This window comes from Saliterribacillus persicus, from assembly GCF_003337485.1.
Classification (GTDB): Bacteria; Bacillota; Bacilli; order Bacillales; family Amphibacillaceae; genus Saliterribacillus; species Saliterribacillus persicus.
Genome location: NZ_QPJJ01000009.1, coordinates 1 through 57,671, shown reverse-complemented (window position 1 = coordinate 57,671; position 57,671 = coordinate 1). Strand labels below are relative to the sequence as shown.

57 protein-coding genes and 1 other annotated feature (1 of these 58 running past the window's edge) are annotated in these 57,671 nt (G+C 34.1%); of the genes, 8 read left to right on the top strand and 49 right to left on the bottom strand.

The features are described 5' to 3' along the window. Positions 1-771, bottom strand: partial view of a M42 family metallopeptidase gene (locus DFR57_RS11410; RefSeq protein WP_114353298.1) — the 5' portion only. Its footprint begins 315 nt before the window's first position; only the first 771 of its 1,086 coding nucleotides appear in the window; the start codon lies at positions 769-771; its stop codon lies beyond the left edge, outside the window. A gap of 76 nt (positions 772-847) precedes the next feature. Continuing rightward, a complete protein-coding gene (locus DFR57_RS11405) occupies positions 848-1,333 on the bottom strand; it encodes a dUTP diphosphatase (protein WP_114353297.1) in 486 nt (161 codons plus the stop codon). A 120-nt stretch (positions 1,334-1,453) separates the two neighbouring features. On the opposite strand from DFR57_RS11405, the gene DFR57_RS11400 reads away from it, so the two are divergent. Beyond that, positions 1,454-1,837: a sigma-w pathway protein ysdB gene (locus tag DFR57_RS11400; protein WP_114353295.1), complete on the top strand. Its 384-nt coding sequence runs from the start codon at positions 1,454-1,456 to the stop codon at positions 1,835-1,837. Between the two features lie 111 nt (positions 1,838-1,948). Here the strand turns inward: DFR57_RS11400 and DFR57_RS11395 are convergent, their stop codons facing one another. From DFR57_RS11395 to dnaE, 31 genes are all read right to left on the bottom strand, one after another. Continuing rightward, positions 1,949-2,536 (bottom strand): TVP38/TMEM64 family protein, encoded by a 588-nt coding sequence (locus DFR57_RS11395; protein WP_114353294.1) that lies wholly within the window; start codon positions 2,534-2,536, stop codon positions 1,949-1,951. A gap of 63 nt (positions 2,537-2,599) precedes the next feature. Continuing rightward, the gene (locus tag DFR57_RS11390) at positions 2,600-2,869 is read right to left on the bottom strand and encodes a DUF1294 domain-containing protein (RefSeq protein WP_114353292.1); all 270 of its coding nucleotides are present in this window, start codon (positions 2,867-2,869) and stop codon (positions 2,600-2,602) included. A gap of 197 nt (positions 2,870-3,066) precedes the next feature. Then, positions 3,067-3,423 (bottom strand): 50S ribosomal protein L20, encoded by a 357-nt coding sequence (gene rplT, locus DFR57_RS11385; protein WP_114353291.1) that lies wholly within the window; start codon positions 3,421-3,423, stop codon positions 3,067-3,069. A 47-nt stretch (positions 3,424-3,470) separates the two neighbouring features. Further along, on the bottom strand, positions 3,471-3,665 hold the full coding sequence (rpmI, locus tag DFR57_RS11380) for a 50S ribosomal protein L35 (protein WP_114353290.1): 195 nt from the start codon (positions 3,663-3,665) through the stop codon (positions 3,471-3,473). 46 nt (positions 3,666-3,711) lie between these two features. Next, entirely contained in the window at positions 3,712-4,215 is a 504-nt protein-coding gene (infC, locus tag DFR57_RS11375; protein WP_114353447.1) for a translation initiation factor IF-3, read from the bottom strand. A 115-nt stretch (positions 4,216-4,330) separates the two neighbouring features. Further along, positions 4,331-4,460: a sequence feature (ribosomal protein L20 leader region), on the bottom strand. A 106-nt stretch (positions 4,461-4,566) separates the two neighbouring features. Beyond that, positions 4,567-6,519, bottom strand: a complete 1,953-nt coding sequence (thrS, locus tag DFR57_RS11370) for a threonine--tRNA ligase (RefSeq protein ID WP_114353289.1) — start codon at positions 6,517-6,519, stop codon at positions 4,567-4,569. Positions 6,520-6,983: 464 nt separating this feature from the next. Next, positions 6,984-7,811 (bottom strand): sporulation protein YtxC, encoded by an 828-nt coding sequence (gene ytxC / locus DFR57_RS11365; protein WP_114353288.1) that lies wholly within the window; start codon positions 7,809-7,811, stop codon positions 6,984-6,986. Between the two features lie 248 nt (positions 7,812-8,059). Next, complete coding sequence (gene dnaI, locus DFR57_RS11360; RefSeq protein ID WP_114353287.1) at positions 8,060-8,995, bottom strand: primosomal protein DnaI; 936 nt, start codon at positions 8,993-8,995, stop codon at positions 8,060-8,062. Positions 8,996-9,009: 14 nt separating this feature from the next. Continuing rightward, positions 9,010-10,392, bottom strand: coding sequence for a replication initiation and membrane attachment family protein (locus DFR57_RS11355; RefSeq protein ID WP_114353286.1), 1,383 nt, complete (start codon positions 10,390-10,392; stop codon positions 9,010-9,012). 37 nt (positions 10,393-10,429) lie between these two features. Next, positions 10,430-10,903, bottom strand: a complete 474-nt coding sequence (gene nrdR, locus DFR57_RS11350) for a transcriptional regulator NrdR (RefSeq protein ID WP_114353285.1) — start codon at positions 10,901-10,903, stop codon at positions 10,430-10,432. 29 nt (positions 10,904-10,932) lie between these two features. Further along, positions 10,933-11,322, bottom strand: a complete 390-nt coding sequence (locus tag DFR57_RS11345) for a cytosolic protein (protein ID WP_114353284.1) — start codon at positions 11,320-11,322, stop codon at positions 10,933-10,935. A gap of 159 nt (positions 11,323-11,481) precedes the next feature. Next, a complete protein-coding gene (gene speD / locus DFR57_RS11340; protein WP_114353283.1) occupies positions 11,482-11,859 on the bottom strand; it encodes an adenosylmethionine decarboxylase in 378 nt (125 codons plus the stop codon). A gap of 306 nt (positions 11,860-12,165) precedes the next feature. Next, positions 12,166-12,768, bottom strand: coding sequence for a dephospho-CoA kinase (gene coaE / locus DFR57_RS11335; protein ID WP_114353282.1), 603 nt, complete (start codon positions 12,766-12,768; stop codon positions 12,166-12,168). 40 nt (positions 12,769-12,808) lie between these two features. Next, positions 12,809-13,429, bottom strand: a complete 621-nt coding sequence (locus DFR57_RS11330; RefSeq protein WP_114353281.1) for a manganese efflux pump — start codon at positions 13,427-13,429, stop codon at positions 12,809-12,811. Positions 13,430-13,494: 65 nt separating this feature from the next. Beyond that, entirely contained in the window at positions 13,495-14,319 is an 825-nt protein-coding gene (mutM, locus tag DFR57_RS11325) for a DNA-formamidopyrimidine glycosylase (protein WP_114353280.1), read from the bottom strand. 30 nt (positions 14,320-14,349) lie between these two features. Next, positions 14,350-16,986, bottom strand: coding sequence for a DNA polymerase I (gene polA, locus DFR57_RS11320; RefSeq protein WP_114353279.1), 2,637 nt, complete (start codon positions 16,984-16,986; stop codon positions 14,350-14,352). A gap of 145 nt (positions 16,987-17,131) precedes the next feature. Next, positions 17,132-18,061, bottom strand: a complete 930-nt coding sequence (gene hflC / locus DFR57_RS11315) for a protease modulator HflC (protein WP_114353278.1) — start codon at positions 18,059-18,061, stop codon at positions 17,132-17,134. Beyond that, positions 18,051-19,070 (bottom strand): FtsH protease activity modulator HflK, encoded by a 1,020-nt coding sequence (gene hflK, locus DFR57_RS11310; protein ID WP_114353277.1) that lies wholly within the window; start codon positions 19,068-19,070, stop codon positions 18,051-18,053. Before hflK ends, hflC begins: the two co-directional genes overlap by 11 nt. Positions 19,071-19,172: 102 nt before the next feature. Beyond that, positions 19,173-20,549, bottom strand: coding sequence for a two-component system histidine kinase PnpS (pnpS, locus tag DFR57_RS11305; protein ID WP_114353276.1), 1,377 nt, complete (start codon positions 20,547-20,549; stop codon positions 19,173-19,175). Beyond that, positions 20,549-21,244: a response regulator transcription factor gene (locus tag DFR57_RS11300; RefSeq protein WP_114353275.1), complete on the bottom strand. Its 696-nt coding sequence runs from the start codon at positions 21,242-21,244 to the stop codon at positions 20,549-20,551. The genes pnpS and DFR57_RS11300 overlap by 1 nt, the downstream gene beginning before the upstream one ends. Before the next feature lie 329 nt (positions 21,245-21,573). After that, positions 21,574-22,839 carry an NADP-dependent isocitrate dehydrogenase gene (gene icd / locus DFR57_RS11295; protein WP_114353274.1) on the bottom strand — a complete coding sequence of 422 codons (1,266 nt, stop codon included), beginning with the start codon at positions 22,837-22,839 and terminating at the stop codon, positions 21,574-21,576. Between the two features lie 70 nt (positions 22,840-22,909). Further along, positions 22,910-24,025: a citrate synthase gene (gene citZ / locus DFR57_RS11290; protein WP_114353273.1), complete on the bottom strand. Its 1,116-nt coding sequence runs from the start codon at positions 24,023-24,025 to the stop codon at positions 22,910-22,912. 230 nt (positions 24,026-24,255) lie between these two features. Then, the gene (locus DFR57_RS11285) at positions 24,256-24,726 is read right to left on the bottom strand and encodes a DUF441 domain-containing protein (RefSeq protein WP_114353272.1); all 471 of its coding nucleotides are present in this window, start codon (positions 24,724-24,726) and stop codon (positions 24,256-24,258) included. Between the two features lie 156 nt (positions 24,727-24,882). Next, complete coding sequence (locus tag DFR57_RS11280; RefSeq protein WP_114353271.1) at positions 24,883-25,275, bottom strand: FxsA family protein; 393 nt, start codon at positions 25,273-25,275, stop codon at positions 24,883-24,885. A 131-nt stretch (positions 25,276-25,406) separates the two neighbouring features. After that, complete coding sequence (pyk, locus tag DFR57_RS11275) at positions 25,407-27,170, bottom strand: pyruvate kinase (RefSeq protein ID WP_114353270.1); 1,764 nt, start codon at positions 27,168-27,170, stop codon at positions 25,407-25,409. A gap of 76 nt (positions 27,171-27,246) precedes the next feature. Beyond that, positions 27,247-28,206, bottom strand: coding sequence for a 6-phosphofructokinase (gene pfkA / locus DFR57_RS11270; protein ID WP_114353269.1), 960 nt, complete (start codon positions 28,204-28,206; stop codon positions 27,247-27,249). 294 nt (positions 28,207-28,500) lie between these two features. Beyond that, on the bottom strand, positions 28,501-29,466 hold the full coding sequence (accA, locus tag DFR57_RS11265) for an acetyl-CoA carboxylase carboxyl transferase subunit alpha (protein WP_114353268.1): 966 nt from the start codon (positions 29,464-29,466) through the stop codon (positions 28,501-28,503). Next, on the bottom strand, positions 29,444-30,322 hold the full coding sequence (gene accD, locus DFR57_RS11260) for an acetyl-CoA carboxylase, carboxyltransferase subunit beta (protein ID WP_114353267.1): 879 nt from the start codon (positions 30,320-30,322) through the stop codon (positions 29,444-29,446). The genes accA and accD overlap by 23 nt, the downstream gene beginning before the upstream one ends. Before the next feature lie 102 nt (positions 30,323-30,424). After that, positions 30,425-31,027 (bottom strand): FadR/GntR family transcriptional regulator, encoded by a 603-nt coding sequence (locus DFR57_RS11255; protein ID WP_114353266.1) that lies wholly within the window; start codon positions 31,025-31,027, stop codon positions 30,425-30,427. A gap of 38 nt (positions 31,028-31,065) precedes the next feature. Further along, positions 31,066-32,265 carry an NADP-dependent malic enzyme gene (ystJ, locus tag DFR57_RS11250; RefSeq protein ID WP_211315364.1) on the bottom strand — a complete coding sequence of 400 codons (1,200 nt, stop codon included), beginning with the start codon at positions 32,263-32,265 and terminating at the stop codon, positions 31,066-31,068. 207 nt (positions 32,266-32,472) lie between these two features. Then, the gene (gene dnaE / locus DFR57_RS11245) at positions 32,473-35,790 is read right to left on the bottom strand and encodes a DNA polymerase III subunit alpha (protein WP_114353264.1); all 3,318 of its coding nucleotides are present in this window, start codon (positions 35,788-35,790) and stop codon (positions 32,473-32,475) included. Between the two features lie 196 nt (positions 35,791-35,986). On the opposite strand from dnaE, the gene ytrH reads away from it, so the two are divergent. Next, complete coding sequence (ytrH, locus tag DFR57_RS11240; protein ID WP_114353263.1) at positions 35,987-36,319, top strand: sporulation membrane protein YtrH; 333 nt, start codon at positions 35,987-35,989, stop codon at positions 36,317-36,319. Further along, positions 36,319-36,831 carry a sporulation membrane protein YtrI gene (ytrI, locus tag DFR57_RS11235; protein ID WP_114353262.1) on the top strand — a complete coding sequence of 171 codons (513 nt, stop codon included), beginning with the start codon at positions 36,319-36,321 and terminating at the stop codon, positions 36,829-36,831. The genes ytrH and ytrI overlap by 1 nt, the downstream gene beginning before the upstream one ends. Positions 36,832-36,876: 45 nt before the next feature. Here the strand turns inward: ytrI and DFR57_RS11230 are convergent, their stop codons facing one another. Beyond that, the gene (locus DFR57_RS11230) at positions 36,877-37,809 is read right to left on the bottom strand and encodes a DHH family phosphoesterase (protein WP_114353261.1); all 933 of its coding nucleotides are present in this window, start codon (positions 37,807-37,809) and stop codon (positions 36,877-36,879) included. A 148-nt stretch (positions 37,810-37,957) separates the two neighbouring features. Here DFR57_RS11230 and DFR57_RS11225 point away from each other — a divergent pair, with 148 nt between their 5' ends. Further along, positions 37,958-38,242: a YtpI family protein gene (locus DFR57_RS11225; RefSeq protein WP_114353260.1), complete on the top strand. Its 285-nt coding sequence runs from the start codon at positions 37,958-37,960 to the stop codon at positions 38,240-38,242. Positions 38,243-38,365: 123 nt separating this feature from the next. Here DFR57_RS11225 and DFR57_RS11220 read toward each other — a convergent pair whose 3' ends face one another. From DFR57_RS11220 to DFR57_RS11205, 4 genes are all read right to left on the bottom strand, one after another. Then, on the bottom strand, positions 38,366-39,676 hold the full coding sequence (locus tag DFR57_RS11220) for a DRTGG domain-containing protein (protein ID WP_114353259.1): 1,311 nt from the start codon (positions 39,674-39,676) through the stop codon (positions 38,366-38,368). A 257-nt stretch (positions 39,677-39,933) separates the two neighbouring features. Then, entirely contained in the window at positions 39,934-40,614 is a 681-nt protein-coding gene (locus DFR57_RS11215) for a metal-dependent hydrolase (RefSeq protein WP_114353258.1), read from the bottom strand. A 193-nt stretch (positions 40,615-40,807) separates the two neighbouring features. Then, complete coding sequence (locus tag DFR57_RS11210) at positions 40,808-41,476, bottom strand: PspA/IM30 family protein (RefSeq protein WP_114353257.1); 669 nt, start codon at positions 41,474-41,476, stop codon at positions 40,808-40,810. Between the two features lie 153 nt (positions 41,477-41,629). Further along, positions 41,630-42,382, bottom strand: a complete 753-nt coding sequence (locus DFR57_RS11205; RefSeq protein ID WP_114353256.1) for an SDR family oxidoreductase — start codon at positions 42,380-42,382, stop codon at positions 41,630-41,632. Positions 42,383-42,552: 170 nt separating this feature from the next. Between DFR57_RS11205 and DFR57_RS11200 the strand changes: the two genes are divergently transcribed. Further along, positions 42,553-42,996 (top strand): universal stress protein, encoded by a 444-nt coding sequence (locus DFR57_RS11200; protein WP_114353255.1) that lies wholly within the window; start codon positions 42,553-42,555, stop codon positions 42,994-42,996. Positions 42,997-43,234: 238 nt separating this feature from the next. Here the strand turns inward: DFR57_RS11200 and DFR57_RS11195 are convergent, their stop codons facing one another. Together DFR57_RS11195 and DFR57_RS11190 are read right to left on the bottom strand one after the other, a co-directional pair. Next, positions 43,235-44,434: an acetate kinase gene (locus DFR57_RS11195; RefSeq protein ID WP_114353254.1), complete on the bottom strand. Its 1,200-nt coding sequence runs from the start codon at positions 44,432-44,434 to the stop codon at positions 43,235-43,237. A gap of 129 nt (positions 44,435-44,563) precedes the next feature. Next, positions 44,564-45,544, bottom strand: coding sequence for a class I SAM-dependent methyltransferase (locus tag DFR57_RS11190; protein ID WP_245937451.1), 981 nt, complete (start codon positions 45,542-45,544; stop codon positions 44,564-44,566). A 593-nt stretch (positions 45,545-46,137) separates the two neighbouring features. Between DFR57_RS11190 and DFR57_RS11185 the strand changes: the two genes are divergently transcribed. Next, positions 46,138-46,938, top strand: a complete 801-nt coding sequence (locus DFR57_RS11185; protein ID WP_114353253.1) for an NAD kinase — start codon at positions 46,138-46,140, stop codon at positions 46,936-46,938. Positions 46,939-46,981: 43 nt separating this feature from the next. Here DFR57_RS11185 and DFR57_RS11180 read toward each other — a convergent pair whose 3' ends face one another. The 6 genes from DFR57_RS11180 to DFR57_RS11155 form a co-directional block, all read right to left on the bottom strand. Continuing rightward, a complete protein-coding gene (locus tag DFR57_RS11180) occupies positions 46,982-48,568 on the bottom strand; it encodes an amidohydrolase (protein ID WP_114353252.1) in 1,587 nt (528 codons plus the stop codon). Between the two features lie 141 nt (positions 48,569-48,709). Continuing rightward, entirely contained in the window at positions 48,710-48,916 is a 207-nt protein-coding gene (locus DFR57_RS11175) for an alpha/beta-type small acid-soluble spore protein (RefSeq protein WP_114353251.1), read from the bottom strand. A gap of 111 nt (positions 48,917-49,027) precedes the next feature. Then, the gene (gene thiI, locus DFR57_RS11170; RefSeq protein WP_114353250.1) at positions 49,028-50,230 is read right to left on the bottom strand and encodes a tRNA uracil 4-sulfurtransferase ThiI; all 1,203 of its coding nucleotides are present in this window, start codon (positions 50,228-50,230) and stop codon (positions 49,028-49,030) included. 5 nt (positions 50,231-50,235) lie between these two features. Continuing rightward, a complete protein-coding gene (locus DFR57_RS11165) occupies positions 50,236-51,378 on the bottom strand; it encodes a cysteine desulfurase family protein (RefSeq protein ID WP_114353249.1) in 1,143 nt (380 codons plus the stop codon). 249 nt (positions 51,379-51,627) lie between these two features. After that, a complete protein-coding gene (locus DFR57_RS11160; RefSeq protein ID WP_114353248.1) occupies positions 51,628-51,960 on the bottom strand; it encodes a hypothetical protein in 333 nt (110 codons plus the stop codon). A gap of 15 nt (positions 51,961-51,975) precedes the next feature. Beyond that, a complete protein-coding gene (locus tag DFR57_RS11155; protein ID WP_114353247.1) occupies positions 51,976-53,679 on the bottom strand; it encodes a septation ring formation regulator EzrA in 1,704 nt (567 codons plus the stop codon). Between the two features lie 254 nt (positions 53,680-53,933). On the opposite strand from DFR57_RS11155, the gene DFR57_RS11150 reads away from it, so the two are divergent. Together DFR57_RS11150 and rpsD are read left to right on the top strand one after the other, a co-directional pair. Further along, positions 53,934-54,419 carry a GAF domain-containing protein gene (locus DFR57_RS11150; protein ID WP_114353246.1) on the top strand — a complete coding sequence of 162 codons (486 nt, stop codon included), beginning with the start codon at positions 53,934-53,936 and terminating at the stop codon, positions 54,417-54,419. 229 nt (positions 54,420-54,648) lie between these two features. Beyond that, positions 54,649-55,251: a 30S ribosomal protein S4 gene (gene rpsD / locus DFR57_RS11145; protein WP_114353245.1), complete on the top strand. Its 603-nt coding sequence runs from the start codon at positions 54,649-54,651 to the stop codon at positions 55,249-55,251. Between the two features lie 454 nt (positions 55,252-55,705). On the opposite strand, the gene DFR57_RS18275 is transcribed toward rpsD, so the two are convergent. The 3 genes from DFR57_RS18275 to DFR57_RS11135 all read right to left on the bottom strand — a co-directional run bounded on the left by DFR57_RS18275 (position 55,706) and on the right by DFR57_RS11135 (position 57,354). Beyond that, the gene (locus tag DFR57_RS18275) at positions 55,706-55,867 is read right to left on the bottom strand and encodes a hypothetical protein (RefSeq protein ID WP_170132970.1); all 162 of its coding nucleotides are present in this window, start codon (positions 55,865-55,867) and stop codon (positions 55,706-55,708) included. Positions 55,868-56,439: 572 nt separating this feature from the next. Next, positions 56,440-56,784: a hypothetical protein gene (locus DFR57_RS11140; RefSeq protein WP_114353244.1), complete on the bottom strand. Its 345-nt coding sequence runs from the start codon at positions 56,782-56,784 to the stop codon at positions 56,440-56,442. Between the two features lie 30 nt (positions 56,785-56,814). Beyond that, entirely contained in the window at positions 56,815-57,354 is a 540-nt protein-coding gene (locus DFR57_RS11135) for a GNAT family N-acetyltransferase (RefSeq protein WP_114353243.1), read from the bottom strand. Positions 57,355-57,671: the final 317 nt, after the last annotated feature.

The window sequence follows — 57,671 nt, the reverse complement described above, 5'->3', positions numbered from 1 at the left end:
ACCAATTTTGCTATCTGCATCTTTATTAGAAATCCCTGGTGTATCTCCAGCAATACCGACATCTACCGCAAAGCCTATATCTGGTTTAATCGCATGCGTGGCTGTCTTAGCTCCTCTAAGCCCTACTTCCTCTTGGGCTGTAGCTACTCCATACACCACATTAGGATGATCAACACCTTTTAATTGTTTTAAAGCTTCTATTGCTATTGCGCAACCAATTCGATTATCCCATGCTTTTGCAAGTAATAATTTTTCATTTTTCATTGGTGTAAATTCAAAATATGGAACTACGGAGTCACCAGGCTTTATACCGAATTCTAAAGCTTCCTCCTTACTAGAAGCACCGATATCAATAAACATATCTTTTATTTCTACCGGTTTTTTTCTCGCTTCAGCAGAAAGGATGTGTGGTGGCTTAGAACCAATAATACCAGTTATGTCCCCTTCTTTCGTCAAAATGGTTACACGCTGGGCAAGCATCACTTGCCCCCACCATCCGCCTACAGTTTGAAAGTATAGAAAACCCTTGTCATCAATTCTAGTTACCATAAAGCCAACTTCATCGAGGTGACCTGCAATCATCACCTTTGGTCCACTTTCATCTCCAACTTTCTTCGCTATTAAGCTTCCTAAGTGATCTGTAGAAACCTCATCTGCAAAGGGAGAGATATATTTTTTCATCACATCTCTAGCTTCTTTTTCATCTCCTGGAATAGCTCTTGCGTCAGTTAAATCTTTTAGCATTTGTAATGTTTCATCTTTATATGTCATATGTATTACCTCCCATTTACATGAGTATACGCGATTTAATACATTTTTAAAAATAATCTGTATCTCTAATCTATCTTTAATACCCTGAATTTTGTCTTTCGTAATTAATTTCATTTTTATTTATATATGCGTTTTGAATATCAAGCGAGCTAAGCCCAAGGGCAGCGCCTAATTGAAGATAAGTATGAAAAAGGTCCTTATATTTTACTTTCGATTTCTGATGTTTTAGTTCCAAAACTAAATCGAACACACTGTGAAATAAGCCTGTAAGATCCTTATCATGATTCTCTACCTCTATCTGCATTTCTTGAATTCCTAAATCTAATCCTAAGGATAAAATAAAATGTACTCCATCTACGTATTCTTCCGCTATGACTTCATCTTCACTCGCTGGTTTTAGACTCCAAAATTTAAAACATCTTGTCTCATTTGCCAGCTCACCTATTTCTACCAATAAAGCTAGTATCTTTTTGTCAAATACATCTTCATTCTCTAATTGATGCGTTTCTGCGATATACAGATCTAATTTTGCTTGCATTTTAAATAATTCATTCCAGTTCATATACTTCACCTTTTCTAAAGTTTCTTATATTATATCATTTATAAGAGAAAAATTTGAAACCTTTCGTTTTTTCAACCGTATATGTGGTAATAGACCTTTATCTAGGGAGTTGTATCAGCTATGATTGTAATCGTATTACGTTTATTAATATTTATCGCCATTATAATTCTTTTATATTCAGCTTATAAGTATTTAGTCAATCCAAAGAGGAAACTTGAAGTTGCACAAGAAAGAAAAGTTTTTTATTTTTTAGATGAACCGGATAATATAAAGAAAAATTTTTTCATCACATATAAAGGATTTTTATTTGAAGGAGAGAAATATTTGGGTACTACGGAGAATTCGTTTGAGGTTGTTAATATTTCTGTGCATGCCCATAAATCTGATCGCTTAAAGGGCCTTGAAAGACAGGATTTATATTTTTTAGAAGAAGAAATTCTAATTCGTTACCCTCACGCTGAAGTAGAATGGAAACACCCAATTAATCGATTAATATTAACCTGAAATTTTTAATACACTCTCATTAATTGGGTGTGTAGGTTTAATTCCATCTACTAATTCTGCTTTTATATAACAGCCTAATACTGAACTTCTTGATACCATATAAATAGGGATTTACGCATTTTTCTTATAATATGCTTGGGAAAAAAATGTCGTCCAATTTATAACGGTCTCTTTTCTTCTCAGCATAAAAAATAAGAGGAAAAAGAGACCAACTGCTATAAATATACGTGAGTTGTTTATATGAATAAGAGAAGTTCCGATACTTGTATATACGATGCTAAAAGGAAAAATTGATATAAAAGAAGCACGTAGATAAGTTTTGAAATCCGCATGAATTTCTAATAAGCATAAAGATAAAGCATAAAAATGGATAAAGGGTACTAGTCTTAAAATGGTAATCTGACTTGTAGATAATTTACGCTTTTCCCCTATTAATTTACCTTTAAGTGAGAAAACGTATTCTCTTCCCCTCGGATTATACTTCATTAAAATATAAAACACTATACTGGATAACATAATTCCAACCATAGAATAGATCGTTCCAGCTACAATACCGAACCAGATACCTCCAACCATGCATAGCATGATGATTGGTAAAAATAATAGTGGCCTAAATAGATGCAAAGCTATAAAAAGAAACGGAGCAAAAAAGCCACTTGCTTCTAAATACGCATAATAATCTATATTTAACCATGCCATTTTACAACACCTCTATCTAATACTATGACAAAGGACGAGCTGTTATGACAAATTAGTCCGTTACTATAAAAAGGGACGTATGTAATATAGTGCTATTAGTTCTAACAAGATTAAGATAGGGATGCCTATTTTAAATGATGTATGCTTTGTTTTATGATGGAAAATTTTCATACCTAACCACACACCTATTGCACCGAATAACAATGCACCGATCCACAATGTTTTCTCGGATATTCTCCATTGATTATTTCTTGCCTTTTTCTTATCCACACCCATTAACACAAAAGTGATCAAATTAATCAGAATTAAATAGATTAAAAATAAATTTTGCATTGTTAGCTCCTCATTATTTCATTTTGTTTTTGATAATTTCGTATGTTCTTTTACAAAGTATTGATCGAAAAGGATGATTTTCTTCGGAGGAGACTAGGAATACTTAAAATTTATTTCACTAGCATTTTTCGAAAAATCTCTTGTTCATCAAAAAATCAGACTACAAAGTTATCCTTCATAGTCTGATTGTCATTTACTTATTTTAAAGCGTCTTTTGCTTGATCAGCTAATGCAGCAAATGCTTTTTCATCATTTATTGCAATATCAGCTAGCATTTTACGGTTAATATCAATACCCGCTTGCTTTAAACCATGCATGAAACGGCTATATGAAAGGTCATTTAAACGAGCTGCAGCATTGATACGTGCGATCCATAATTTACGGAAGTCACGTTTCTTCTGTCTGCGGTCACGATATGCATACTGACCTGATTTCATTACTTGTTGTTTTGCTGTTTTAAACAGGGCATGTTTCGAACCATAATAACCCTTAGCTAACTTTAATATACGTTTACGACGCTTGCGTGTAACTGTTCCACCTTTAACACGTGCCATATTAATTCCCTCCTATATAAATCAACGAATTTCGATTAAAATCAAATTTATTTTGGTAACATTTGCTTGATACGCTTATAATCTCCAGAAGAAACAAGTGTACCTTTACGTAATTTACGCTTTTGTTTTTGAGATTTGTTTGCAAACATGTGGCTAGTAAAAGCGTGTGAACGTTTTACTTTACCAGTACCTGTTTTTTTAAATCTTTTTGCACTACCGCGATGAGTTTTCATTTTTGGCATGAGAAACTTCCTCCTTATAAACTATAAATGATTATACTTTTTTTGATTACTTCTCGTTTACTGGTGCTAGCATTAAGAACATGCTTCGACCTTCCATTTTTGGTCTTTGTTCTATCGTGGAAAGATCTTTACATTCTTCTGCCATGCGAACCAATACTTTTTGTCCTAATTCTTTATGCGTAATCGCTCTACCACGAAAACGAATAGAAACTTTAACTTTATCACCTTTTTCTAAAAATTTACGTGCATTACGCAATTTAGTGTTAAAGTCATGTTCTTCGATACCAGGACTAAGTCTTACTTCTTTCACATGGATAATTTTTTGTTTCTTTCTCGCTTCTTTTTCTTTCTTTTGTTGTTCAAAGCGGAATTTACCATAGTCCATGATTCGGCATACGGGTGGTTTTGCGTTAGGCGCAACCAAAACTAGATCTAAATTTCGATTTTGTGCAATTTCTAATGCGTCTTGACGAGATTTAACACCAAGTTGATCCCCGTTTGAATCAATAAGTCGTACTTCACGAGCACGAATATTCTCATTGACATTCATATCTTTGCTAATAATGAGCCACCTCCGAAATATTTTAACAATCAAATTATGACCTGCCTCATTTTTTAAGGCTACGACAAGGTTGCTGTTTAATTTCACTTGAAAAAATTCAAACAAAATAAAAAAAGTGCGGGTACATACGCTGCACCCACACATTTATCCGTTAATAAACATACATTCGGAACTACCTGTCAACTACAATACCGTGTCAATCAGGTGAGAAGCGGGTGCTTCTACTTGCCATTGATCATATTTAATTTCACTAGAACATCATAACACGTAGCCAAACCCTCGTCAAGAATTTGTTTTAAAACTGGTTAAATTGCTTAATAGTCTCGAACTAATGTAATTTTAGCTCTTTTTCTTTCGATTTGTTCTTTCTTTTATTTCTTTTTTAATGCTTGTTTTAAACTCTTCTAGTGTTACGGTTTCAGAGTTTTTCTCACCATATCTTCTCACATTAACTCCATTATCTTTAATTTCATTATCACCAACAACTAGTTGGAATGGTACTTTCTGCGTTTGAGCTTCGCGAATTTTATAGCCGATTTTTTCATCTCGCTCATCTATTTCTACTCGAACTCCACTTTCTCGAAGAAGATCTTCTACCTTTTTAGCATAATCCAAATGGGCATTCGCTGATACTGGAATTACTTTTACTTGCACTGGTGCTAACCAGGTTGGAAAAGCACCTTTATATTCTTCTATTAAAAAGGCCACAAACCTTTCCATGGTTGAAACAACACCACGATGAATAACTACAGGACGATGCTCTTTACCATCTTCACCAATATAAGTTAAGTCAAATCTTTCTGGTAGATGGAAGTCCAATTGCACTGTAGATAATGTTTCATCTTTTCCAAGTGCAGTTTTCACCTGTACATCAAGTTTTGGACCATAGAAAGCAGCTTCTCCGTCAGCTTCTACATAATCAAGTTCCATATCTTCCATTGTTTCTTTTAGCATTGCCTGTGCTTTTTCCCACATTTCATCGTTATCTACATATTTCTTTTTATCTTCAGGATCTCTGTAGGATAAGCGGAAATAATAATCATCGATTCCAAAATCTTTATACACATTTTGGACTAGCTTCACTACTCTTATAAACTCCTCTTTTAACTGATCTGGACGGGCAAATATGTGTGCATCATTCAGTGTCATAGCTCTCACTCGTTGTAACCCAGCCAAAGCACCCGACATTTCATGGCGATGCATTGTTCCAAGTTCAGCTATTCTTATAGGCAAGCTTCTATAACTATGAAGTTCATTTTTATACACCATCATGTGATGTGGACAATTCATAGGTCGTAGCACCAAGTCTTCATTATCCATTTCCATAGTTGGAAACATATCATCCTGATAGTGATCCCAATGTCCACTAGTCTTATACAACTCTACACTACCAAGGACTGGAGTATAAACGTGATCATAACCTAGCCTTTCTTCAAGGTCCACTATATATCGCTCGATTGTGCGGCGAATAGTAGCTCCTTTAGGTAACCATAAAGGTAACCCTTGCCCAACTTTTTGAGAGACAGTAAAGATACCTAATTCTTTACCTAGCTTACGGTGGTCTCTTTCTTTTGCTTCTTCACGCATTTTTAAGTACTCATCCAATTGTCCTTGTTTTTCAAAAGCAGTTCCATAAATGCGTTGAAGCATTTTATTGTCACTATCTCCGCGCCAATACGCTCCTGAAATGTTTAATAATTTAAACACCTTGATTTTACTTGTAGAAGGAACGTGTACTCCTCTACAAAGATCGAAAAATTCCCCTTGACGATATATTGTAACTTTTTCATCAGCAGGAATGGCTTCAAGCAATTCAAGCTTCAAGTCATCTCCTATTTCTTTAAACATCTCTTGTGCTTGTTCGCGACTTACTTCTTCTCGAATGACTTCAAGATTTTCATCTACAATTCTTTTCATTTCTTTTTCTATTCGTGGAAGATCTTCTGGTGTGATGCTTTCTTCCATATCAATATCATAGTAGAATCCATTTTCGATAGTAGGTCCAACACCTAGCTTCACGTTATCATACAAACGTTTAATCGCTTGAGCCATAAGGTGAGCAGTGGAATGTCGCAAAATTTCAATTCCTTCAAGATTTTTTACTGTAATAATCTCAATTGCACCATCTACTTCTATTGGTGTACGAAGATCGTAATATACCTGATCCAATTTTATTGCTAGTGCTTGTTTTTTTAATCCTGGAGAAATAGAAAAAGCTATTTCTTCACCAGTTATCCCTGAATCAAATTCTTTTATTGATCCATCAGGAAATGTAATGTTTAATTTGGCCATCTGTAACACTCCTTTTTATTGTAGTAATAAATTCCATCTAATTATGAAATCCGAGAAAAACTTGGCTTATCGACAAGTCTTTAGGGCGAAAGCTTTAGTTTTCCTTATACTTTAGTCCGATAAGCTTTCCTACAGTGAAATAAAAAACGCCCATCCCTCTGTCTAACGACAAAGGGACGAGCGTTATTACCCGTGGTTCCACCCAAATTCAGCATAGCTAAATGCAACTCTTAACATCCGGTAACGAGGACTAATCGCTATACACTACTTCATTCGCATATAGTGTTCAAAGGTGGTAATGGTTAAGGGCCATTCAGAAAGCTTTCAGCCTAGACTTTCCTCTCTTCTTAAAAATGCGTTCTCTACCATTTTGTCCTTATCTTCACAATTCATGTATTAACTATATGCGATTCATTATAATGATTAGCCTCTAAAAAATCAAGCTTTTTTCAAAATTAATACGCTTAGAAGGGAAATGCCTCAAGAGATGAGAACTTAGCATTTTCCTCAAAAATATTTAAGATGTTCTGAGTCTTCGCTTCTGTAGGGTCCTCTCCATATATGATTACTTTTTTTGGAGCTAATGCTAGAAAGGGGGAAAGATTTTTTTCATTTGATTCTAATCCAAATAAGTAGAGTGGTGTATGACAAAGTAGTTCGTTCATCTCTTTAACTGATATTCTTTTTCCATTTTCATAATAAAATATAAAAGGATTTCCTTGTAGAATATGCAAAGTTTCTATTTCTGGAGGTCTTCTTTGTAAAAATTCTCTAATACTCTGTAAAAATAATTGATAGTCTTCCTCTCGCTTAAATTCATCAATCGCCATTCCAATAATTTGAATTAAATGCTCCTGATAAAGATGCATTCTAAAACGAACAATAGAGTCAAAATCAATGGAAGTGGATTCAATATTATAATAAAAAATCATTTGTAAGGTGTCATGCAATTCATGCTTGTGGATGGAAGCTTCGTATATGTCTTCATCCTTATTTAATATAGCAAGACTAATAGCTGTAATACGATCCACTTCATGCTCTTCTGTAAAATAATAACTCTCTCCTAAAATGGTACGAATCATTTGATATTCTTTGTGTGTGACAAAAACTTTAGCTAATCCTAACGCAATCTCTTTTACCGCCTCAGACGTTAACGCGTCCCTTTTTTTGGATACTTCAATATGTAAGACATCAATAGGACTCCACTTTACGAATAGTAGTAATGATTTAGCCTGTACATAACGATAAAATGTTTTTGCTTCCTTGAGATTATGAAAATAAATGGTCCACATCCTTTATCACCCTCATCCACTAAAACTGTTATATTATATGGAAGTTGAGGGACAAACATGATTCATTCTTAAATATCATCGCATATTATTTTATATAACTTAACTAACATCCTTATTTGTTCGCACTTCTAGTGAAAAATCTATTTTTTATTATTTTATTCTTAGTTTTAATAAAGCCATCGTTTAATTTCTTAAAGGGAATCAGCTTGTTTCTGAGACAGAAAAACACATTCCCCAAAAGGAATGTGTTAATCATCGGTACGATAACGATCAAATAATGATACGGGTTTGCTTAACTGTTTTATTCTCTCGATAATCCTAGCAGCTTTTATTGCTTCTGTATCTCCACGATTTGTAGTAGCCAAATGCTTCTCTAATTGATCTAAGTTATAATTTGACGTGAAAAAGACAGGCTGCTCCTCCATCATACGATATTGTAAAATCGAACCTAAAATCTCATCTCTAAACCAGGAAGAAATTGATTCTGCACCGATATCATCAAACATAAGAACATCTGCTCTTTTAAAGTGCTCAATCTTATCATTTAGACTGTCATCTCTTATCGAGGCCTTCATTTCTCTTACAAATTCTGGCATATAGATAACTGTACATTGGATATTCCGATTTGCTAATTCATTAGCGATTACCCCGAGCATAAAAGTTTTACCAGTTCCAAATGGACCATGGAAATACAAACCTTTTTTGATCGGTGCCTTATCACTAGCATCTAACAATTCAATGATCGCCTGTACTGCTCCTTTTCGGTCATATTCTCCAGTTTCTAAGTCTTTAAGTCTGGCATTCGAAATTTGTTTAGGCATATATAAACTTTGGATTAAAGATTCTCTTTTTCTCATTTCTTCATACTGGATATGTTTATGGCACTTCTCATATCTTAACGTAACATCTTTTCCTTCTACGACAAGGTTTGGTGTATAGCCTTTTAAAATGTTTTTACAGCTCTCTAAATTAGCACAATCATTGCAATTTTTAGATGCTGATTGAAATTCATACAACTTCATTAAATTTCGGTTGATATCCGATTCATCAAGTTCAATATGCTTACTAAGCACGGATTGAATTTGGGGATCATTTATTATTTTTTTTCTAATCTCTTGATAATTGGACTGAAAACTTTCATTATTTCTCATCCAGTTTTTCATTGCTTTTTGGATTGGCTCCATTTTGATCACCCTTATTATTCATTGGAATGACGAGCTAAATAGTTAGCTAACATTTGGTCTGCTTCTTTAGCTTTTTGTTCTTTATCATTATCGGATTGCATTTCTTTTTTAGAGTCTTTTTTATTATCTTTATTCTTTTGCTCTTTAAACCAATCTGGCAGAATATCTGTTTTGGACGACTTATTCGAATAATAATTTTGATTCGGATATTTTCTCCACTGCTGGTATTTATTGTTTTCAGATTTTGCAAGCGTCATTGCTTGTCTTACAGTTGTTACATTCTTTCTAGCCCAGTGACTTGCTATTTTTTCTAAATAACTTTTTGATAATTTCATATCTGTTTTTAACATGACATAATGAATAAGCACATTCATTACACCAGCTTGCAAACCTTGTTCGGTCATTACTTCTCCAATCATTTTCAAATCTTGCTTAGAAGCTTTTTTTCCTACTGAAAGATCAGCTAACAATTGCCGTGGAGAAATTTGCTCTAATCTAGCTATTAACTGGTCCTCTTTTGAAGCGGATGGATTCTTTTTTTTGTCTTTTAACTTTTCACGTTCATCTAAAAGCTTCGTGCGTTTTTGTTTATTTGGTGTTTCCCGATTAAAATCCATACATGCTGCTTTAAATTCCTCGGCATTAAAAAAATTACGATCATCAATGGCCCACAGCATTGCTTTTTCAATTTCATGACTTGCTAAGTCATACAATGAACTCATCTGTGTAATGAGTTTTCGATTAGAAGCTGTTAAAATCTCTTTCACCGGCAGCATACGTTGCTCGAGCGTTTCACTCACCCATTGGAAATCAATTTGCGTTTCAATTGGAACACCAGTCTGACTTTGTGTTTTGGGTTGTTTTTCAGGAACTTCTTGTTGCTGTCCTGTATACGTAGAAAATACTTCTTCAAAATTAGCAGTTACTTCCGTTTTCTCATTTTGCTTTTGAGCGCTTATTATAAACATATGTTTAATATGCTCAAATTTATCTTTTCCCAACTGATGATACAGTAGCTGGCTTAACATATCATCAGCGAAAAACTCTTTCGGGGTAAACGGACAGTGCAAGGAATATGTGTACACATAAAAATCATTGGCCTTATGCTTGTATGTTTGCATAAGACCAATACCTTCTAATTTTTTTCTCGCTTTGTATATTTCATCTAAAGGCTGTCGCATATATTGCATTAAGACGTGATGGGTTTGTGCATAGGGCTTACCCATATAACATTCATTTTCCGTTAATAAGGTCTGATAAAGTGATATCGCTTCAAGGCCAATTAAAGGCTGATACAAGTGAGTCAAGCTTTTAGTATAAGCATTATGTAACTCCCTATTTAATTCAACAATATATCCATCGATAGGTAATATTTTCCCTACATCTCCTAAACTCATTGTACAGCCTCCTTCTTCAGCCGACAGAAAGAAAAATCTACTTTTTATCCTGTCCCTTATCTTGTTGTATCAAATCTTTTAATTCATCTAAAAACACACTGATATCCTTGAACTGACGATAAACAGATGCAAAGCGAACATAAGCGACTTCATCAATTTTAGCTAAACGATCCATAACCATTTCACCAATCTCTTTACTAAGAACCTCTGAAGTACCTCTATTACGTAATTCTCGTTCAATTTCAAGTGCCACATTTTCAATTTCTTCTAATGCAACCGGTCGTTTTTCGCAAGCTTTAATCAAGCCACGCATTAATTTCTCTCTGCTGTACTCTTCACGTGTCGCTTCTTTTTTAACTACTATAATTGGTACTTCTTCTATTCTTTCAAAAGTAGTGAAACGAAAATTACAATCTTCACACTCTCTTCTTCTACGAATAGAACGACCATCTTCAATCGGCCTTGAATCTAACACCTTTGTATTTTTATATTGACAGTGGGGACAACGCAATGTTCATCAACCCTTCATGTAACATGTAATTATTCCTTTGTTCCAACAAAGTCTAGTTCTTTTTTAATATGATTATAAAGCTTTGGTATAAGTTTGTGACTATAACCAAAGTCAAACGGGATAGCAGATTCAGTAGTTGCTGAAATATCAATGGCTGTTCGATAAGGCTTCACCATAATGATAGTCATAATAATAAATGCTTTTCTGCCTGCTTTATAATTGAAGCTAATTTCCCCATGATCTTTCGATACCGCTACAATTTTACATTCTGGCATATTTCTAAATAATGGTTCTAGTTTATCAAATGCCTTATCTTTTGTAGTCTTAAAATAGTGTGTTTGTAATGCTGGATCCCAGTGTTTGTCTCTTGTTTCAGAATGGTTATTAAAATTTTTATTTAACGAATCACGGATTGCCATTTCTACACCTCATTATGTATTTAGTCTTACTCTACATTTTAACATGTTTTAACGAAGAAAACGATCACAGACTCTTATTATAGAACGAAAATCCTTTTTTATAATTATTCATATTTAAAAACCCTTACGAATAAATTCGTAAGGGATGATTGAGCATTTTTATAAAGCTTTAATATTCTTTACATCAACTGGTCCCATTCCACGAGGAACTTCAACCTTCTCACATTTTTTCGATTCTAGTTCTTCTGCAATATATTGTGCTGCTACGTTAGGATCAATAATATCACCACATGTGTAAACATCGATACTAGCATAACCATGTTCAGGAAAACTGTGGATAGTTAAATGTGATTCAGAGATAATAACCACACCACTAACTCCATATGGTGCAAATTTATGAAAGGCAACTTCTCTAATTTCCGCTCCTGCTTTTAACGCCGCATTAACAAATATTTTTTCGATTAGATTCATATCATTTAACTTGTCTATATTACAATCCCACATTTCTGCGATTACGTGTCTTCCCATTGTATCCATTGTGTAACTCCCCCATATTTTAATATTTCTTTTGAATATAGTGCATGGAACGCCACGGGGGAAAGTTAGTCCAATGAGGTCCTAACCCTTTAAGAATCCACTTTTACGCACCTATTCAAAAAGATTTTTAATTTATAACATAACTTATATTATATAAATAACCAACTACTTCTACAAGCATCTTTTACTTTTTTTCAAAAAGTTATGCAAAAAAAGTATATCTGCTTTCGACATATTTGGCAAGTTATTCTTTTTTAGAGTAAAGCTAAAGATTTCTTCAAACAGTTTTAAAATTTGCGAAGATAATTATAAAACCTTCCAATCTTCTAAAATCTCACTAAGCTGTTCTAGTGAGTTTTCTACAGTTCCATTATTGTCAATTACCGCATCAGCCTTGGTTTCTTTTACATGGAGGGGCATTTGTGCTTCCATTCTTTTCCTTGCATCCTCTTCTGTTAGCTTATTTCTTTTTACTAACCTAGCTAGCTGTGTGCTTGTATCTGCAGATACAACGATTGTTTTATCCACTAATATATCTAAATTATTTTCAAACAGTAATGGAATATCAAGAACGACAGCTCTTTTATTTTGTGATTTCCAGTAGTTCAATTTATCCAACATTTCTTTTCTAACCTCTGGATGGACAATTTTATTTAGTGCCTCTCTTTTAAACTCATCAGAAAAAACAATCTTACCTAAAAACGGTCGATTAATCTTTCTTTCATTATCCAATATTTCCTCGCCAAACGTCTCCACTATTTTATTATAGGCTTGTTCACCTGGTTCAACCACTTCCCTAGCAATAATGTCAGCATCAATAATAGGAATGTGGAAGTTGTCGTTGAACATTTTTGAAATAGTTGATTTACCTGTAGCTATGTTTCCTGTTAATCCAATTACAAGTGTCATGATTAGCTCCTTAAATAATACAAAATAACTTCCGAAGTAGCTAGTGGACAAAAATCTTAAACAAACCCATCCCAATAAAAAATAACCCAGGAAATATATTAAGATGCTTCCATTTCCGTTCTACAATATATCTTTCCCCAATTTTCATCCCGGAAAACAAGCAAATAAATGTAATAGTTCCCATTAATAAAATGATACCTACTGACATTTCCCATAGTAATGAAATCGATAATCCTGCCGTTGCAGAATCTAATGAAAGTGCAAATGAAATTAAAAATATCTCCATACCATTAATATTTCCTGATTTATCTAAATCAGCTAGTAATGGTTTTTTTAGAACTTTTAAAAGGTTTGGTGGCCATAAGCTTTTATTTACTTTACCTTTCATTCGTTGCTTTTTTTTAGTAACTGAATAAATCATGATCATGCCAAGTAATAGAAATATGCCTGCACCTATGAATTGATAAAACTCTGGTGCAATGATGTCAGCTAAAACTTGACCTAAATATCCTGCTACAGCAAAAAAACTGCATACAATACTAGTCATAAGAACCATTACATAAACAGATAATTTTATTCCTTTTATCCCATACGTTAAAGCAACAAAAAAACTATCTAAACTTACTGCAAACAATATGAAAATCAGTGCGCTTATTAGCATGAAGAACCCAATCCTCTCTAACCAATTTTATAAATAATATATGGTTAAAGAAAGATTGTGTGCGATTATGACTGGCAAGTAGGACAATAATGCGTTCCACGGCCATTAACTTTTATTTTTTCTATTATATTTGAGCACTTTTTGCATGGTTTACCTTCTTGCTTATAAACATTTAACTGCTGTTGAAACATGCCTATTTCACCCTCTGTATTAACATAAGACCTAATAGTTGTTCCACCTTCAGCAATAGCTTTTTCTAAGGTAATTACTGCAGCATCAAAAATAGCTCTTATTTGTTTCTTCTTAAGTTTATTACCGAGAGTTAAAGGATGGACACCAGCAAGAAATAATGTCTCATCTACATATATATTTCCTATTCCAGCAATAACAGCTTGATCTAATAAGATATTTTTTATTACTCTAGAACTACTCTGAATCTTTTTTTCAAAGAGATTGTAGGAAAAATTCGGTTCAAATGGATCAGGTGCTAATAATGATAATGGCTTTTGAGTTGTTTCTTGACCTTTTTTGAAAAGATGCATCGTACCAAACTTTCGAACATCGTTATATCTAAGTTCTGTATGATCCCTAAAATGAAAAATCACGTGCGTATGTTTTTTAATAGGTTCATTTTCATCAAAAATACCGTATTTACCTTCCATTCTTAAATGCGAAACCATTACTATATCTGTCCATTCAAATATTAAAAATTTCCCTTTTCTTTTTATATCTTCTAAAATTTGGCCCTGTAGTGTTTCTTTAAAAAGATTGGTATCATCAGGCTTTTGAATTATTTTTGGCCAATAAACTGTTATATCCTTTACTTCCTTACCAATTAGTACGGTTTTAAGTGTTTTTCGAATTGTTTCTACTTCTGGTAATTCTGGCATAAAATTTCTCCTAATTATAATATCCTTCTATTATTTAGCATCGTACCATGTGGCGCCGTATGCTACATCTACATAAAGTGGTACACTTAGTTCAATAGCATTTTCCATAACTTCAGGTACAATTTCTTTTAACTTATCAATTTCATTTTCCGGTGCTTCTAAAATTAATTCATCATGTACTTGTAATAACATTCTAGCTTCTAATTTTTCCGCTTTTAACCGTCTATTTAATTCGATCATAGCTACCTTTATAATATCAGCAGCAGTTCCTTGAATAGGTGTATTCATCGCTGTTCTTTCAGCAAAGCTCCTTACATTAAAATTTCTACTCGTAATATCTGGTAAATACCTTCTTCGTTTCATTAGGGTGGTAACATAACCTTTTTGCTTCGCTTCTTGAATAATCTCTTTCATATAATCTTGTACGCCAGGATAACTTTCTAAATATCGATCGATAAATCGTTTGGCTTCCTTACGGGTAATTCCCAAGTTTTGAGACAAACCATAGTCACTAATCCCATAAACAATACCAAAATTCACAGCTTTAGCTTGTCTTCGCATATTATCAGTGACCTCTTTAGCTTCCACTCCAAATACATCCATCGCTGTTTTGGTATGGATATCCATTCCCTGTTTAAATGCTTCTTTTAACCCATCATCATCAGCGATATGTGCTAATACACGCAATTCAATTTGAGAATAGTCAGCTGCGAATATTTTCCATTCTTCATGCGTCGGAATGAATGCTTGTCTAATTTTCTTTCCCTCTTCTAGTCGAATAGGGATGTTTTGTAGATTAGGATCAATAGAACTTAATCTACCTGTTTGTGTTAGGGCTTGGTTAAAACGGGTATGAATTCTGTTATTTTCTTCATGCACCACTCTTAGCAAACCGGTAATATAAGTGGAATCTAATTTTTTTAACTGTCGATACAATAAAATTTTAGCAATGATTTCATGCTGACTCTCTAATTGCTCGAGAACGTCTGCAGACGTGGAATAACCTGTTTTCGTTTTTTTGACAACGGGAAGTCCCAATTTTTCAAAAAGGATTGGTCCCAATTGCTTCGGCGAATTTAAGTTGAATTTCTCTCCTGCAAGGTCATAAATTTCTGTTTCAATGGTTTCTAACCTGCTTTTTAGCGATTTGCCCATATCTTCTAAACGTCCTACATCAACTTTTACACCGTAGGCTTCCATTTCTCCTAATACAACAGCTAGCGGTAGCTCTAACTCTGTTAAAAGGGTCGCTTGATTGTTTTCTTCCAGGGATACTAACACGTCATTCTTTAAATCAAAAATCATTTTAGCTTTGCGAGCTATATGTTCTTGATAAATGCTTTCTTCAGGAACTTTCAGTTTGGCGCCTTTACCGTATATCTCCTCATCAAACTGTATATCAGAATTACCTAAGCGATGACTGATCGCTGGTATATCATGATTGTTCTCAGAAGGATTAATTAAATAGGATGCTAATAATAAGTCAAAAATGATACCTTCTACTCGAATGTCATATCGCAAAAGAGCAACCGTTACCTTTTTTGCATCAAATACGATTTTTTTCATAGATGCATCCTCTGCCCAATTACGAAAGGCTTTGGACTTTACAGCTTCTTCTAATGGTAAAAAATAATTCTTCGTTGATGTAGCAAGAGATAAGCCTATTATATCTGCTGTATGATAATTTTCTTCTAGCATTTCGACTTCTAGAGCTGTAACAGTTTCTAATTCAGCATCTTCAAAAGAATCAAGCACTTCAAAATTAAGCTCTGATAATTCCACTATTGCAGAGCCTTCTTCCGTTTCTCCTTTGATACGGGATAATAATGATTGAAAGCTTAACTCAGTGAAAATCTTCCTTACCTTATCATAATCATAATCTTTATAATTCGTATCTTTAAGTGATATTTCTATTGGAGCTTCTTTATTAATGGTAACTAGCTCTTTACTCATAAATGCATCATCTTTATAAGTGACTAATTTCTCTTTCAGTTTTTTTGCGTTTATATCTTCAACATGGTCATATAGATTTTCGAGCGTTTGATATTCCTTAAGTAATTTAACAGCTGTCTTTTGACCTATGCCCGGAACACCTGGAATATTATCTGATTTATCACCCATTAATGCTTTCATATCGATAACTTGCTCAGGAGTAATTTCCAATTCTTCCTCTAACGTATCAGGTGTATATTTCATTACATCTGAAATGCCTTTTTTGGTCAGATGAACAGATGTTTTGGCAGATACTAATTGCAGTAAATCCTTATCCCCAGTAATGACCGTAACTTCTTCCTTTTGTTTTAAACCCTCTTCAGCCAAAACACCAATTATGTCATCAGCTTCATAGTTTTCTAATTGATAATGCTTAATACCAAAAGCATCTAGTAATTCTTTGAGCACAGGAAACTGTTCTCTTAGCTCTGAAGGTGTCTTTTCTCTTCCACCTTTATAATCCTTGTAAGTCTTGTGTCTAAAAGTAGTTTTACCTGCATCAAATGCTACTAGTAGGTGCGTTGGTTTCTGTTCTTCTAGGATCTTAAGCAATATGGTAGTAAAACCATATACTGCATTTGTATATACACCTTTATCATTATTCAATAATGGTAAAGCAAAAAAAGCTCGATAAGCTAAACTATTACCGTCTATTAAAACAATTTTATCTGCCATTTAAAATTTCCTCCTTTAAAACTCCGTTCCTATTAGCTACCTTGTTATTTTACCACGTTATCATAAAATAGAAAAAAGAAGCACTACTAGGTAGAGTGCTTCCGTTCCAAAATTTTAAAACAATCATAATATAGTTAATCGTTCTTTAGTCTAAATATCCCATTAAAAGATTTGCATACGGTGAATCTTGCGGAATAATAATTGTTGTTTCTTCATCAATTGTTTTCTTATAAGATTCTAGTGTTCGATATAACTGGTAAAACTCTTCATCTTTAGAAAATGCATTGTTATATAGATTGGCAGCTTCTGCTTCACCATCCGCTCGGATCGTTTCAGCATCTGCATTGGCTTTTGATAGCATTTCTTTTACTTCACGATCAGCAGTCGCTATAATTCGTTTTTTTGCTGCTTCCCCTTGAGATAGGTATTCTTGCGCCTTTGACTCACGCTCAGAAATCATTCGATTAAACACAGATTGTTCATTCTCATCAGGAAGATCTGTTCGTTTTATTCTTACGTCCTGGACCTGTATGCCATACTCATCTCGATCTAGTAATTCATTCACACGACTTGTTACTCGTGCATTTAAATCTCCACGTGTACTTCCTTCTTCATTAATAATCTCATCGTAATTCATACTCCCAAGCTCAGAGCGAATGACGGAGAATATAAACTCACCCATTCGTGACTCTGCGTTAATTTCTGTTCGCGCATTTGAAATCATTTGCCCAGGGTTCTTAATTTCCCATACTGCATAATTATCAATGATCATCCTCTTTTTATCGAGGGTATTTATTTCTCTTTCCATTACATCATAAACCATCTTTTTATTCGGTAAGGTCGTTATAGAATGTAAAAGCGGCACACGCACCTTTATCCCTGGCTCACTTTCTACACGAATAACTTCACCAAATTGACGCACTACTTTATACTCGCCTTCTTTTACCACAAATAAACTACTCAAAGCGATAATAATCAAAATGATCGTTACCAAAATAATCAGACCAATTTTAACATAACGCTTCACCTGTTTTGGTGTTAATTTATTCATTTCATAAACATTACTATCTGCCATTTGTATCACCCGCTTCACTATTGTCCTCTACTGATGCTTCTGGCTTGTCTTCTTCAGTATTCTCCGTTTCAGCCGGAGGAGTGATCGTTTGTTGATTGTTTGAACCCTGTGGAGTAAGAGGCAAATACTTTATCGTATTTCCATCATCATTCATCATAAAGATATTTGCATTCGGTAGAACTTGATCCAAGGTTTCTAAGACTAGACGTTGACGTGTTATATTTTCATTAGTTTCATATGCTTCATATAAAGCATTGAATTCTGATACATTCCCTCGTGCAATTTCAATTCTTTCTATTTTATCTCCTTCAGCTCTAGAAATAATTGCATCTTTCTCACCAAGTGCTTCCTCGACTTGTTGATTTTCATACTTTTCCGCTTCATTCCGTTTCGTATTCATTGTTTCCCGCGCATCCGTAACTTTCATAAAAGCCTGCCTAACTTCCTCATTAGGTAAATCTACTTCTTGAAGCTTCACATCTAAAATGGAAACTCCAATATCATAATCTTCTGTTAATGATGATAGTAGTTCTAATACCTCATTTTCAATCATTGCTTTTCCATCTGTTAAAGCTTCATCTATAGTAGATGAACCGATCACACTTCTTAACGAAGCTGAGGTTGCATTATATAGAATTTGTTCTGGATCTGTAGATTCATATAGATATTTTGCTGGATCTGTAATACGCCATTGAACAACTAAATCAGCTAATAATATGTTTTCATCACCTGTAATCATTCTTACGCTATCCGCACGCTCAGCATTTTCTGAGTCATATCCAAAGTCTAGACTAAACGTTTCCTTGGATAATTTCTCTACCTCTTGAACCGGCCAAGGCAATTTGAAATGTAAACCTGGTTCTGTGATTCCTTCATCTGCTTTACCAAAAGTCATAATAATTGCTTGATCCGATTCATCGACTGTATACCAACTAGTCAACGCTACCACACCTAAAACAATGGCACCGATAACGATACCAAGTATGCGGTAAATTTGTTTTAACGACATATATGTATTTCCCCCTTTTCTTTTATATTATGTTTACGCATGAGTAGTTAAAAAGTTTCAAAAAAATAAGAAAAGAACTTGGATTCTTTTCTCAAATTAAGCTTATAGATGTTTGGGTAATTTCACGATAAAAGTAGAACCTTCATCAAGCTTCGAATCAACCGTTATTTCTCCATTGTGTGCCTCTACGATATGTTTAACAATGGCAAGACCGAGTCCTGTTCCTCCTGTATTTCTACTTCTAGCACGATCCACTCTGTAAAACCTTTCAAAAATACGATTTTTTGCTGATTCAGGAATTCCAAGTCCCGTATCTCTTACTTTAAATAAAATCATATCTTTTGTTTCTTCTATTACGAGCCCAACCTTCCCTTTTTCAGCTGTATAATTGATTGCATTATACAGTAAATTCAACAGAACTTGCTTTAGCCGATCAGCATCCCCGTTTAATGAAATTTGCTCGTCAATTGTATAACTAAACTCAATATCCTTTTTGACAGCTTGTTGCTCTGCTATCGTAATGATTCCTTGAATCCATTCATGAATTTCTATTCTTTTTTGTGTTAATTTCAATTCGTCTTTTTCTAAACGAGACAATTCTAACAAATCATATACCAACGCTTGCAATCTTTCGCTTTCGGATAAAATAATAGTTAGAAACTGTTTACTCAATTCAGTGTCTTCCATTGCACCATCTAACAATGTTTCAGCAAAGCCACGTATAGAAGTAATCGGTGTTTTTAGTTCGTGTGACACGTTTGCAACAAAGTCTTTACGCATTTGTTCTACACGTTTTAGTTCTGTAATATCGTGAAAAACCAAAACTGCGCCTTTTAACTCATTTGTTTCATTAATAACTGGAGCACCCACTATTTCTATATAGCGTTTTTCATTGCCGACCTTCTTAACAAACGAACTCTTAATTTTTTCTTCATATAGAAATGTTTCCTGTACTACTTTTTGGATATTAACTTGTGATAATACATCGTAATAGAGATAGCCAATATAATTTACTGATTTCTCTCCAAAGAGATCTAGCAATTTACGATTTACAAGATGAACATAGCCTCTTTCGTCAATCAGCATCAAACCACTTTCCATATTATTTATGACTGTTTTCCATTGACTACCCTGCATCTTTTCCTGAATCGTCATTTCTTGTAAACTTTTTGCTAAAACGTTAATGGCATTGCTTAAATGTGCTGCTTCTCCCTGTGGCTTTACATAGGTCCTTGCATTATAATTTCCTTTTACTAGCTCTTTTGCAACGCGTGAAGTAGCAACAACAGGTTTAATATAATTTTCAAAAAGATGATAAATAAGAATAAGACAAATAATAAAACCAATGGTAACTGCTAGAAAAACCAATATGATTTCATTACCATTTGCATATGGCAAGACAACGAACCCAATCATTACGAATACTGAAACTAATATTGCAACATATGACGCAAATAATCGAGATCCTTTTGATCCCATTAGGATGGCTCCTCCATTTTATATCCAAGTCCGCGAATCGTTTTAATGTAAACAGGGTGTTTCGTATCAGGCTCAATTTTTTCCCGTAAGTGACTGATATGTACATCGACAATTCTTGTATCTCCAACAAAATCATAATTCCATACAGCACTTAATAATTGATCACGTGATAAAACCTTGCCTTTATGTTTTGCTAGATATAATAATAGTTCAAATTCTTTTCTAGTAAAGGTTAGTGTTTCCCCTTTTATACTTGCTTCGTATTGTTGGGGGTACACCATCAATTCCGCAATTTTTATATACGTTTCGTTTCCTGCTTCATCCCTTTTTTTAGATCTGCGAAGGATCGCTTTTATTCTAGCTACCACTTCCTTTGGACTAAATGGTTTCGTTAAATAATCGTCTGCACCTAATTCTAGTCCAAGCACTTTATCAAATTCTTCGTCCTTCGCTGTTAACATTAGGATAGGTGTGTCAATTTGCTTTTGACGTAGAGCTTTACAAACTTCGGTACCTTCCATGCCAGGTAGCATCAAATCTAAAATAATGAGATCGTAGCTGCCAGTAGATGCCTTTTCCAATCCTTCTAAACCTGAAAAAGCAATATCTGTTTTAAAACCTGACTTTTCAATATTATATTGTAAAAGTGTAACAATAGATTGTTCATCGTCGACTATAAGTACTTTTTCTTCCATAAAAACACCTCATTGGATATGTATTACATTAATCATACATGTTGATGAAGATAAAGTGAATAGAATAAGCGGACAAATTTACCAATGTAATGTTAATTTTTCTTTACATTTCAATTTTATTCGATTTATTGGTTATTTCAGCAACAAATGACATCAGGGCTATATATAAATTGATTTTCATACAAAAATAAGCCTCGCTAGAATATTCCTAGCGAGACTTATTTGTTTTATTGTAAATTATTTAACTTTCAGAAGAACTTTTGCATTTACTACTAACCTTTACTAAAAGTTAATTTATCAACACTTATCATACTGATTAATATAAGCTATTAATCCATATTTTTGATTAATTCATCACCGAATTCAGATGTTTTTACTTCAGTTGCACCATCCATTAAACGGGCGAAATCGTAAGTAACTACTTTTGAACCAATTGTTTTGTCCATTGATTTTAAGACAAGATCAGCTGCTTCTCTCCATCCAAGGTGCTCAAGCATTAATACACCTGAAAGAATAACAGAAGATGGATTAACTTTATCTAGACCAGCGTACTTAGGTGCAGTACCATGAGTTGCTTCAAAAATAGCATGACCTGATTCGTAGTTAATGTTAGCTCCTGGAGCAATACCAATTCCACCAACTTGAGCCGCTAAAGCGTCTGAAACATAGTCACCATTAAGGTTCATAGTAGCTACAACATCAAATTCTTTTGGACGTGTAAGAATTTGTTGTAAGAAAATATCGGCAATAGAATCTTTAATGATAATTTTACCTGCTTGTTCAGCTTTAGCTTGTGCTTCGTCAGCTGCGTCGCGACCTTTTTCTTCTGTGATTTTGTCATACTCAGCCCAAGTAAATACTTTATCTCCGTATTCTGCTTCTGCTAATTCATAACCCCAGTTTTTAAAAGCACCTTCTGTAAATTTCATAATATTACCTTTGTGGACAAGTGTTACGCTTTTACGACCTTCGTTAATTGCATAATCAATTGCAGCACGAACTAAGCGTTTTGTACCTTCAGATGAAATAGGTTTTACACCAATTCCAGATGTTTCAGGAAAACGAATGTTTTGTACTCCCATTTCGTTTTGCAAGAAATCTATTACTTTTTTCACTTCATCTGAACCACTTTGCCATTCTATACCTGCATAAATATCTTCAGTGTTCTCACGGAAAATAACCATATCCGTATCTTCTGGGCGTTTTACTGGTGATGGAACTCCATCAAAGTAACGCACTGGACGAAGACAAGTAAATAAATCTAGTTTTTGACGAAGAGCTACGTTTAAAGAACGAATTCCTCCACCAATTGGAGTAGTTAATGGTCCTTTAATTGCAATTTTGTATTCGCGGATTGCATCTAACGTTTCTTCTGGTAACCATTCACCTGTTTTGTCAAAAGCTTTTTGACCAGCTAGAACTTCTTTCCACTCAATACCTTTTTCACCATTATAAGCTTTCTCAACAGCCGCTTCAATTACACGACTTGATGCAGCCCAAATATCAGCACCTGTTCCATCACCTTCAATAAATGGAATTACTGGCTTGTTTGGTGTTTGAACAACCCCATTTTCTACTGTAATTTTTTCTCCCATAATTCAATTCCTCCTAATCAAGATTCATTTATATTCGAAAAGCCTGTTAACCAAAATCGTTAACTATAACTTATCGCTCGTTTATTTTAACATATTGTTGCTGTTTAGGTCCCACATATTCTGCGCGTGGGCGAATTAAACGATTATTTTCATACTGCTCTAGGATATGTGCAATCCAGCCTGAGAAACGACTCATTGCAAATATCGGAGTATATAAATCATGCTTAATTCCTAGGCTATGATACACAGATGCTGAATAAAAATCAACATTGGCTGGTAACCCTTTTTCACTTTTTATATATTCTTCGATTTCCACTGAGATTTCATACCATTTAGACATATCTTTCAAAGCTGTTAATTCTTTAGACATTTTCTTTAAATGTTTTGCTCTTGGATCACCATTTCTATATACACGGTGTCCCATTCCCATAATTTTTTCTTTATTAGCCATTTTTTCTTTTACATATGGAATCGCATTGTCAATTTCATCAATTTCTGAGAGCATTTGCATCACACGTTCGTTGGCACCACCATGTAATGGCCCTTTTAAAGCACTTATCGCTGCAGTTATTCCTGAATACATATCAGATAATGTAGCAACACATACTCGAGAAGTGAATGTAGAAGCATTTAATTCATGATCCGCATGTAAAACTAAAGCTTTATTGATTGCTTCTTCCTCTAAATCATTTGGTTCTTTATCATTTAGCATATACAGAAAGTTAGCTGCATAGCTAAGACCTTTTTTAGGTTTCACAGGCTCAAGTCCATCTCGAATGCGAGAAAAAGCTGCCACCACAGCAGACACCTTCGCTTGTAAGCGAATTGCTTTACGCTTATTCGCCGCATCATCCATTACATCTGCTTCTTCATCAAATAAACCTAATAAAGAAATAGCTGTACGAAGCGCTGCCATTGGATGTACACTATGTAAATTATAAGATTTGAAATGACTCAATACCTCATCGGGCAAAGCCATATTTTCAAATAAATCATCACTAAACGCATCTAATTCATCTTGATTCGGTAGTTTTTTATTCCATAATAAATAAATAACTTCCTCAAAACTTGCATTCTCCGCTAAATCGTCAATCGTATAACCAACATAGGTAAGTTGATCATCGATGATCGAGCTTATTGACGATTCGGTTGCAATAATCCCTTCAAGCCCTTTTGTAGCTGACATTACATCTCTCTCCTTTTCTTATCCTTTTTTCCATTTACAGTTATCCAATCTGTAAATGACTTATCCTATACAAGCAGATATAATCTGCTGATAAACATCCCCAACGTCCATTATAAACAAACTAGAAGGCTTAGTAAAATGAAAACGATTAAATTGTATCACAATATTAGCCTACTGAGATAAAGAGATAGAAAATATATTTACTTATTCTAGATAAAATTTTAATTTTCTTATGATAGTGGAGGGAACATATCCATTAATTTCATGACTAAATAAGCAATACCTGCTCCAATCACCGGTCCCACTGCAATTCCTTGAAATAAAACTACAGCTAGAATTGTGCCTAAAACGAGCGCCGTCGTAATATGAGGATCAGTCGCTAATAGCTCAATACCGTTTTTCGCAATCACTGCAACAAAAATTCCAGCAGCAAGAGCAATCCAAGCATAAAAAGAGCGCACACTTTCTGATAATTCTTTAAAACCAATCTCGCCGGTCGCAATAGGTACCAAGACTGCAATCGTAATGATTGTAACACCCCAGCCTAAGCCTTTATCTTGAATGTACGGGAATAGTTTTTCATCCATTTTTAACAATTTAATACCAAAAAGCACATAAACTGCAATCATAATTGATTGATTTTTGCCAATATAACCAAGTATAAATAATATGATTAAGAAGATGGTTGAGCTACTAACCATGTATCTAATGCCTCCGTAATTCAATTCTAAAATCATTTTTAATGTCACATATACACCCCGTCTTATTCCTTTTAAGAGGGGGCATGACTTTTTTAAAAAATCTTAAAGTTTTAAAAAAAACAATTAACTATTAATATTTTGCCTGAATTTAAAGCATTATCCTCTAAAAATTCTAACTCTTCCTTGATTCATCCATCTTTGGGCAAGTTTTTTCAATGCATTTTTAATTGGAACTCTTGTTGTTGGGATTAACAAAATAAAACCGATTAAATCTGTTATAAAGCCTGGTGTTAATAGAACAACACCACCTATCAATATACAAATCCCGTCGAAAATTTGCTCTTGAGGTAATTGCCCTTGATCCATCGAACTTCTGGCTTTTGCTAACGTTTCTAAGCCTTGTTGTTTTGCTAACCATGCTCCTAATACACCGGTAGAAATAATAAGGATTACTACCCACCACGGACCAATTTGACCACCAGCCCAAACTAATAAGCCTATTTCTAAAGCTGGCACTATTAATACAAATAATAAAATCCATCGGAACATTTTATATTCACCTTTTCTTTTTGGATATGTTTAAATATATCTTACTTAAGGCTAGTTTAAACGATTTGCAGAAAAGATTCCATGATAACAAATAAAAAGGAAAGGCAGTAGCCCTTCCTTCTCCATGTAAATTATAGTACGCTAGCATGTCCAGCGTAAATATCACCTTTTTGTGCATCAATGGTAATATCTTGTCCATCTTCAATTATATCGAGCGCTTTTTCCACTCCAACAATTACAGGAATTCCAAGGCTTAAGCCCACAACTGCTGCATGGGAAGTTAATCCGCCTTCTTCGGTAATAATACCAGATGCTTTCTCAATTGCTTCCATCATATCCTTATCCGTTCCATAAGTGATAATGATATCTTCAGGCATTACTTTTTGCTTTGCTTCTTCCGCATTTTTAACACGGACTGCTCTTCCGTAGAAGCTTCCTTTACCAACACCTTGGCCTTTTGCCAAAACGTCACCAATAACATGAATTTTCATTAAATTAGTTGTTCCACTTTCTCCTACTGGAACCCCTGCAGTAATAATAACTCGGTCACCGCGTTTGAAATGGTTGGTTGAAAGTCCAATTTCAATCGATTCTTCTAACACATCATCGGTAGTATGAGCAAGCTTTCCTACAATTGTTTCTACACCCCAAACAAGTGCTAATCGTCTACTTACCTGCTCTTCGAAAGTAACAGCTATAATCGGAGCTTCAGGTCGATATTTTGAAATCATTCTTGCAGTATGCCCGCTAACAGTTGGTGTTAGAATTGCATCTACATTTAAGTTCATTGCAGAGTGATTAACAGACTGACTAATCGCATCCGTAATTGTCATATCTGTTTCTTTTGAACGTAAATCTAATACTGCTTTATGGTCAATAGCAGTTTCTGCTTTCTTTGCAATGTTACTCATTGTACGCACAGCCTCTACTGGATAGTCACCAGCTGCAGTTTCACCAGAAAGCATAATTGCATCTGTACCATCAAAAATAGCATTGGCAACATCGGAAGCTTCCGCACGTGTTGGACGTGGATTTCTTTGCATTGAATCCAACATTTGTGTAGCAGTAATTACTGGCTTTCCAGCATTGTTACATTTTTGGATCATATCTTTTTGAACAAGCGGTACATCTTCTGGTGGAATTTCAACACCAAGATCTCCTCTTGCAACCATTAAACCATCACTAACTTGTAAAATCGTATCTAAATTATCTACCCCTTCTTGGTTTTCAATCTTAGGGATAATTTGAATATGAGTTGCATTTTGCTCTTCTAATAATCCTCTGATTTCTAATACGTCAGAAGCTCGACGAACAAATGATGCAGCAATGAAGTCAACACCTTGTTCAATTCCAAATTTAATATCTGCAGCGTCTTTATCTGTAATACCTGGAAGATTTACACTTACATTTGGAACGTTAACACCTTTTTTATTTTTAAGTAAGCCAGAGTTAAGAGCTACTGTTTTAAGTTCTTTTTTATCTTGAAGAATTTCTGTTACCTCTAGTTCTATTAAGCCGTCATCTAAAAGTAAACGTGAACCAACGTGTACGTCATCGATTAATTGAGGATAAGTTACAGCAATTCTTTCGCTGTCTCCCTCAATTGTAGCGTCCATCGATACATAAACTGTTGCTCCTTTATTTAATTGTGCTGCTCCATCTTTTAAAGTCGCAGTACGGATCTCTGGTCCTTTTGTATCTAAAAGAATTGCTACTGTTTTACCCGCTTTTTTTGCTGCTTTCCTAATATTTTTGATACGAGCTCCATGCTCCTCAAAATCTCCATGGGAAAAATTCAACCTTGCCACATTCATACCTTCATGGATTAGTTGCTCTAATTTTTCAATGTCCTCTGAAGCTGGTCCAATCGTACAAACTATTTTTGTTCTTCTCATACCATTATTTCCTCCTTAAATGAATGAAAGTATACAAATATACTTCTTTCATTTCTGTCATTTATAATATCAATTTTTAAATAGATAACTGATTTGATAAATTATACATATTCATATTCACTTGGTGTTTTTTAGCTAAAACCTCATGAATATCATGGTGTACTACCACATTATTTTCAACGCCTACCATTCTTCCACCTTTACCTTCAATTAAAAGATCTACCGCTTTTGCGCCTAATCGACTGGCAAGAACACGGTCATAACCAGATGGAGAGCCACCACGTTGAATATGACCTAACACAGTTACTCTGGTTTCCATATTAGTTGCCTCTTCAATAGCTTTACCATACTCCACACCATTACCGACGCCCTCAGCTAAAATGATAATACTATGTTTTTTACCACGAGCCTGTCCTCGCTTTAACTTTTGAACAACACTTTCAAAATTATCTGTTTTCTCTGGAATTAAAATACTTTCCGCTCCATTTGCCAAACCGGCCCAAAGTGCTAAATCTCCAGCATCTCTTCCCATTACTTCTACTACATATGTACGTTCATGTGACGTAGCTGTATCACGAATTTTATCGACAGCGTCTACTATTGTATTTAATGCTGTGTCAAAGCCAATCGTGTAATCCGTCCCTGAAATATCATTATCAATTGTTCCTGGTACACCAATACACGGAAATCCTTTTTCTGTTAACTTTGAGGCACCACGAAAAGATCCGTCCCCACCAATTACGATTAATCCTTCTAATCCGATTTTTTTCATCTGTTCAATAGCTTGTTGCTGACCTTCGTCTGTTTTGAATTTTTCAGACCTAGCAGAATACAGTATTGTACCACCACGTTGAATAATATCCCCAACAGAACCAATCACCATTTGTTTTATATTACCTTCCATTAATCCCTCATAACCATTATAAACACCATATACTTCAATATCATTGTAAATTGCATTTCTAACCACAGCTCGGACTGCAGCGTTCATCCCTGGAGCATCTCCACCACTTGTTAAAACACCGATTTTTTTCATATTCATCACCTCTTTTTTGATTTATGATACTACTACATTTTACCCCAATATGAATATAATCTAAACACGTCGAACACCAACTATGATTATACATGAATTCAATAGGAAACTCACCCCTAAATATGAACAAATTGAAGCATTTTTATTAAAGCGATTACATTATTAAGAGAATGCGAACTTCTTTTTATTACAATGTTATGAAAAGAATATTAACAACTACAAATTAATCCTTATGTATAAAAAACAAGGTATAAACCGTTTAGTAGATTTACACCTTGTTTAAGGTAAATATATTTATGTTGGATTTATTTCTTCAAACTGTCCAATTTTTTTATATTTATCAAAACGAAGATCAAGTAATGTTTCCACATCTAATTTTTTTATTTCAGCTAATGCTTCTGTAATTGTTTTATCAATTGCTTTAGCCTGTGTTTCTAAGTCGCGATGTGCACCACCCATAGGCTCCTCAATAACATCATCAATAATACCTAACTCTTTTAAATCGGGAGCGGTAATTTTTAAGGATTTTGCCGCTCTTTCTGCCTGCTGAGAATCCTTCCATAATAAAGCTGCAGCTCCTTCTGGAGAGATAACAGAATACGTAGAATTTTCTAACATATAAATTCTATCCCCAACACCTAATGCAAGAGCTCCACCACTTCCACCTTCTCCAATCACAACACAAATGATCGGGACAGTTAACCCCGCCATTTCCATAAGGTTTTTAGCAATAGCTTCACTTTGTCCTCTTTCTTCGGCAGCCTTTCCTGGATAAGCTCCCTTTGTATCAATAAAAGTAATTATAGGTCTATTAAATTTTTCCGCTTGTTTCATATGACGCAGAGCTTTTCGGTATCCTTCTGGATGAGGACTTCCAAAATTTCTATATATATTTTCTTTCGTGTTTTTTCCGCGCTGATGTCCAATAATCGTAATTGGTACATCTTTAAATTTTGCTATTCCAGCAACGATCGATGCGTCATCTCCATAATATCGATCTCCATGAAATTCAATAAAATTTGTAAATAAAATTGATATATAGTCCAGTGTAGTTGGTCTCTCGGCATGGCGTGCAATTTGTACACGATCCCATGGCTCAAGCTTACCATAGATATCTTTTTCTAATTTTCCTAAGCGTGTTTCCATTTTTTTGATTTCTTCTGTTAAATCAATTTCGCTTTCCTGCGTGATTTTCTTCAATTCATCAATTTTCTCTCTCAGTTCAATCACGGGTTTTTCAAACGCTAGTACTTGTTTCACTTTCATTTCCCCCTGACTGATGTAGATCTAAAATAGTTGAAATTACTTCTTTCATTTCTTGACGTGGGATTACTTTATCCAGCTGTCCATGTTTTAACTGGAACTCTGCAGTCTGAAAATCATTTGGAAGCTTTTCACGTATTGTTTGTTCAATAATTCTTCTACCAGCAAACCCAATTAACGCACCTGGTTCAGCGAAATTATAATCTCCAAGCATAGCAAAACTTGCAGACACTCCTCCAGTAGTAGGATTTGTCATAATAGAAATTAGTAATCCACCTTTTTTATGAAATCTCTGGATAGCAATCGAAGTTTTGGACATCTGCATCAAGCTTAAAACTCCTTCTTGCATCCTTGCACCACCAGAGGCCGTACATATAATCATTGGTATTCCTTGATCTTTTGCATTTTCAATTGCTCTTGTTATTTTTTCTCCAACAACAGAACCCATGCTACCCATTCTAAACCTTGAATCCATCACTGCAATTGCTGTAGGAAAACCATTTATTTTCCCTTTTCCTGTGACGACGGCCTCATTTAATCCTGTTTTCTTTCTGTCTTTTTCAAGTTTCTCTATGTAACTTGGAAAGTTAAGCGGGTTACTAGAAATTAGATTTTCATCCCATTCTTGAAATGAATTGTCATCAAATAAACACGCAATTCGATCGTATGCATTTAATTGGTGATGGTGTCCACATTCAGGACAAACATTTAAGTTCTTTTGTAATTCCTTCTGGTAGAATATCTTTTGACATCCGCCGCATTTTTGCATTAAGCCCTCCGGAACATCTTTTTTAGCTTCCTCTCTTGGGATAGAAGCGTATTTTTTCTTTTTACTAAAAAAATCCTTTAGCAAGGATAATTCCCCCTCTGTTAAACCATTCTTACACTTGTCAGTTAAAAATTTTTATAAATAATGGTAGTCCTACTATTTTGTAAAATTAGATATATCACTTCTCTATTGCTCACTATAAAGCGTATAAATTTGATGATGTTTTTTAGTTTTTAAAATTTCGGCAATTTGATTATAAAAATCGATACCATACGTATTATTCTTTACACTTTTTGAAAAATCCTGCATAAATCGCCAGATTTTATATAAAAGGAAGTTTTGCCCATAACTAAAAATATGAGCGAAAAATTCATCATGTAATTGGGTATGGGTCAGATTATCATCGTTTATGATTAGCTCGATACTTTCTAGTGCAGCATCATCCATCTTATCAATGGCTAATTCAATTGCATTTTTTTCTAGCATCTTTTTTGCTTCCATAATTTCTCGCTGCGTATTATGATCTTGTAGAACAAAGCCTGCTAACAATTCAACGGTATGATAGGATTGATAATCTCGTAGAAAAGTACCTTCTCCTTGTTTTGTCTCAATTAATCCCAATAACTCAATTGCTCTAAGAGCTTCTCTTACGGATGATCTTCCTATTTTTAATTTATCAGCTAAATATCTCTCTGAGGGCAGTCGGTCCCCTGGTTCTAATTCCTTTTCCTTAATAATCTGTTGCATTTCTTTTAAAACTTGCTGATACACTTTTACAGTGGTTGGCATTACTTTGCCTCCTGAATATCTATGAACATATTACAATTCTATATTTCGGCTAATTCACGTGTTTTTCTTGCGACAGCTTTTGGATCAACGGATATCCTTGCAACCCCTGATTTCATAGCTGCTTCCGCTACTTTTTCAGCTACTTTCGGGGCTACTCTAGCATCAAATGGAGCCGGAATAACATAATCTTCGTTCAATTCTTCGTCCTTAATCAAAGAAGCTATTGCATAAACAGCTGCAACTTTCATCTCTTCGTTAATGTCTTTAGCCCGAACGTCTAATGCTCCTCTAAATATCCCAGGAAAAGCTAGCACATTATTAACTTGATTAGGGAAATCAGATCTCCCAGTACCTATAACTCTTGCCCCTGCTTCTTTTGCAAGGTTTGGCATAATCTCAGGATCAGGATTTGCCATAGCGAAGATAATAGAATCTGGTGCCATCTTTTGAACCATTTCCGTACTCAGCAGTCCACCAAGCGATACCCCAATAAATACATCAGCATCTTTTATAACATCTGTTAAAGAGCCTTTTAATTTTGATTTATTTGAGACTTTAGCTACGAAATCTTTCATTTCGTTCATTCTTTCAGTTCGACCTTCATATATTGCTCCGATCGAATCACACATAATAATATCTTTCACACCAAAATGACGTAATAATTTTATAATAGCAATTCCTGCCGCACCGGCACCATTCATTACAATTTTTATGTCAGAAAATGATTTGTCTACTAATTTTAAAGCGTTAGTTAAACCTGCCAAAGTAACAATTGCCGTACCATGCTGATCATCATGGAAAACTGGTATATTCATTTTACTTTTCAGGGCTTGCTCGATTTTAAAACACTTTGGTGCTGCAATATCCTCTAGATTAATTCCACCAAAACTTGGTTCAAGTAATTGTACTGTACGTATAATTTCATTGTTGTCACTTGTATCTAAACAAATTGGAAAAGCATCTACACCAGAAAAACTTTTAAATAAAACTGCTTTCCCTTCCATCACAGGTAGCGAGGCAGAAGCGCCAATATTGCCTAAACCTAACACCGCACTCCCATTACTAACAACAGCAACAGTATTGCCTTTCATTGTATAATCATAGATAGTCGACAGGTCTTGAGAGATTTCTCTGCAAGGCTCGGCTACACCAGGCGAGTACGCTAAACTTAAATCATGCGCATCCTTTACCTTCACTTTCGAAATTGTGGCTAACTTACCTTGATGTTCTTTATGCATTTTTAGGGCTTCTTTTTTCAAATTAGTCAACTAATTTCACTCCCTTAGAATTTTAAATGCAGTAAATACAGGGTTTTTATATAGTGTATTGACCTCTTTTTCTCTTCGTTTTCTTTAATAAGTGAGCATATTATAAGTGGTCAGACCACTTAATTATAACATTATAACAGAACATCCAATTGTGTAAAGTACGTGCATTAACCCAAATTATTCTTTGTTTTCTTGTAATACGATGTTTTCAACACCGAATTTATTTTTTAGTATTTGAAGACTTTTTGAAGATCTATCCAAATTATATTCTTCCGTTAGTTTATATAATTTCTTTTTTTCTTGAAAATACGTATAGACTGGTGTTTCACCAGGGTATGATTTGGCGTGGCTTTTTATTATTTCCAGAGAATTACCTTCATTTACATTTGAAAGCTTAATATAGATGCTTTTATTTGATGGTATAAATGTATTTTGCGATAATTTCGTTATTTTTTCTACTATCACTTGATCTTTTTCGTTTCTTTTTTCTAATTTTCCATCAAAAATGACCATCTCTTCTTCTTTTAGCCAGTGATGTACGTTTCTAAATAATTGTGGAAAAAGTACAGCTTCCATTTCTTTTTCTTCATCAGCAAGCACGATAAAAGCCATTGATTCCCCTCTTTTCGTTCGAATAACTCTAATTGATTGAACCACTGCAGCTCCTTTTTTCTGTTTTAATTCATGTTGCAATTGATCAAGCTTCACATATCCATTTTCCCTAAGTTCCTTCCGATATTCCTTTAATGGATGACTTGAAAGATAAAAGCCCAGGACATCTTTTTCGAGCATTAACTGTTTAATTGCTGGAAAAGGTTCTACCTCAGTGTATGAATGTTCTATATTCAAATCATTATCAAATAAAGACGTTTGATCTTCAAAATCTCCAAACAATTCTGCTTGTTCTAGAGCTTGATCAACAGAAGCTAATAAGCTCGCGCGATTATTATTTAATTGATCAAATGTACCTGCAAGAATTAGCAGTTCTATCACAGAACGGTTCACAATGGAGGTAGAGATACGCATACAAAAATCAAATAGATGAACGAACGGTCCATTTTTTCTGGCCCTTATAATTTCTTGCACAACATTAAACCCAATACCTTTAATCGCCGTTAATCCTACAACAATTTGATTATTTTTCATTCGAAATCGACCAAAACTATCGTTAATGGAAGGAGCCCTAACAGTTATTCCAGTAGATTTTGCTTCCTTAACATATTGTTCTATTTTTTCTGCTTGTCCAATGACCATATTTAATAATTCAGTATAAAAAATAGCAGGATAGTTAGCTTTTAAATAAGCTAATTGATAACTTATCATACTGTATGCAACGGCATGACTTCTGTTAAAGCCATAATTAGAGAATCGGACAATCCATTCAAATATCTCTTCACTTACTGCCTCTGTATAATTATTTTCCAAACAACCATTTTTAAATTTCTTTTTATAAGTTAACAGAATCTCTTTATCTTTCTTACTAACCGCTCTTCTTAAAGAGTCCGCTTCGCCGTAAGTAAAGCTAGCTAATTTATTCGCAATTTGCATGATTTGCTCTTGGTATACTAAAACACCATACGTTTTTTCTAAGATCGGTTTCAAATCTTGATGGGGATAATCCACTCTTTCTTTCCCATGTTTTCTAGCAATATATACAGGTATAAAATCCATCGGACCTGGTCTATAAAGAGCGTTCACAGCGACAACATCTTCAAATGTGGACGGCTTTAAATCAACTAAAACTTGCTGCATACCTCTAGATTCTAATTGAAAGATTCCACTAGTATCTCCTTTTCGCAACAAAGCGTATGTTTTTTCATCCTGAAAATTAATCGACTCTAATTTAAACGGCTTGGATAAGGTACGATGAACTTGATTTACAATTCGTTCAAGTAAACTTAAGTTTCTTAGTCCAAGGAAATCCATTTTAAGTAGACCTATATCTTCCAATTCTTTCATGGCAAATTGCGTCAGGTCAATACCGTGCTGACTAGGCATCGTTGGTGTATAGTCAGTTAAGGGCTTTTCACTTATGATCACTCCAGCTGCGTGTGTTGAGGTATGTCTTGGCAAACCTTCTAATTTAGTAGCAACTCGAAATAAAATTTGAAGTTTAGGAGATTGTTTAATGTACTCTGTTAACTCCTTCGACCCTTTCACCATTCCAATAATATTACTTTCTCTACTTTTCCCAAGCATGCTTAACAAATATTTACTATCAGCTTCACTCACTTGCATTACTTTGATTAGCTCACGAATAACGGAACGCTTCGCAAAAGTTCCAAAGGTAACAATTTGAGCGACATAATCTTCTCCATATTTCTCTTGCACATACTTAATTACTTTATCCCTTTTATCATCTGAAAAATCAATGTCTATGTCTGGCATACTTACTCGGTCAGGATTTAAGAATCTTTCAAATAATAATTCATATTTGATAGGGTCTACATTTGTTATCCCTAATAGATATGCGACAAGTGAACCCGCAGCAGATCCTCTTCCGGGACCTACCATAACACCATTTTGTTTGGCATACGTTATAAAGTCCCAAACAATCAAGAAATAATCACTAAACCCCATATCTTTTATCACGGACAATTCATAATCTAATCGCCTAGATAATGTCTCATTTATTTCACGATACTTGTGAGACAACTGCTCTTTACATAAGTGACTCAAGAAATTTTCTGCGTTTTCATTTGTAGGAATTGGATACCTTGGTAGGTGGTAATGATTGAGATCTAAAGAAACATCGCACAAGGAAGCTACATTCATCGATTCCTCAAGACACTCCGGCCATGGTTGGTAGCGATTAGTCATTTCATCCAAAGTCGGTAAAAACATACCATCAAAGCTTTCAAAATCACTCTCAGACCACTTTACTTTTTCATCAATGGCTCGTAATACCTGATAAGCTTGCCTATCAGCTGGTTCTAGATATCTAATTTCCGTGAGTGCAACTGGTAGAATATCTTGCTTTTGACAAAATATTTTTAATGGCTCAACTTGCTCTAAATATCTTTCATCAATACCTAGTCGGAAACTACTCAAAGCAGACAATGCATCGATTTCCTCGAAAGTTTGATAAACTTTATCCGTCTCATTCCCATATAGACCAAGCTCTCTCATTGGAAGAATCATAAAAATATCTGCTTGATTCTTACTTAATTTGTCTACTTCTAGTGTTGAATTGTTTCTTTGATACTGAGAACTCCATTTCATTAATGTTTGATAACCGGTAGTATTTTTAGCTAGAAGAGTAATTGGAAATAACTTTTCACCAATAGAAACTGGTAAAATTACTCCGATAATAGGTTTTATACCTGCAGCTATACATTTCTGATAAAATTGGATCGCCCCGTGCATGACCCCTTTATCTGTTAAGGCAATACTTTGATAATTTAAATTTTTAGCTCTTTCAATAAGCTTATCTATATGTATCGTGCTATTCATTAAACTATAAGCACTTGCAATTTGAAGTTGTGTCATCTTCATTTTAAAACCACCTTTAATAAGGATCTTCTTCATTCATTATAAACAAACGTTCCCTGAGTTGAAATCAATTTACATATCTATGAAAGCTTGACCATAAGTATAAATATAGTAAAAAATTCATCATACAGCATAAATCCATTCATTTCAGTATCTGTACTATCTATCTTATACTATTTGAAAGTTGGAGGGGAAATAAATGGAAGAAAGATTCATCTCTACAATGATGCAGTGTTATTTTATTTCATTCGGTGTCATGCTTGGCGGAACGATTATAGGAAGCATTGGCGCATTTGCTAGTGGAGAGCCTCCCTTTACCCATATGAGTAGAATTGCCAAAAGTTTAAGGATTTGGGCGATTGTAGCAGCTATTGGTGGAACCTTCGATGCGATCACTAACTTTGAAAGAAGTATTTATGAAGGTTCTACAATGGATATGGTTAAACAAATTTTATTGATTATTACAGCTATGGGCGGAGCACAAACAGCATTATTAATAATAGAATGGCTAATACACGAGGAGCTCAGCTAATGCATATTCCACCCTATTATAAAAGAAGTAGCTGGCAACGCTTTTTTTCAGGATGTGTTATTGGGAGCATACTTGCCTACCTGATTTTTTTGTTTATTTATGGTCGTTTTTATGAAGAATGGGTGGAAGAAAATCTTTATTTAAGATCACAATTAAGAGATCTCGAAAAGAATTACCAAACACTAGAAGAGAATCATTTAGCCTTAGATAAGAAATCTAAAGAAAATATATTAATCGAGGAAGTAAATGTTCAATTTGAAAACCTTAAAGCATTGAAGCTTCAAAATGATCGAATGATGGTGCATCAATTAGAAGAGGCTGTTAAACAAGAAATTGAGCATATTATTGGAAAAGAGATTGATGTGGTTTCAGAAACTGTAGAATTATTAATTACTTCAGTGGAAAATAAAAGATACAAAGTAGATGAGTTTTATTTTCAAGCGGAAATAAATACCCTTATTCTTTCTAATGTAACAGTTGTTAAAATAAATCTAAATACAAGTAATTCATAAGAGATACGTCTAGAAGGCGTTCACCGTACTAGACGTATCTTACTATTAATAGGCTTCACAAATTTTATCTAACTTAGCTATAAAAGTATCAACTTCTGCTAAGTTCTCAAGTGTTGCCCCAGATGCAAGAGGGTGACCTCCACCATTGTATTCTGCAGCTAGTTCATTAATGATTGGCCCTTTTGACCTCAATCGAACTCGAATTGAATCATCTTCCTCTACAAAAATAGCCCAAGCAACCACACCTTCAATGTCACCTAATACTCCAACAACAGCACTTGTTTCCATTGAAGTTACTTGATACTTTTCTAAAATATCCTTAGATAAAATAACATGGCTGACTCCAGATTTTGAGACATGAACATTTTGTAAAATATGACCTTTTAACCTAGCAATATTAAGGCTTGTTTTATACATTTCTTCGTAAAGATATGTTCGATCAAACTTATACGTGACTAATTCTGCAGCATAATGGAATGTTTTATCTGTCGTACTTGGAAATAAGAATCTTCCTGTATCCCCTACTATTCCTCCATATAATAAACTTGCTGCTTTATCGGAGCATTTCCAATTTGCTGACTTTGACAGCTCATAAACAAGTTCCGATGTGGAACTAGCGCTTGTGTCAACCCATTGTACATCTCCGAATGCATCATGGTTTGGGTGATGATCAATTTTAATAATTGTATGACCATTAGCATAACGCTGATCCGAGACACGTGCTTGGTTAGCCGTATCACATACGATAACTAACGCATCCTCGAAAACTTCATCTGGTACATCATCCATTTTTGCCATGAAATCCAAATATGGATCCTCTTCCCCTACCACAAATACAGCTTTTTCTGGATAATTATGTATTATTAATTCTTTTAAACCATTTTGAGAACCATATGCATCAGGGTCTGGACGAACATGACGGTGAATCACAATTTTTTTAAACGCTTCAATCTTTTTAACTATTTCTGTTTTAGACATTATATATCTCCTTTCATCAAATTTAATAGTAGCATAAATTTTCTAAAGTCGTTACAATAATGAGGTTACATATAAATTATCATACCTTTTAATTGATGATTTTCTCTATAAACTCATCATATTAATTTCAAAAATAAGGAGGATTGAAATGATTATTTTTCCGCTCACCATTATTATTACAGCTATTATGTATCTGTATTATAAAGTTATGATTCTCCGCACGAAAGATCCACTTCTACAAGAAATTCAAAATGCAAAAGCAAGAATTGCACTTGGTTTATTTATGATTTTCTTTGGTGTAAACCAATACCTGTTCTATGAAACAACATTAGCGCTATACATTGCATTAATATTTCTTTTATTTGGAATCTTACAAGGTTATGGTGGTTCAAAAAGGTGGAAGCATTATAAAGGAGAACTTAGTAAGCGATAGGCTCTTTTATAAGACTATAACCATCATACCGCTTTTAAATTTTAATTTAAAGCAGGAATCAGAATTTTAAAAATTAATAAGGTGGTCCTCACGAAAAACGAGGACCACCTTTTTTAAACAATGCTAATCCATTAACTGAGCCATTAGCATTGCTTTTCCTACAATGTTCTTTTCATGATAAGCCTCAATATCAATTTTAACAGATTTTCTACCCAGTTCTATTATTTTAGGCTTTATATCCAGAACAGTTTCTAACTGAACTGGTTTAATATAATAAACTGAAATATTTTCTACTACTAAATCTCCTTTTTTCTGCTGTCTAACAGCTCTAGTGGCTGCTTCAGTGATAAAAGAGACAAACACACCATAGGATAGCGTACCAAGCTGATTTGTCATTTGTGGAGTAACAGTTGTTTGATACGTATAATCCTGTCCATGAGAGGTTACTAATTCAAATTGATTGGATACAATGTCATCAATTGTTTCCCCAACTTGAGGCTGCTTTTGAATATGCTGAAGCGCTTTTAATACATCCTGTCTTGATATAAGTCCTTCTAAGACTTGTTGGTTGTTTACCACTGGCATGATCTCGATGCCTTCCCAAATCATCATATGTGCAGCATAGGCTAGAGAGGTTTCTTTTTTTACAGTCATTGGATTTCTGGTCATCACTTTCTCCACCAGTAAATTTTCGTCTTTACCAATTACATCCTTTGAAGTAATCATGCCTACTACTCGTTTTTTGTCATCAACAACAGGATATCTGCTATGTGTCGTTTCTTCTTTCCATTGATACCACTTATTCAAATGATCTTTTAATGAAATGTAAAAAGTATCTTCCACATTGGTATATATATCACCAACAAGCACAATCTCTTTTTTTATAAGCTGATCGTAAATAGCTCTATTTATCATCGCTGCAACAGTAAAGGTATCGTAGCTAGTGGATATGATAGGTAGCTCTTTTTCATCGGCGATTTTTTTAGTGACATCATCTGTATCAAAACCACCGGTAATGAGGACTGCTGCCCCCTCTTTTAATGCAAGCTGATGTGCTTCTACACGGTTACCGATGATTAATAAGGAATCCTTCTCAGTATAGCGCATCATTGCATCTAGCTTCATCGCTCCGATTACAAACTTATTCAAAGTTTTGTACAAGCCTTGACGCCCGCCAAGCACCTGTCCATCTACAATACTTACAATTTCAGCGAATGTTAAATTTTCGAAGTTTTCTTTTTGCTTTCTTTCAATACGAATTGTACCCACACGCTCAATTGTACTAACAAGCCCTTGATTTTCAGCTTCTTTAATGGCTCGGTAAGCAGTACCTTCACTAACATTTAATTCTTTTGCTATTTGACGAACAGAAATTTTATTCCCTACTTTTAAGGTTTCAATATATTGAAGAATTTGCTCATGTTTTGTAGCCACTGTTCGTTCACCAATCTTTCATCTGTACTATTATAGTTTTATAATTAATATTATACAGATCATTTATAAAACCTTCAATGAATTATTGTATTTATAGAAAAATAAAGCATTTTTCTTTTTTTATCTCATTCTGTTCTAATTAGTATTTTCCGCTGTATCATCAAAATTATTAATTATTTTAAATTTATTTTTGAGTTTTTTTATGCCACTAAAAAAAGGATCAAAGGATTTTTTGACCCTTGATCCTTAGTAATATTCTAAATATCTATAGAGCTACCTGGTTCTAAAGCGATGCCTTCACCTGTCTTTACTTTTGATGCAAAAGCCTGTCCATCCTGTTCAATTAATGGGAACGTATTGTAATGGATAGGCACTACTTTTTTGGCTTTTACCCAATCAGCAGCGATTAAAGCATCCTCTGGTCCCATAGTAAAATTATCTCCTATTGGTAAAAATGCTAAATCTATATCATTCATATCACCAATTAATTTTAAATCAGAGAATAGCCCAGTATCTCCTGCGTGATAAATAGTCTTACCTTCTGCATAGAATAAAATACCAGCAGGCATACCACTATATATTTTATTACCATCTTCATCTTCAAACATAGAACCATGAAATGCTTGTGTTAATTTCACTCTTCCAAAATCAAACTCGTGTGCTCCTCCAATATGCATGGGATGCGTTTTTAATCCTCGTGATCCTAAATACACAGCTAATTCATTCGGAGCAACCACTAAACAATTTGTTCGTTTAGCAATACTAATAGTGTCACCTACGTGATCATTATGTCCGTGTGTAAGCAAAATAACGTCTGGCTTCTCATTATCAGGGTTTAAGTCACATGTACCATTACCAGTAATAAAAGGATCAATTAATATGTTGTGTTTCTCCGTCTTGATTTTTACTACAGATTGACCATGAAAAGAAACTCTCATGCTAATAATTCCTCCTTATATTATATCTATTTTATCCTTACCCTTTTTTCTTTAGTCTTAAAAGTAGCTCTATTATTTTTCCATCAGATTTTTAAATGAAAGGATAATTTTAAAATAATGTTAGGGTTAGCATATTCACAAAAAAACCACCTCTAAATCCTGTTAAAGGATCAGAGATGGTTAAAAATAAAAGTTATTCTTTACCCATTTTTTTCTTTAATTCTGCTAATTCATTATCCACATCACTATTATCAAGTTGTTCAAATTCATCATCTAATGATTTGGAATCTGATGATAAATCGTCACTTGTTTCCGCTTCTGCTTCAAATTGTAATACTTTCTCTTCCATTCTCTCAAAACCACGCTTGGATTGATCATTACCAATTGAAGACATGGTTCGATTCATTTTAGTTCGAGTTTTAGCTGACTCGGCTCTTGCTTTTAAGGTATCCTTCTTTATTTTCATTTCATGATATTCTTTTTTCATTTCATCTAATTTTTCTCGTAGGGATAGGACATCTTTATTTGCTTGCTCCCACGTTGTTTGTAAAGATTCTGCTTGCTTTGCTTGTTCGTTCTTGTCTTCTAAAGCACGCCTTGCTAGGTCCTCATTGCCAGCTTCAATAGCTTGCTCAGCTTGTTTCTGGCGTTTTTCAACAAGCGTATTTGCGTCATCAAATTTCTTTTTGAGCATTTTTTCGTTTGCCATCTGTTTTGCAACCGCAGCTTCTACTTCTTGGATATCTGATTGCATTTCACGCATGAACTGATCAAGCATTTTCACTGGATCTTCTGCTTTATCTAGCATTGCATTTAATTCTGAGCCTACTACTGTTTTTACACGACTAAAAAATTGAAACATTCCTGTTTCCTCCTCAAATTTAATAAGTTGAATCATATTAAAAAGATTTGCCGGCTTGTTAATCTTACTTACGATTCAAGTGAAGAAAAGGTTTCAAATTCTTTAATCTTTTCACATAAGGTTTAATTCACTAATGGTTTTAAAAAATCTATATTATCTATGCTGATTAATTACATCTAGTCCACCAGTAATGTCTATAATTGATCCCGTTACCATGTCAGAGTCCTTTTCACAAAGATAATATACCATTCTTGCTATATCTTCACCTGTTCCTGACCTGCCGATAGGTGTTTCCTCATCTTTTACTTTCCTGCTTTCTGATATAGATGCTTCCTTCATTTCTCCTTCAATATTACCAGGACAAATCATATTTACAGTTATGCCATTCTCCGCTTCTTCATAGGCCAATGATTTTGTTAGAGAAACAAGACCGACCTTTGCTGCAGAAAAAGCAGAACGATACATCCAACCAGATGCTGTATTAGCACCTTGAAAACCATAATGCACAACTCTGCCAAATTTTTGTTCTCTCATTGCAGGGATTGTCATCTTTAATAAGTGAAAAGCACTATCTAAGTTTCCTCTCACCATCGCATCCCACTCTTCTATGGAATGATCAATTAATTTTTTCCTTTCAAAAATAAATGGACCAGCATTATTTATTAAGTAATCTATTGTGCCGAACTTACTATTTGCTTCTTTCACTGCATTTTCTATGTCTTTTTTAATCGTAACATCAGCCTTCACGAAATGAATATCAGTACCACTAAAGCGTGATTTAAGTTCTTTTACCCGCTCATAATCCTGAAAATACGTGAGCGTAACCTGATGTCCTTTTGCTAGAAATAATTCTGTTGCCTTTAAACCTAGACCTTTTGTTCCAGCTGTAATAAATGCATGACCCATATGTATCCTCCTTCGAACAATTAAAACCACTCTCACACTACTCTTATAATTTTATCCTACAATAAGTATATAATAATTTCTAATAATCATCACTATTAAACCAGTTTCTACGTTACGTTAAAGCGCATTCATGATATAATATAAGTAGAAATAGAAGGGAGAGATTTATAATGGCATTTGAATATAATCGCATTTTAATTGCAGTGGACGGCTCTGATGCATCCGACTTAGCTTTTAATAAAGCGGTAGATATTGTAAAGAGAAATAATGCAAGTATGTTTCTTGTACATGTTATAGACACACGCACGATAACTACCGTTGCACCTGAAGTGTATGATCAAACACTTGCTTCTAGGTCTGAAAGTTATGCACAATCATTATTAGAAGAATATAAGCATAAAGCAAGTCGTGCAGGCGTCACAGATATTACTCTCCATGTAGAAATTGGATCTCCAAAAATAAAAATTCCTAAAGACTTAGCAAAGAAATTTGAAGCTGACCTCATTATTTGTGGGGCTACTGGTTTAAATGCTGTAGAACGATTCTTAATCGGAAGTGTTTCAGAAAGTATCACACGTCATGCAAAATGTGATGTACTAGTAGTTAGAAGCTAATTAAAAATCACAATAAAACTTATCAGAATAAGGTTACTAAAAAACTCTGAGATTGGGTCTTACCCTAAATCTTAGAGTTTTATCATTTTAATAATATTTACTACTTCTAAATACCAATACACATGAAGATGAAGTATTTTTTATTATCAATAATTAAACGATTTCTCACTGATAGAAAAAACGACCTTCTGTTACGTATTTTCTACGTTTAAAAGAAGGTCGTTTCTATTTTATTATCTTAAGCGTGAATTGATTCGCTTAAACGAACCGTATCTCTAGCTATCATTACTTCTTCATTCGTTGGAATAACGATTACTTTTACTGGAGAGTGTGGATAGTTAACAAAGGTTTCTTTTCCTCTAATGTTATTAAGAGAAGGGTCCCAATATACGCCCATGAACTCTAAACCTTTTAATACACGTTCACGGATAGTTACACTATTTTCACCAACACCGGCAGTGAAAATAATTGCATCAACACCACTCATTCTTGCTGCATAAGAACCGATATATTTGTGAATTCTTTCGGCAAAAACTTGTAGAGCAAGCTCTGCACGTCCATCACCATTATTTGCTTTATTTTCAATATCACGAAGATCACTTGAAAATCCAGATAAGGCTAACATACCACTTTCTTTGTTCAATACATTCATTACTTCTCCAGCAGTTTTTCCAGTCTTGTCCATTATATAAGGAATCAAAGCCGGATCGATATTACCTGAGCGCGTACCCATCGTCACACCTGCTAAAGGTGTAAATCCCATAGATGTATCAATAGATTTTCCGTTTTCGATCGCTGCTATACTTGCACCATTTCCTAGATGACAAGATAATATTCGCAACTGGTTAAGTGGTAAGCCCATTAATTCAGCTGCTCTTTCTGATACATATTTATGAGATGTACCATGGAAGCCATACTTTCTAATACCATATTCTCTATAATATTCATAAGGTAAACTATATAAATAAGATTGCTCTGGCATTGTTTGGTGAAATGCCGTATCGAATACTGCCACAGCTGGAACATTTGGTAGAATGTCTCTAAAAGCTATAATCCCAGTTAAGTTAGCAGGATTATGTAGTGGAGCTAAATCAGAAACTTCTTCAATGTCTTTAATTACTTCATCCGTTATTAAAGTGGAATCACTAAATCTCTCTCCACCATGCACGACTCTATGACCAACACCATCAATTTCATCTAAAGAAGAAATTACGCCTGATGAAGTCAATTTCTTTAATAAAAGTTTTACTGCTTCTTCATGATTAACAATTTCTTTTGTAACTTGATCCTTTTCATCATTAACTTCTAAAGTGAAGATAGAATTATCAATACCAATTCTTTCAATCAAACCTTTAGCTAGCACTAATTCTTCAGGCATCTCCATCAGCTGGAATTTAAGCGAAGAACTTCCTGCATTAATTGCCAATATATTACTCAAATTATTCAACCCTTTCAAACTTGACATGATAATATGTCTTATTACTATTTAACCATCGCCACATGAAGTTTGCAACAGCAACTCCTCATGATAACGCTTGCTTCACAAATTTGTTATATTCTCACTATTTTAATAGCCTTCTTCTTTAAACCAATGATTAATTTTTGCTAACACTTGTTCTGTAGCTTGTACATTTTTAAAAGAAGGCAATTTTGCCATTAATACTTGCTTTGGAGGTGTTGTATCCTCATCTTTCTTCTGCAAAATTAAAATGCTTTTTTGATTCCTCTCATTTTTAAACATACTTTCTGGTAATTCAAGAACTCCAACGATATGAGCTACTTTGTGTAAGTATGTGTGCAATTGATCTGCATATTCACTTGTAAATAAAAAGCTAGGTATGACAAAAACTAAATAGCCTCCTGCCTTCGTATAATTAATACTCTGTTCGATGAATAAATGATGGCTATATGCATGGGATTCTTCAATATTAAGTTCGTAATTACTTGCCTGGATATCATCTGGATAATACCCTACTGGCAAATCAGAAATAATTACATCTACTGGCTCTAAAAGAAACGGTCGTAGGCTATCTTGGTGGAAAAATTCGATCGAATTCTTCTGCAAATTAGCATTTGCTAATGCAAGTTGAACTAACGTTGGATCAACTTCGCTACCATATGATTCTATTTCCATTTTAAGTTGATTTAAAACAGCCGTTAATAAGTTCCCTACACCACACGCAGGATCAAATAAGCGTAATTTTTCACTTTTATTTGTTAATTTCTGTACAAGATATCCTATAACCATCGCTACTGTGTCAGGTGTCATAACATGCTGTTGCTGTGTTGTATCTTTCATGGCTTTTAATAATGCAAGTTGTGTCGCTTTTCTAATTATTTCTTTATCCATTTCATCTATACGGAAATCTTTGGTGCTTTTTTCAATTTTTTTAATCTGAAGGTCATCTAACTCTTCGGGTAATTCTCCAGTATAAAGAAAAGGTAAACTAATCGTTAAACACTCCAAATAGGGCTCTTGGAGTTTCATCTCGAGGGTTTCTGTTATTTCATCTATAACTTGAAATGTATCTTCTACATTATTTGACACTTTTATTCCTCCTGTTACATTAATAAATTGTTGTTCTTCTGCAATAATTCACCATTTAGTATGCATGGACCTTCTCATTCTGTCTACTTACAAGTTTATTCACCTGCAAATTCTCCAATTAACTATCTAACAAGTTAGCGTATAGAATAAGATCAACTTATTATGTTTTAACATCTTTGTTAATTTTCTGCTACTAAAAAATTTAAAGGAAAAAGGATAGACTGCATAAAACTTCAATCCATGGGCATAATTCTGTAGATAATATCGCACCTTAGAAGTAGAATATAATCATTTTTCTTAAAGGAAAACTCAAAGTAAAAAAAGTAATTGTTTTTATTTATCGATCGACAAATGTTCGATAAATTTCGTATTAGTTATGAGTAAATCATTCCAATAACTGTTCTTTTTAATAAATACAATGACTGCTATCGTAAAGCTCATTCGACTTCATCAAAACCATATTAGCATTCATGAGTTATCTAAATTTTCACTAATCATACTTTCAATAATTGTCCATTATTTTATTATGATAATTGCTAAATTAATGATAACATATGAATATAACCGTGATTTTATTAGGAGGATTTAAGTAAATGGATGCTAGAAGGAACTTGTATTTTTATTATCCAAAAAGTGATGAATTAGAAGAAAAACTTTCTCCACTATTTGAATTAGCAAAAGAAAATGACTTTAATCTTGTAAATAATCCAGACGAGGCAAATATCATTGTGAGTGTTGGAGGAGATGGAGAGTTTCTGCAAGCTGTTCGTCATACACACTTTCGCCAAGATTGCCTATATGTTGGTATAGCAAAAGAAAATGAAGCAGGCTTATATTGTGATTTTAATTTGAACGCCTATGATGAGATGGTACATACGATGATGAATGCACCTATGGAAGTTAGAAGATTCCCTGTAATTGATGTAACCATTAATGGTGAATCAACCTTTCATTGTTTAAATGAAGCGGCCATTCGATCAGCTATTATCAAAACGATCGTGATGGATGTTTATATCGATGATGTATTTTTTGAACGTTTCAGAGGCGACGGGCTTATTGTAGCCACCCCAACTGGAAGTACTGGTTATAATAAATCAACACACGGTGCAATCGTTGATCCTAAAACACCTTGCTTTCAGGTAACGGAACTTGCTTCTTTAAATAATAATCGATACCGCACTTTAGGTTCTTCTTTTATTTTAGATAAAGAAAGAACTTTACGCTTAGAAGTCATTCAAGACGGTAATGATTATCCGATCATTGGCTTAGATAATGAGGCATATTCTATCCGTAATATCCAAGAAGTGGCTGTTTCGCTTAGTGAAAAGCGTGTAAAGACGGTCAAACTAAAAAACAATACGTACTGGGATCGTGTCAGAAGAACATTTTTATAAAAGAGATGAAAAGGGATGCACATTTTTTGTGCACCCCTTTTTATTATTTTTGATACATTATTTCTTCATCCACAACAGTCATTAAAACAGATGCTTCATGAATTTTGTTCTTTTCGACCTCAAATAAATCCTGATCTAGAATTGTAAAATCGGCTACAAATCCAGGGGATATTTGGCCACGGTCGTATTCATGGTTAATGACATATGCGCTTCCAGTGGTGTATAGATGAATTGCTTCATATACTGACAACTGCTGTTCTTCGTTATAAATTTCTGAATCCAAATTTGATTTTCTTAGTACTGCCGCTTCAATTCCTAAAAGAGGATTCACTTCTTCTATTGGAGCATCTGAACCAGCTGCTATTGGAATACCTTCATCAAGATATGTTTTCCATGGATACGATTGTTTTACTCTACTCTTTCCAAGACGCTCTATAACCCAAGGGAAATCAGATGCAACAAACGACGGCTGAATATCTAACACCGCATTTAACTGCTTTAATTTCCTCAACAGTGTTTTATTCATAATTTGTGCATGTATGATTCTATCTCTTCGATTATTACTCAATGGATATTTTAATAATAAATCTGCGATCATTTCTATCGCCTGATCACCAATCGCATGGACAGCTACTGGCATATTATTTTTTCTTGCCTTTTTAATTAAGCCTTCTAGCTGATCTTTATGATGGATGGGAAGACCATAATTGGATGGATCATCAGCATAGGGCTCTTTTAGCCAGGCAGTTCGACCACCTAGGGCACCATCGGAAAAGATCTTCATCGCTCCTAATTGTGTGAAAGCACCACCATCTCCGTACGTTAATCCGGCCTCTTTTACCTCTTCCATCACAGCATGATGCACTAACAAATGTGCTCTAAATTTAAAATTCACTGGCACTACTGCCTGATAAGCATGAAGTGTTTTAGCAAAACCACCATAGTAAAATAAATCCTCACTATGTCCTCCTACTAAGCCTAAACGAAGCAAATCCTTTATTGCAGTATTTATAATTGACTCTAATTTTTTTTGCGTCATATACGGTACTTTTTTCTTTACTAACTCTTGTGCTTGATCTAAGAGGTATCCTGTCGGTTTTCCTTTTCTATCTTTTACTATTTTACCACCCTGAGGATCCTTGGTGGAGTCTTCAATATCTGCAATTTCTAATGCTTTGGAATTAACGATAGCAGCATGACGACAGACTCGATTAAGCAGCACTGGATTATCCGGAAAAATAGCATCTAGTTCATCCCTATGAAGAATCCGAGGATTTTCCCACTGATTTTCATTCCAACCTTCTCCAATAAGCCACTCGCCTTCCTCTAAATCCCTCGCTCTCTCTTGCAAGGATATAATAAGGTCTTTTGAGGAAGTAATTTTAGAAAGATCTAGATTTAATAATTTCTCTCCATGCCCGATTATATGTAAATGACTATCAACAAAGCCAGGATACATAACACCCTTGTTTAAGTTTTTATAGGTATCAATTCGCTCTTTATATTTATCTTTTAAAAAAGATTCTTCTCCTACATCGATTATTTTACCGTTCTCAGTAAAGACAGCTTCTACCGTCTCTTCCTGTAAGCGCATTGTGTAAATTTTACCACCATACCACATCGTCCCCATTTAAGATTCTCCTCTCACTTAACCCACTATTCTCTAAGCTTTCTCTATATAAAAATTTTGTATTATGATTTACCTTATCAAAAACTTATTAAAAATGGAAGAATCGTGACTAACCACGATTCTTCCATGCAACGGTTTTTGTTATTGATTTGGGTTTGAGTTGAACTGTTGTTCTGACATTTGAACTAAACGTTTTGTGATTTCTCCGCCAACAGAACCATTCGCACGTGCTGTTTCATCTGCACCTAAATTCACACCAAATTCTTGTGCAATTTCATATTTCATTTGATCTAAAGCTTGGTTTACACCTGGAACTACCAATTTGTTTGAGCTATTGCTATTTGCCATGAGTTTCACCTCCTCTTTCCTATATTTCTAGGTTGTACGATTGAGGAGGCTTCATTCTTTTAAGTTAATGGGAAAATGTGAAAAATTCACCATTATCGTTAGTCGATATCTCTATAAAAGGTCATCAAACTCTTTTGATTTTTTTCTTAAACTAGAAGTTTCGATAACTTCTTTATTGGCTAATAATTCTTTTATCTCTTGTTCATAATCAAGATGCGCCTCAAATTGCAAGACTTTTTCTAACCTTGGTTTTGTTTTAGGTGCTTTTGGTACAAACACTGTACAACAATCTTCATACGGTCGAATTGAAATATCATACATATTAATTTTTTCCGAAATTTTAATAATGTCTTCTTTATCCATTGCTACTAATGGTCTTAAAACGGGATAATTTGTTACTTCATTTATTGCGTGCATACTTTCCATCGTTTGACTTGCCACTTGCCCTAAGCTTTCACCTGTTGTGATCGACAATATATTTTCTTCCTTCGCCACTGCTTCACTTATTTTTAACATCACACGGCGCATAACAGTCATGGAATAACCATGGGGAACTTCTCGATGAATTTTTTGTTGAAGTGCTGTAAAAGGTATCATATGAATTCGAATATTTTTTCCATAATACGTTAATTTTTCAGCCAAATCTAACACTTTTTCTTTTGCTCGTTCACTTGTATATGGTGGAGAATGAAAATGAATAGCTTCGAGTTGAACACCTCTATTCATCGTCAAGTATCCAGCAACAGGACTATCTATCCCACCTGAAAGTAGTAGAAGTGTTTTACCAGACGAACCAACTGGCAATCCACCTGCGCCTAGAATTTTCTCTGAGGTGATATACGTTGCATCATTTCTAATATCCACATGAATCTCTAAATCAGGATGATGCACATCTACCGTAAAATCATTTGTATTGGATAATAAATACCCACCTAACACATGATTAAATGTTTGCGATCCAATTGGAAATTCTTTATTTGAGCGTTTAGTAGTAATTTTAAACGTTTTAACATTCTCTTTTTTTGTGAGTAGCTCTAAAGCGGCGTTTTTAATTGCAGCTTCATCATTCTCTGTTTTTAAAGCTACACTCATGCTGCCAATTCCAAATACGTCTTTCAATTTTTCAAGAATAGGTTCAGGATCTTCTCCATTTAAGAGGATGAACATTCTATCTCTATTTTTATTTACTTTGATGTTAGAGAAACCTTTTAGCTTTTCGCGTACATTTTCCCCTAGCTTAGTCGTAAATATTTTTCTATTTTTTCCTTTTAAGGTTAACTCACCATAACGGACAACGATATGATCATATTGCATGTCATTCACCTAATTCCTTTTCGAAGTTGATTAACTACAAGTGCTAATTTTTGGTTGAAATATTTAATTTCCTCTAAAGTATTGCTGTATGCAAGACTTATACGCAAACCTGAACGGCTAACTTCATCATTTTTCTGGCAAGCCACCAAGACAGAGCTTTTATCAGGACTTTTTGATGCACATGCTGATTTAGTCGAGATATAAATACCATGCTCCTCTAATGCATGAATAACTACTTCAGGTTTTAAGCGTGGAATAGAAAAATTAATAATATGTGGTGCAGCATTTTCAGTAGGAGTGTTGACCACCGTCCCATCGATTTTTTCAATAGCACGAAGTAACTCACTCTTCATTTCTACTAAGCTTTTCTGATCCTCATTTAAATGATCTAACTGGATTCGCATCGCTTTTGCCAAGGCAACAATTCCAGCAACGTTTTCCGTACCTGAGCGCACCTTCATTTCCTGACCGCCACCATGTAGAAGCGGAAAGAGAATCGTTCCGTTTTTAATATATAATAATCCTGTCCCTTTTAAACCATGTATTTTATGGCCGGATAAGGTACTAAAGTCGATACCATCTATATTTAAATTTATTGGAATTTTCCCATATGCTTGTACCGCGTCTACGTGGAAAAATAGTTTTGGGTATTTGTTAGTAATTGCAGCAATTTCTTCAATCGGCTGAATTGTTCCAATTTCATTGTTCACATACATCACACTGACAAGGATTGTTTCATTTGTGATACTATTTTCTAATTCCTCGATCGAAATTCTTCCATAATTGTCAACAGGTAAATAAGTAACCTGAAACCCTAATTCCTCTAAAGCTTCACAAGCCAATAAAACAGATGGGTGCTCCACCTGTGTGGTAATAATATGCTTTCCTCTTGCTTGGTGCTGCAAGGCTATTCCTTTAATAGCCAGATTATTTCCCTCTGTTCCACCTGATGTAAAAATAATTTCATCGTTTGAAACAGATAATAAATTCGCTATTTGTTCTCTTGCTTTTCTCAGTAAAGTCTCCGCATTTTTACCTAAATCATGCATAGAGCTAGGATTGCCGTAAAAATCCTGTGTCACTTTTATAAAACTGTCTAAAACATTTGGATCTGGCTTTGTTGTTGCACTATTATCAAAATAAATCATGGGTATACTCCTTAATCACTCTTTTTGCATTGAAATATCGTATCACACTTTTTAGTTTGTGGAAACAAAACGTTTCGGCTATTAGGAAAACTCACATTCATTCGACCTTTAGCGAATGTATTCATTTTTCTTATATTTAGTACGTTAAGTTTTCACTACCTTAATTAAATTTCAGTGGGAATTTTTTCATAACGTATAAAAAAGATATTCTATATTTTTCTAGAATATCTTTTTTAACTAAGTGTATTATTATATATCATTTAAACCTAAAGCTATTAATAAATCATCAACAGAGATTGGTTCACCTGGAGGTAGCTTATCAAGAGCCTGTTGAAGCTTACTCAGCTTTTGCTCAGTCGCTTGTTCTTCTTCTGGTGCTTCATTTACTTCAACGATCTCTTCCTCATTATTTTGTGCTAAAAAAAGATTGGATTTTACACTTTTTGCTTCCAACTGATGTTCTGATACGGGTTGCATATTTGCTAATAACTGATCCTGTTGTGAGGTATTTAGATAAAACCCAATCACCATCACCCAAACTAACAACGAAAGGCCACTAAGTACCCCTATAATCCATTTCATTATAATTGGCTCCTTTTAATTCGCCATTTGTTGATATTCATGATCGATTGCTTCTAATCGCTTCATCGCATGCGGATCAACTTCTTCTAACGATCTGACAACTATTTCTAATGCACTTTCATATTTATATTGATAGAAAAGTTGTTCTGCCTCAGATAGCTGAGACGCTAAAACTGGATGGCTTCTTCTATAACGATTACCATACTGAATGGCTACTTCAACAAGTCTTGCTTGATCAAGTAACAATTGTGTTTGCTCTACTAAGCTGTTAATCGACTTTTTTGCCTCAGTTAAGCTGTGCTGTACTTTTCCCATATCCAGTGGTTGCTTCTGTAATTTTTGTTTAACCGTATTATGTTTGTCTGATGCTTCATCAACTAAATTCAAAATGTAAGAAGGTGCACCTGGTATGTTACTTTTTTGTAATTTCTTAATTGTTCCATTTAACTCGTTTTCTAATTGAACAACCTTTTCTTTTGCTTCCAATTCATCCTTGCGCAAATCATTAATTTGCTCTTTAAAATCATCATGTGCTTCTTGTAATTTTTCTAAATCAGCGATCATTTCTTCAAGCTTATCTTTGGTATCAATATGTGTGCACGCTCCGTCTTCATGTGCATCTCTTGTTTGTTCAAATTGCTTTTGTAACTTTTCTAACCATTTTTGAAGTGATAAATATAATTCAAGCTCGGTTTTCTCTAAATAATACGTTTTTTGTAACACATCAATTTCTTGTTTTGTTTCTAACATTTTATCTTCAATTTCTTCTAAATTAGATAAACAATTAGGAATATTGGTATCCACAAGACTTTTAGCTTTCGCTTCTTTTTCAAGTAACAGATACATTTCATTCAATCTATCTTCAAGCGGTTCTAATGTTTCTGCAATATTCTCTACATTGCCCTTCTCTAATTGGGCAACAGCATTGTCTAGTATTTCTTCATATTGCTTGATTTCTTTTTCAAAGCCAAATTGTTCCACATGGTATCCATCTTGCTTCATTTCTTCCATTCCACGAATTAGATCCTTCATTTGTTCTGGAATCAATTGCTTACACTTTTTATAAACGACAGGAAACTCATTCATGCGTTCTTCTATTTGATCAAGATCTTCTCTTGTACGATCAATTACTTGTTGCGCGTCATAGTAATCCCCATTATTCGCTAAGTCGTAGTATGTCATTAAATACTTATCTAACTCGTCTAACTCTACTTCAAAACGAATTTCAGCGACTCCATATTGCGTTCTATTTTGCAACAAGAACTGTTTTAGTTCTTTTACTCTTGGTTGCAGTTCTTCTACCTGCTGTCTTGTGTATTTTTCAGAGTCGAGTAATTGATCTAACTCCACAAACATCTCTTCAATATTTTTTTCTATATCTTCTAGTGTTTGTTCCACTATTCGCAAGTTGTTTCTAGCAGCTTTCATTCGGAATTTATCAGCGGACTCCTCTGAATCAAGTAAGTACTCCTCAATATCAGGAAGTTCACGTGTGAGGATACGATCCCACTTACTTTTCCAGCCTTCAAATTTCTCCTGTGTTTCACCGGATAGGTTTAATTGCTTCACCTTTGAAAGTTCCGTCGTTACATTTCGATTCATAATATCCATTTTCCAATTTTCTAAGCGATCTACGTCATCATATACTTTTTTCCTAAAAATTAACCCCACTATTAGTAAAGCAATGATAACGAGAATACCCCCGATAACAAATTCCATCTTAATATCCTCCTTACGTGGTTCTATCTATATATGTAGTTCATCTATTTTTAATAAAGTTAGTTACTTTTAATGATACCATGAGAACAAGGGGATTTGCTAAAATTTTTCAAAATAATTCAATTTTTATTGAAAAATTTGTTGGTTTTTAGCAATTCTTCAGAATATATGCATAAACAAAAGCGCTAAGCTGTGCTAAAATGATTAAAAAGTTGAGATGAATAATTTATATTATATTTAAGGAGTGATTTACTTTGTTTGAAACGAAAAGTTATCAAGGTACAAAAGAGAAGGATTATCCTCTTGTTATAAAGCAATTAGAAGCGCTACTTGATGGTGAACCTGATGTGATTGCTAATCTGTCTAATGCATCCGCTTTGTTAAATCAATTCTTGAAGGATGTAAACTGGGTTGGATTTTATATATTTAAAGAAGATGAATTAGTGTTAGGTCCTTTTCAAGGCTTACCAGCTTGTGTGCGGATCAAACCTGGTAAAGGTGTCTGCGGAACAGCTGTTTCAACAAGCGAAACGCAAGTTGTTGAAGACGTGCATGCTTTCCCCGGACATATTGCATGTGATGCCAACAGCCAGTCTGAAATTGTAGTACCTATCTTCAACGGCAATGATATTTTTGGTGTATTGGATATTGATAGCCCTATTAAAAATAGATTTGATGAAATGGACAAAAGATATTTAGAGAGCTTTGTTCGTGTAATAGAAGCTTCTCTTTCTAAATAAATAGTCGATAATCATTGACTTCTTCACTTTTAAATCATATAATGAACTTTGTGTAAAAAAGGTAGCCTTTGTGAACCTCCGGCTGACTATTTTGTTCCTCGATTTGTGAGGTGTATCTCGTAACTCTCTGCTACTAGAGCGAAGGTACATGAAAACAAAATAGCAGACGATAAAGGAACACTCTGTCTCGTTTTATGCAAATCTAATATATAGAAGGAGAAGATGTACAATGGCTCGCTATACAGGATCTGTATGGAAAAAGTCTCGTCGTCTTGGTATCTCATTAACAGGTACTGGTAAGGAGTTAGACAAACGTCCTTACGCACCAGGTCAACACGGTGCAAATCAACGTAGAAAGTTATCAGAATACGGTTTACAATTACAAGAAAAGCAAAAGCTACGCTTTATGTATGGCGTAACTGAGCGTCAATTCCGTAATTTATTCGACCGTGCTGGTAATATGAAAGGTATTCATGGTGAAAACTTCATGATTCTATTAGAATCACGTTTAGATAACCTAGTTTACCGTTTAGGATTAGCTCGTACACGTCGTCAATCTCGTCAATTAGTAAACCATGGTCACATTACTGTAGATGGTGCTCGCGTAGATATTCCATCTTATCAAGTAAGCCCTGGTCAAACAATTGGTGTACGTGAGAAATCACAAAATCTTGACATTCTTAAAGAAGCTATTGAAGTAAATAGCTTTGTACCTGAGTATGTAACTTTTGATGCTGATAAATTAGAAGGTTCACTAACTCGCTTACCAGAGCGTACTGAACTACCTGCTGAAATTAATGAAGCATTAATCGTTGAGTTCTACTCTCGTTAATAAGAAATTTTTCAAAAAGCTCTTAATTCCCTTTTATAGGGTTTTAAGAGCTTTTTTTATTTATAAATGGCCATTATTGTGCACCTAATTACTTATTTTATTGGCTTAAATACAAATATTTAATTTTTTAATCATCAACACCACAAGAAATTATTTAAATTTTTTATCAATTTCTTTCTATGATCATATTTAATAAGTGATAAAGCATTTCTATTATGCTAGATTGTTTTTTCTTTGTTGCAGTTGCTGCTGAATTCAATCTTCTTTTTTCTTAAATTAAATAAGAGCCTGTGCAGAAAAATCGATATTAAACGATCTTTCATTACAGACTCCACGTATCAAATACGTTTTTCAGGAAAAAGATTGCAGTAATCTTAGTATAATTTTATTAATACAATCTAATTCTCACACTTCGAATTCGACAATTTTATCATTTTTATTGAGTATGCTATTTTCAATCTGTGTTATTATTATTTCTTTCATTAGTGGTGTTATCTCTATTTGTTGTCTTATTTTCATTTTTAATGCGAGATACTCCAATAATAATTGCGGTAAAAATAGCTGTGATTATAAGTATTATGATAACGATCAAAATTAAATTAAAGCTCATACTCATTTTATTGTAACCTCCTCTATATTACTTTTGTCTTGTAAATACATACATCATCCACTTCTATACTCATCACAACAAAAATCAGGACCCTCTTCATCAAGGATAGCATCATGTTTCAATACCTCGTCACTTGCTTCTATTTTCATTAAAAAGGTTATAAATTCATTTAATTCAAGGCATTTTCTATCAGATAATTCTTAAGCTCAGATGATTATGATACATTTGATAATTATGCTATTCATTGGAACCTAAGGTTTTAGATGAGTTTACTATTAAAGTGGAAAACACTTGACCATATCACAAAATCACTTTATGTCATGGTCATATATGATATTTTATTAATACTATAAGATCACTATAATTATCCTATAGAAATCCATATAATACAATAATTCCTTGAAGATTGATTAGTTACTTCTGTAGCGTTGGTAGATAATATTTGTCTAAGAAATCAATTTATATACAATGCATTTCAGAATTAAATAGTGCCTCAAATTTTACCTTTTAGCGTTGATTCAGTATCCACTGAGTAGTTATTAAATTAAAAAGCACCCACTTAAGTAGGTCGATACTTTTTATGAGTATACCCCTCTTAATTGTCTTAAAGAACCAAGTATATTTAAAAATTCCAATAATAAGACAGGACTTAATGAGATTACTAGCCCAATAATGGCAAGAAACACGCTAACACTTAATATTTTATGTCGATTCAAAAAAATAACGATAATATATAGGAAAGCGCTGGTGGAAATAGCTTGTTTTAATTCTATACCAAAACGAAATAAAATCCCTACTGGATCAATACCTTCTTCATTAGGTTCTCTCATATCTGTATAAACGGTCCAATAAACGAGTATTAAGATAATATAACTTATTAATAATAATGTGAAACTAATTTTTTTATTAATTTCTATACTCACCTTTCTTTCGAGGTATTGTTCAACTAACTCTTATTTCCACTCTCTTCTTAATATCCCCATCTTAATTGCATCAAAAAATTCTCCATTTATAATTCTTGCTTCTCTTATTCTTGCTTCTTCTTTCATGCCTAATTTAGCTGCCACTTTAATCATCCTTATATTTCCTGACCAAGTAGACATACCTAATCGGTGGATATCAGTAACTTTAAAAAGATAGTCAATCCATAATTTATAAGCTTGTGTTCCATAACCACCGTTCCAATAATTGAAGTCATAAATAACAATGCCAGTCTCTAGCCAATTAGTATTCTTGTCTACCCAATAACAACCAACATATCCGATTGCTTTCCCATCACATCTAATCACAAGAGATGACGGGACATGTGGGAAAATATCATGATTCCAATTTTGTCTATACATTTCTTTTGTTATTTCTTCTTCTGGAGTGTAGGGTCCGTTCCATTTCTTTGCTTCTTGTTGTTTATCTTCATATTTCCAATAATATAAAGTATCGATATCCTGATCAGTAACCTCAGTTAATACTATTTTTTCACCATTAATTTCAATCATAAAAAAGCTCTTCCCTCTCAAAAATTAGAATTTAGTTTCCAGCTTAAAGTTATACTTCTATTCTAAATAAAAAAATCCCTTTAAATAATATAAGAGTACTTCATAACAAGATGTCTTCTTTTGTTTTTGGGGTGGAATAATTAGTGGAAAATTTAAACCGAATTTTAATCAATAAGTGAAAATTTCCATTACTATTTTATTAGTTTTAAATATTTTTTTCTAATGACAGTTTGTCAAATTAAGTGCAACAGTTCTTCCTGAAATGCTTCGTGTGTTGTTTTCCAGTTTAAGCATTTTCTCGGTCTATTGTTGATTAA

Bases quoted from the DNA above. Each gene is read 5' to 3' on its own strand.
- DFR57_RS11405 (WP_114353297.1), bottom strand. From the start codon at position 1,333: ATGAACTGGAATGAATTATTTAAAATGCAAGCAAAATTAGATCTGTAT.
- DFR57_RS11400 (WP_114353295.1), top strand. From the start codon at position 1,454: ATGATTGTAATCGTATTACGTTTATTAATATTTATCGCCATTATAATT.
- DFR57_RS11395 (WP_114353294.1), bottom strand. From the start codon at position 2,536: ATGGCATGGTTAAATATAGATTATTATGCGTATTTAGAAGCAAGTGGC.
- DFR57_RS11390 (WP_114353292.1), bottom strand. From the start codon at position 2,869: ATGCAAAATTTATTTTTAATCTATTTAATTCTGATTAATTTGATCACT.
- rplT (WP_114353291.1), bottom strand. From the start codon at position 3,423: ATGGCACGTGTTAAAGGTGGAACAGTTACACGCAAGCGTCGTAAACGT.
- rpmI (WP_114353290.1), bottom strand. From the start codon at position 3,665: ATGCCAAAAATGAAAACTCATCGCGGTAGTGCAAAAAGATTTAAAAAA.
- infC (WP_114353447.1), bottom strand. From the start codon at position 4,215: ATGAATGTCAATGAGAATATTCGTGCTCGTGAAGTACGACTTATTGAT.
- thrS (WP_114353289.1), bottom strand. From the start codon at position 6,519: ATGGCCAAATTAAACATTACATTTCCTGATGGATCAATAAAAGAATTT.
- ytxC (WP_114353288.1), bottom strand. From the start codon at position 7,811: ATGTGGACCATTTATTTTCATAATCTCAAGGAAGCAAAAACATTTTAT.
- dnaI (WP_114353287.1), bottom strand. From the start codon at position 8,995: ATGGAGCCAATCCAAAAAGCAATGAAAAACTGGATGAGAAATAATGAA.
- DFR57_RS11355 (WP_114353286.1), bottom strand. From the start codon at position 10,392: ATGAGTTTAGGAGATGTAGGGAAAATATTACCTATCGATGGATATATT.
- DFR57_RS11345 (WP_114353284.1), bottom strand. From the start codon at position 11,322: ATGGCAATCCGTGATTCGTTAAATAAAAATTTTAATAACCATTCTGAA.
- speD (WP_114353283.1), bottom strand. From the start codon at position 11,859: ATGGATACAATGGGAAGACACGTAATCGCAGAAATGTGGGATTGTAAT.
- coaE (WP_114353282.1), bottom strand. From the start codon at position 12,768: ATGACACTTGTAATTGGATTAACAGGAAACATAGCTACAGGTAAATCA.
- DFR57_RS11330 (WP_114353281.1), bottom strand. From the start codon at position 13,429: ATGCTAATAAGCGCACTGATTTTCATATTGTTTGCAGTAAGTTTAGAT.
- mutM (WP_114353280.1), bottom strand. From the start codon at position 14,319: ATGCCAGAATTACCAGAAGTAGAAACAATTCGAAAAACACTTAAAACC.
- polA (WP_114353279.1), bottom strand. From the start codon at position 16,986: ATGGCAGATAAAATTGTTTTAATAGACGGTAATAGTTTAGCTTATCGA.
- hflC (WP_114353278.1), bottom strand. From the start codon at position 18,061: ATGGCAGATAGTAATGTTTATGAAATGAATAAATTAACACCAAAACAG.
- hflK (WP_114353277.1), bottom strand. From the start codon at position 19,070: ATGTCGTTAAAACAAATTTACCGCATACTTGGTATCGTTATCGGTGCC.
- pnpS (WP_114353276.1), bottom strand. From the start codon at position 20,549: ATGGGATCAAAAGGATCTCGATTATTTGCGTCATATGTTGCAATATTA.
- DFR57_RS11300 (WP_114353275.1), bottom strand. From the start codon at position 21,244: ATGGAAGAAAAAGTACTTATAGTCGACGATGAACAATCTATTGTTACA.
- icd (WP_114353274.1), bottom strand. From the start codon at position 22,839: ATGGGAGAAAAAATTACAGTAGAAAATGGGGTTGTTCAAACACCAAAC.
- citZ (WP_114353273.1), bottom strand. From the start codon at position 24,025: ATGTCAGCTACAAAAGGGCTTGAAGGGATTATTGCAACCGAATCGTCA.
- DFR57_RS11285 (WP_114353272.1), bottom strand. From the start codon at position 24,726: ATGGTTAGTAGCTCAACCATCTTCTTAATCATATTATTTATACTTGGT.
- DFR57_RS11280 (WP_114353271.1), bottom strand. From the start codon at position 25,275: ATGTTCCGATGGATTTTATTATTTGTATTAATAGTGCCAGCTTTAGAA.
- pyk (WP_114353270.1), bottom strand. From the start codon at position 27,170: ATGAGAAGAACAAAAATAGTTTGTACGATTGGACCAGCTTCAGAGGAC.
- pfkA (WP_114353269.1), bottom strand. From the start codon at position 28,206: ATGAAAAAAATCGGTGTTTTAACAAGTGGTGGAGATGCTCCAGGGATG.
- DFR57_RS11255 (WP_114353266.1), bottom strand. From the start codon at position 31,027: ATGCCAACCACTGTAAAAGTGTATCAGCAAGTTTTAAAAGAAATGCAA.
- ystJ (WP_211315364.1), bottom strand. From the start codon at position 32,265: ATGCATAAAGAACATCAAGGTAAGTTAGCCACAATTTCGAAAGTGAAG.
- dnaE (WP_114353264.1), bottom strand. From the start codon at position 35,790: ATGAAGATGACACAACTTCAAATTGCAAGTGCTTATAGTTTAATGAAT.
- ytrH (WP_114353263.1), top strand. From the start codon at position 35,987: ATGGAAGAAAGATTCATCTCTACAATGATGCAGTGTTATTTTATTTCA.
- ytrI (WP_114353262.1), top strand. From the start codon at position 36,319: ATGCATATTCCACCCTATTATAAAAGAAGTAGCTGGCAACGCTTTTTT.
- DFR57_RS11230 (WP_114353261.1), bottom strand. From the start codon at position 37,809: ATGTCTAAAACAGAAATAGTTAAAAAGATTGAAGCGTTTAAAAAAATT.
- DFR57_RS11225 (WP_114353260.1), top strand. From the start codon at position 37,958: ATGATTATTTTTCCGCTCACCATTATTATTACAGCTATTATGTATCTG.
- DFR57_RS11215 (WP_114353258.1), bottom strand. From the start codon at position 40,614: ATGAGAGTTTCTTTTCATGGTCAATCTGTAGTAAAAATCAAGACGGAG.
- DFR57_RS11210 (WP_114353257.1), bottom strand. From the start codon at position 41,476: ATGTTTCAATTTTTTAGTCGTGTAAAAACAGTAGTAGGCTCAGAATTA.
- DFR57_RS11205 (WP_114353256.1), bottom strand. From the start codon at position 42,382: ATGGGTCATGCATTTATTACAGCTGGAACAAAAGGTCTAGGTTTAAAG.
- DFR57_RS11200 (WP_114353255.1), top strand. From the start codon at position 42,553: ATGGCATTTGAATATAATCGCATTTTAATTGCAGTGGACGGCTCTGAT.
- DFR57_RS11185 (WP_114353253.1), top strand. From the start codon at position 46,138: ATGGATGCTAGAAGGAACTTGTATTTTTATTATCCAAAAAGTGATGAA.
- DFR57_RS11180 (WP_114353252.1), bottom strand. From the start codon at position 48,568: ATGGGGACGATGTGGTATGGTGGTAAAATTTACACAATGCGCTTACAG.
- DFR57_RS11175 (WP_114353251.1), bottom strand. From the start codon at position 48,916: ATGGCAAATAGCAATAGCTCAAACAAATTGGTAGTTCCAGGTGTAAAC.
- thiI (WP_114353250.1), bottom strand. From the start codon at position 50,230: ATGCAATATGATCATATCGTTGTCCGTTATGGTGAGTTAACCTTAAAA.
- DFR57_RS11165 (WP_114353249.1), bottom strand. From the start codon at position 51,378: ATGATTTATTTTGATAATAGTGCAACAACAAAGCCAGATCCAAATGTT.
- DFR57_RS11160 (WP_114353248.1), bottom strand. From the start codon at position 51,960: ATGAAATGGATTATAGGGGTACTTAGTGGCCTTTCGTTGTTAGTTTGG.
- DFR57_RS11155 (WP_114353247.1), bottom strand. From the start codon at position 53,679: ATGGAATTTGTTATCGGGGGTATTCTCGTTATCATTGCTTTACTAATA.
- rpsD (WP_114353245.1), top strand. From the start codon at position 54,649: ATGGCTCGCTATACAGGATCTGTATGGAAAAAGTCTCGTCGTCTTGGT.
- DFR57_RS18275 (WP_170132970.1), bottom strand. From the start codon at position 55,867: ATGAGTATGAGCTTTAATTTAATTTTGATCGTTATCATAATACTTATA.
- DFR57_RS11135 (WP_114353243.1), bottom strand. From the start codon at position 57,354: ATGATTGAAATTAATGGTGAAAAAATAGTATTAACTGAGGTTACTGAT.